The sequence below is a fragment of the Microtetraspora niveoalba genome (assembly GCF_001570405.1).
Taxonomy (GTDB): domain Bacteria; phylum Actinomycetota; class Actinomycetes; order Streptosporangiales; family Streptosporangiaceae; genus Microtetraspora; species Microtetraspora niveoalba.
Genome location: NZ_BBYM01000026.1, coordinates 1 through 55,643, shown reverse-complemented (window position 1 = coordinate 55,643; position 55,643 = coordinate 1). Strand labels below are relative to the sequence as shown.

Sequence of the window (55,643 nt, the reverse complement as noted above, 5' to 3'; positions counted from 1 at the left end):
GCCGCACCGGGTGCTGCGCACGCCGCTGGTGAACGCGCTGGAGCGGGCGGGCCGGGTGACCGGGCTGGCCCGCGCGGTGCGCAACGCGGCGCGGTTCCGCCGCATCTCCGGCATGTCGTGGCCGGGGATGATCCGCGACGGGCTGGCCATGAAACACGGCAAGGAGCTCACCTGGTCCCAGGTCCTGATGGCGGCAAACACCCCCATGCTGCTCAAGGCGGCCATGGTGGACGGCCGCCCCGACCTCGGCGTGATGGCCTCCGGCCAGGTGGTGGCGCTCATCGACGACCTGCCCTCGTGCGAGGAGCTGATCGACGGGATCGTCACCCAGGCCGCCGACGTGCTGCGCGTTCTCGGATCCAACCTGGCCCACTGATCCCGGCCCCCTGACGGGGTCCCGGCCGGGTCGGCCCGGCGCTCTGTCCAGCGCTCGGTCCGGCATCTGAGCCGGCCGGGCACACGAAGGCCGGTACACCCGTCCTCCCTCGGGCGTACCGGCCCTCGTCCCGGCGGCATGTCCGTGGACCGCTCACTGTCCTCTCTCAATCCGTGTCGATGTCGGCCTCACCGATCAGCTCGTCCGCGTGCCGCATGCCGATGTGGGCCATGAAGGCCCGTTCGCGCGCCGCGAGTTCGGCGGACCGAGACGTGATGAAGCCCTCGTCGTCTCCGGCGCACAGGCGGCGGAAGGCATCCGCGGGTATTCCGTGGCTCGCCAGGACGTCGTCGCGGACCCCGGGAGCCATGTCGATCAAGGACTGCTTGAGAGAGATTCCGGGAGGAGACGACATGATCAGCCGGTTGGCGGGGCTGGAGATCGCGACGACCCCCCGCTTGGTCACGACGTGCCGATATGTGTCGACATGGGAACGGCTGAGCGACTCCATAGGGCTGAACGCGGAACCGTCGGGGTTCAGCCGCTCCGGGAACTCCCTCAGCTCCCAGAGGATGAAGGAGCGGACTCTGGCGCTGCGCATGTCGAAGCGTCCGGGGAAGGGGCGCGCGGTCAGATCCTTGAGATGGAGCGAGCCGCGTCCTTGTGCGAACTCCTTCATCTCCTGGAGCGACCGTCTCACCTGAGCGGTGTTCGCACCCGCGAAACGCCCCGCCCACGACGTGCTCCAGAACCAGCGGTGCAGCAGTTCGAGTTGCCGGGCATCCGGGCTTTCGCAGAAGTGGAAGAACGCCGTAAGGAGGACGATCTGCAGATCGTACGGAACCAGTCGCGCCTGGGGCACACCCACGTCTTCCTGGAGGAACCGCACCGCCCTGCCCAGGGCGGTGTCCGTGTTCTCGACGGACGTGAGGATGACGCCCTCGGCGCGCTCGGCCAGCGCCTCCCAGCGGGTGTCCTGGATGTTGTCCTCACCGGATACGGCGAGGACGGCGCGAAATACGGTGAGCGAGGGGATCTCGCCGAATCCGGAGGCGGCGACCCGCTCCCGGATCGCGCCGATCCGGTCGGCCAGGCTCTCCGGGCCGGGCGTCGCGTAGGTGAGAGCGGAGACCAGCCGGTCGATCGACATCGGCCGGCCGCTGCCGTCGAGCCGGGAGAAGACCTCGACGGCCTGGCTGAGAGAGCCGCCCGAGAGCCGGACCACCGCGACCTTGTACGACTTGATGCGTTGCGCGACCTGCTCGGCTTCCTCGACGAGTGAGGCGACGTCCGCCGCGGACGCCCGCCCCGACAACTCGCGCGCGTAGCCGAGGAAGTCCATGGTGCGCAGGGTCGAACGCATCGGGAGGTACGCGGGAGGCGGAGCGTCCGCGGACTTCCAGTGGCGATATCGGTTCGACCGGGGCGCGTCTCCGTCGAGGGCCCCGAGTCCGCGATAGATCCACCACATCCAGTCCCGCTGTTCGCTCGAACGTGGCGCGTCCGCCGGTCGTCTGAGGCAGCCGTAGAGAGTGGAGAGCCGTTGATGGCCGTCCAGGACATAGGCCACCGGACTCCCCGGCCGGGCCGAGGGGATCTTCAGTCCGGCGATCTCGTCCAGGCTGGCCAGATCTCGGTCCGTCTCCCAAATGAGCAGGCTTCCCATGGGGTATCCGCGCTCGATGCTGTCGAACAGGTCGAGCATCTGCTCCGGTCGCCAGACGAAGGGCCGCTGGAACCTGGGAATGCGAAGCTCACCTCTCGCGATCCTGGCGAGCAGGTCCTCCAGCAGGTGAATCTCGGGCGTTACGGTGATTTCTTCGATTTCATCGAGCATGGGAACCTCTAGATGATGTCGCGCAGCATCGCGATGAGCTCGCGCAGCTCCGGCAGGACGCCCTCACCGAGGCCGGCGAAGTCGGATGGGGTGAGGCGTCCCGCGTTCGCCGCCCGATGCAGGAGCTCGGTGAGATTGGAGCCGAATCCTTCCCGGAGGCCGTCCATGACACGATCGGGGAGGTCGTCGTACAGCCCGGCATGCAGGTCGGAGATCTTCCGACGCCCGCCGTTCGCCGGGGGGAAACCCTTCTTCATGTCGAAGTGGCCGCGCTGGGTGCGGGAAAGTGATTTCAGCGCGTCGAGTCTCTTCGACGACTCGCGGTGCGGCCGGATCCCGCCCAGGACCTTGTTGGGGACGTAGTTCTCCGCTTCACGCAACTCCAGTACGTGGACCCGCGCGCCTTGGGAACGCAGTTCGTCGGCCAGTTTGTGGCAGCCGGTCACCTGGCCGGGAGCCAGCCGGTCACTGTCCAGCAGCAGGGCCACGCGGGGTGTTCGCCGGAAGCGGGCGAGGCAGTCCGCCGTCTGCTGGGCCGCGCGGTGCTTGCCGCCGCCGTGCCGGAGATCGAGAAACCCTCTCTCGATGGCGGCGCGGACATCGTCCCCGTCCAGGACCCGGGTGATCGCGAGAACGAAACAACGGTCTGAGACGACGTCCTCGACGACAAGCGCCGCGGGCTGACGGAGATCGTGTACGTCCTCCGAGATCGTGGAGGTGGTGATCACGTGAACAGGGCGGACGTCGACGGCCCATGCTCCGGCGGCACCCGCCTTCATCGCCATCTCCGCGCCCACACGTGCCTGAGTCGGCAGGTGCGTGCGGAAGAACTCCGCGGCCTGATCCACCGCCATCGGCTTGATCACCCAGTCGTGACGCCCCTGGCTGAAGAAGAGGAGCAACTCCCAGACGTGCCGGACGTGTTCGTCGTTTCGTAACACCTCCGTGTCGATCTCAACTCGCATCGGCTTCCGATCTGCCGAACTGCGCGGAGGCCAGGGCGCGGGTCTCCTCGAAATCCTCCGCGAAGACGCCGCGTGGCCAGTAGTCCAGGTTGCCCAGGGAGTCGATCCGAATCCGGCGCGCGTTCGCCGCGCCGTCGGTGTTCTCCACGAAGTAGACGGCGACGTCCTCGTGGTCCACCGCTCCCTCCGCGATCCGTCGTCTGAGCCGGAGCAGGAAGGTCTCGCTGTGCGTCTCGATGAGGAAGCGCACCTGTGATTCCCCGATCGCGCCGAGGAACAGGTCGGCCAGCAGCGCGTGCGCGGAGGGATGGAGGTGGAGCTCGGGTTCCTCGATGATCTCCAGCGTCGGCCGCCGTGGCGGGGTCACCGCGTCCACCGCGCGCTGCGTGAGGATGGGCAGGAGTTGTGTCACGCCGGCGCCGGCGTCGGCCAGGTTCACCTCGAGGCCGCTGTTCCCGGTGGAGCGGAGGACCGCCGTGTAGACCCCCTGGTCATGGTCCCGGACGGCGAGTTTCCAGCCGGGCAGGTTGGCGGCGAGATACTCGTTGATCTTGGATGTCAGCGCGCCCCCGCGCCGGAGCGAGTCGTGGGCCAGGATGTCCATGGTGAGCTCGCCTCCCGATCCGACCACCGACGACGCGCGCGAGCGCAGCCGATGCACCCGTCGGGGGCGTTGCCGGAAGGGCCCCAGGTAGCGGATGTCGTCGAACTCGGCGCGGATGACCGCCATTGCGGCCACCAGGCCGTGCAGGTCGGGCTCGTCGCTGCAGGCGACGGCCTGCCGGTCGGGGCCGTCGTGGACCAGTTCGAGGTCGTCGTCGTACCGGACGGCCGGAAGGAGACCTCGGAAGGGGAGCGTGGCGACGGCAGGTCCCTGTGCGTCCGCCATGCCCGGGACGACGTAACTGTAGCCGTCGGCCGGGTCACGCAGGCCGGGCTCCTCCTGCTGGTCCAGCCAGTCCAGCCACTCGACGTCCGTCGACTCGGAACCGGCGCTGAGGATCAGGCGGCTGACCACCTGCACTCCCCACTCGTCGACGTTCTGGATCTCGGCGCTCAGGCTGTGGGGCGCGGCGCCCACGCGCTCGAAGTCCAGTCGCAACCGCACATTGCCGTGTGGGCTGCCGCCGTGGACCAGGTTGAGGAAGTCCGGAGCCGACTCCCCCAACTGGTCGAGATCGAGGGGGAGCGGTGAGTCCGTCCGGATCCCCGTCTGGAACACGAGGGGAGCGCGGACGAGTGCGCTCTTTCCGGAGTTGTTCTTTCCGAGGATCACGGTGATCGGCCGGAGCTCGACCTCCTGTGTTCCGGGAAAGCAGCGGTAGTTTCCCACGGAGAAACGCGCCAAGGGCATGGCGCCAACCCTAGTGCGGATCTTGGTCTCGGACCGGCCGCTCCCGCCACCGGTTGGCGATGTTTTCTCTCCGGGTGGCACGTGCCACCCGGAGAGGGAGCTGAGGCGCGGCCTGAACGACTAAGGATGTGACGACGACCGGAGCCGGTCACGGACGGGTCTGTCGATCACTGCGGGTCGCAGGGAGGCGGGCGTGCGCCCGATGAGGCCGCGCGCCGTACGGGTGAGATGGGCTTGGTCGGCGAAGCCCGCGGTGGCGGCGGCCATGGCCGCGGTGGTACCCGGGAGCTCGGCGATCGCGGCGCGAAGCCGTGCCCATTGGCGGAGGCGGATGAGCGGGACGCCCACGGTCTGCCGGACGAGGGCGCGTAGCCGTGGGGCCGACAGCCCGACCTCGGCGGCGACGGAGGTGACGGAGAGGTCCGGCTCGGGGTGGCCGGACAGCCGGATGGCGTGAGCCACTCTCGGGTCGAGCGGGGGCGGAGCCTGGGTGAGAGCGCGTAGCTCGAGGTATCCGGCGGCCAGGTCCGCGGCGGTGCCGGGTCCGCCCTCGTCGGCGGCGCCGAGCGCGGCGATGAGGCGGCGGACCTCGGTGGCGTCGAGCCGGGTCGGCTCCTGGTCGGAGGGCAGCAGCCAGGAGTCGACGAACAAGGCGATGTAGGGCGAGGTCGCCACACATGTGTGGGCGAGCTGGGGCGGGACGATCAATCCGGCTGCCGTGATCACGGGCTGTCCCGGTCGGAGGAGTTCGGCGTGGCCGCCGATCGGCAACACGACCTTCCACGCGGGCAGCCGGTGACGGGTGACGCCGAACGCACGTGACTCGGCGAACATCGTCGCCTCGGGGCCGGAGGCGTAGACGATGCGGCGATCGTTTTGTTCAAGCGCCCAGGCACGGAATGACTGAACCATCGCTCCATGAACACTATCGGGGCAATCGCTTTGGCGGTCTTCCTCATCGTGACGGGCGTCGCGCACTTCGTGGTCCCTGGATACTTCCGAACGCTGGTTCCCGCGTGGCTGGGCCGGGCCGGTCTGCTCGTGGCCGCCACGGGAGCGGCGGAGATCGTCGTGGGCGCGCTGGTGCTGCTCCCGGCCGTCCGGTCGGCCGGGAGCTGGGCTGCCGCCGCCCTCATCACCGGCTATCTGGTGTCCCATGTGGACGCGCTGTGCCGAGCGCGGGCGGACCGGCCCAGGATGCTGGAGCGACCCGTCGGCGCGCTGGCGCGGCTCGTGGTCAATGTTCTGTACATCGCCTGGGCGGTCGCGGTGGCCCGGTATACGGCCGCCTGACATGGGTCCAGGAAGGGTTTCGTCGCGTCGGAGGACATCGCCTGCGCCCGGCGGCCGGGGTGCGGTGAGCGGGGCGGGCCCGGGCGGACGGCGAGGGCGGCGCGGCGGCGCCGGCCCTCGCGCTCGTCCGGGAAGGGCGTCAGTACCAGGAGCTGATCGTGAAGCTGCCGTCGCAGTCGCCAGTGGTGCGGATATCGCACGTGGCGATGATGTAGTAGTAGTTGCCCCCGCCGGTCCGGTTGACCGCACGCCTGTTGACGATCTGGCCGTCGTGCAGGGAGTATTCGCCGGTGGGGCCGTAGGCTGGCCAGAACTGGCAGGTGACCTCGCGAGAACCGGAGCCGGCGCGGATCACCGCGAAGTCGAGGTGGGCCGTACCCCACCGGTTGGTGTTCTGGCCGTAGACGCCGACCTGGCCGCCGTTCGGGACCCACACCCTGCCCGTGCTCCTCCTGGTGCCCTCGGGCGAGCTGTTGAAGACGATCGTGCTCTTGTTCCGGAGGGTCTTCCCGCCCGGGGCCTGAGGGGCGATCGCGCATCCGGCGGCAGCGGCGGGCGAGGCGCTCACCACCCCTGCGGCGAGAATGGCCGCCGTCGCCGCGAACGCCGCGAGAACCCTGCTGCTCCGCATCCCGATCATGGATTGCTCCCTTCCGTTTGCCGACCCCTCGCCGGTCGTCCGGGAGGGGATGGCAAGAGCGTCGCAACGGCGTTCTCGCGCCTCCAGGGGTATCGGTGGCCGGGCCGTTGCACCGCAAGTTGCGACGGCCCGGCCTGCGGATTCTTCGCCGCCTCGCAACAGAAACCTCGCCGGGCGCGGGGCACGGCCGGGGATTCAGCCGGTGTACGGCGGGGCGACGCCCCAGCCCCAGCGCGGAACGGGCGCGTCCTGGATGGGCGTCGCGCCGGGCTGGGAGTTGCTGAACGCCAGGCGGGTGCCCCACTCGATGTATCCGCTGAACGCGGCACGGAACTCGGGGTCGTCCGGCAGGCCCACCTCGTCGGCGGCGTCCATCAGCAGGCTCACCCACCGGCGCCGCATCGGCTCGGTGATCGCCTTGCCGAGGTGCATGGACAACATGTGCCGGTAGCCGCCGCGCTCGTCGGTGTAACGGGAGGGGCCCCCGAAGACCTCGGCCAGCCACATCGCCACGAAACGCGGATGGCCGGGATGCATGTCCTTGAACAACGGCCCGATCAGCTCGTCCTCCCCGACGAGTTCGTAGAACCTCGTGGTGAGCCGCTCGAGCGCCTCGGAGCCGCCGGCCCAGTCGTACAGCGTCGGGATGGAGCCGCCCGAGCCGCGCACCGCCGTGCGCTCGTAGTGGCGCATCTCCGCGATGTCGTTCACGTACGGCCGGATCTCGGCGAAGAACGCCCGGAAGTGCTCGCCCGCCCGGAACCCCTCCATGTGGTCCCGGGCGGACGTCCAGGTGATGCGCAGGATGTAGGAGGCCGGTTCCTCGACGCATCGGGAGAGCTCGTAGTCCACGCACTGCGGGGCGGCGGCGAGCGAGACGGCGGCCCGCCCGTAAGCGGCCTCGAACTCCTCGGCCCGCTCCGCCGGAATCGCATAACGGATGTACTCAACGATCATGTCGCGAAAATACACCGAAGACGTGTAATCGTGTAATGCAATTCATGATGCGCTTGCCGGAGAACCCGACGGTCGATCGCAGACGCCGACCAGATCTGCCCGGCCCAGGCGGTCGGCCGAGAGGTCGGTGGAACAGTCTTCGGCCCTTACTTCAACGACAACACGAAACGGCTCTGGGAGATCGCCGGCGAGCGCGGAGCCAACCAGGGTTGAGGCCTGTGCCTGCACGTCGACAGGCAGCGTTGGGGCGATCGCCGACCTGATGAAGGGCGAACATGAGCCTGGCCGTGAGCCGTTCACTCCCGGTGCCTGCGCACCATCCCGGCGGCGAGGGGAGCCGCGGCGAAGTCGCCGGCGGTGATCCGCGCCGCCACGGTACGACGTACGAGCCGGTCGGCCAGCCGTGGGGCGTGCCTGGCCACCGCCATTTCGACGCGTCCGCGGGGGGTGGTCGCGACGTCCCGCGGGGCGCGGCGCGCCGTCAGCGCGCGGGCGATCGCGTCGACCACGCCCTCCACGGGCTCCGGCCTGGACACCGCGTCGAGGGACAGGCCGGCCTGCCGGGTGCTGTCGTGGATCGGGCTGCGCACCATGCTCGGATAGACGGTCGTCACGCCGACGTGCGTCCCGACCTCGAGCCGGAGCGCGTCGGCGTAGGCGGCCAGTGCGCGCTTCGAGACGCCGTACGCGGCGGCGAGCGGCAGCGGCAGGACCGCCATCCGGGAGGCGACGAAGACCACCCGCCCCCTCGCGCGTACCAGATGGGGCATGACCGCGGCCGTGACGCGCCAGGCGCCGACGAGGTTCAGCCGGAGCTGCGCGTCCACCTCCTCGTCGGGAGCGAGCTCGGCCGGCGCCGGTCCGCCGCGCCCGGCGTTGTTGACCAGCACGTCGACGCCGCCGAGGAGCGCCACGGCTTCCTCTGTCGCCGCGTCCACGGAGGTCTGGGACGTGATGTCGCAGGTGATGATCGGTATGCCGGAGTCCTCGGGGCACACGACGTCCAGCCCGACCACGTGCGCGCCCTCCCTGACGAAGCGCTCGCTCATGGCCCTGCCGAAGGTGCCGGCCGCCCCGGTGATCAGGATCCTGCGCCCGGCCAGGCCCGGCCCGGTCGAGGGGCGCAGCTCCTTCTTCATGATCCGGAGGTACTGGTCGATGTCGATCCGCATGTGCGGGCGCCGCTCCCCCCAGCGGGCCCGGGCGGCGGCGAGCTCGGCGGAGGCGATCTTCGAGGCCGTCTCGGGTGCGGGCGGCCGGTACGTTCCGGCGCGGAGAGCGGCCACCAGCCGACCCTGCGCCTCGACGACAGGCAGCGCCGACCCGGTGGACTGCATCAGCCCGACATAGCTGATGGACGTGTCTCCGATGGGGAGGACATGGCGGTAGAGCAGCAGGCTCGCCGGGTCGCCCGCCGTGCCGGCGTCGAGGAAGGGCAGCACCGCGCGGTATCCGGTGCACCAGATGATGTGGTCGACCTCGTCCACCCGGCCGTCGGTGAAATGGACGCGCGATCCGTCGAAACGGGAGATGCCGTGCCGGGGGAGCACCTGCCCTGCGGCCACCAGCGCGGGTACGGAGTCGCTCAGGGTGGGGTGGTCCTGGAGCAGGCCCTGCCGGGGCGTGGGGAGGCGCGGTCCCGCGGGCCTCCTGTCGAGGATGCGGAGCATGGTCTGCGAGACCACCTGCCGCACCCGCCAGGGGAGCAGGGCGGCCAGGGCGCCGTTGAGCTGGTCGGAAGGACGGCCGAGCAGTCGTTTCGGCACCACCCAGACGCCTCGCCGGGCGGACAGCAGCACGGCCGAGGCGTGGTCGGTCAGCTCGGAGGCGATGTCCATCGCGGAGTTGCCCGTGCCGACCACGAGCACGCGCTTTCCCGTGAATTCCGCTGGAGTCACGTAGCCGTGCGCGTGGGACTGGGTGCCGGTGAACGACCCGGGGTAGGGCGGATCAGGGTAGCGCGGCACGTGGTTGTGACCGTTGGCGACCACGAGGTGCTCGACCACCTCGCGGCTCCGCCCGCCGGGGCCGTCCAGGACCAGCTCCCAGGACCCGTCGGAGGTGCGTCGCGCCGACTCGAGCGTCGTGCCGAACCTGAAGCGCTCGCCCACCCCGGAACGGTCGGCGTACGCGAGCAGGTATTCCAGCATCTGGGCGCGGGTCGGATAGTCCGGCCACTCCTCCGGCATGGGGAAGTCGGAGAACTGCGTGCGCGGCTTGCTCGTGTTGAGGCGGAGCCCCTCGTAGGAGGCGGTGGTGTCGTCCAGCCGCCACAGGCCGCCGAGCCCGTCGGCGCGCTCGATGCCCAGCACGGGCACCCCCGCCTCGATCAGCGCCTTGACCGCGGCTATCCCGGCGACTCCGCCGCCGACGACGGCCGTCATGCCCGGCTTCCTGGGGTCCATCGCGCACCCTCCGATTAATCCATCGACTGATGGAATTATTGGCGAGATGGGGCGCGCGCGCCAGGGGGTGCGTAGAGGAGATCGATGAGGCGGTGGGCGTAGGCACGGAACTCGCGCTTCTCACGGGCGACGGCGACCGCTCCGGTTCCCGCGGCGGTCAGCGCCGCCACGTGGCCGTGCGCCGCCCATACCAGGCTCCGTACGGAGACGTGGGGGGTCGGCTCGCTGATGAGGCCACGGGAGGCCGCGTCCAGCAGGGCCTGCTCGATCTCGTGGTAGATCGGCAGCGCGTACGCCTCGTCCAGCGGAGCGTGCCGGGTGGGGTCCAGCCAGCGGCGCAGCCACAGGAACGTGGTGTGCGGATGCTCGTCCAGGAAGTCGACGAATGCGTCCACGAGACCGTGCACGGCGCCGACCAGATCGGAGAGCGACGCCGAGCGCGCCGCCTCCGCGACGGCGCGGACCGAGGGTTCGAGGGTCGCGCGCTCCAGCGCGAAGACCCGGGCGAAGCACGCCTCGCACAGCTCCGCCTTGGAAGGGAAGTGATGGTGCACGCTGGAGACGTCGATCCCGACCTGCCCGGCGATGTCGCGCATGGATACGCCGTCGAACCCGCGTACGGCGAAGAGTTCGGTCGCCTTCAGGAGGATGCGCTCGGGCGTGGCGGGTGCGGAAAGGTCACGTGGCGGCCGCCCCCGGCGGCGCGCACGGGGCGCTCCGGCGTCTTCCTTGCTCGTCTTCATGCCCCAAGTCTGGTCGCGTTCCCGCCGGACATGCAATCGATCGCCTGTTGGATTACCGGGGCCCGCTTCCACGACTCCGGCTCCACCGATCGGTGGAGTCGCTCCACCGCGTGAGTGAGCGGCCGATTCCACCGCCCGCCCGGGCCCTGCCCGGCGTGCCCGTCGCGGCCGTCACCGGACGCGGCCTGTACGCCGGCTCCGCATGCGGCTGGTCTGGATGGCCGGCGGCGGCTACGCACTCTCCGGCCCGTGCTCGGCATCCTCACGGTGACGAACGAGTGGAGCCACCGTACGGCGCTGAGACGAGAGGCCGTCGAAGTACGCCGCCGCGACCCGGGTGTGCAGAGGGAAGGCCAGCTCGCACGGGCCGTCGATCACCGACCATCCCGACGTCTCGGCGGTGGGCGCGCTCGGAGGGAGGGCGGCCGCGTCGGCCGGCGGCGCTCGCACCAGACCACCTGTCCCAAGACGTCTCACACCGCCTTCGCCCAGATGCGGAGCGGGTCCGCGGCCGGCCTGTGCGGCGGATGATCCGAGATGTACCATTTGGTACATGCGGTTCGAATCCGTGATCATGATCGCCGCCGCCCCGCAGCGTGTGTGGGAGGTGTTCAGCGATGTGGAACGCTGGCCCGAATGGGCCGAGAGCTTCACCTCCGTGGAACTCGCCGAGCCGGGGCCGTTGAAGATCGGGTCACGGGCGAGGATCAAGCAGCCGAGGCTGCCCCCGGCGGTCTGGGAGGTGACCGAGCTGGTCGAAGGGGAGCACTTCGTCTGGGTGAGCAGGAGCCCGGGGATGCGGGTCACCGGAGGCCACTGGGTGGAGGCCGCCCCGGACGGCACGGTCGCCCGGTCCACCATCGACCAGGAGGGGGTGCTCGGCCCGCTCATGGCACGGCTGACCGGCAGGCTCACCACCCGCTACCTCGCGCTGGAGGCCCAGGGCCTGAAGGCGCGCAGCGAGCGGGCGTGACTCCCAAGGACGTGACTCCCAAGGAGAGGTGGCTGGCCCAGGCGATCGAATACTTCGCCGCCCACGGGGTCGGGGACGCCAGCCTCCGCTCCATCGCGGCCGGCCTCGGCACCAGCCACCGGGTGCTGATCCACCACTTCGGCTCCCGGGAAGGGCTGCTGGCCGAGGTCGTACGAACGGTCGAGGCGCAACAGCGGGCGGCCCTCGCGGACCTGGTCACGGACGACGTGCCTCTGGGGGAGAGCCGGCTGCGTTTCTGGGACAAGGTGGTAGAAGCCACCCTGATCTACGGGCGTCTCTTCTTCGAACTCTCCGCGCACGCGATGCAGGACCGTCCGTACGCCCGAGGGCTGCGGAACGACCTCGTCGCCGTCTGGCTGCCCCCGCTGACCGAGATCTGCCTGCGGAGCGGGCTGGGCCCGGAGGAGGCCCCCGTGTACGCGCGGCTGAGCCTGGCGGCCACCCGCGGTCTTCTCTTCGACCTGCTGCTGACCGGCGACCGGAAGGGCGTGGACGAGGCGCTCCTGCTGCTCGACCGGCTCTACCTGGAGCTGGTCGGGCGGCGGGCGGCCGGCGGCCCGCCCTGACCATCACCTCGGCCAGGACGTGCCGGCCGGTCCGGGGCTTCGAGGCCGCCCGGACCTCCTCATCCGGGTGTCGGCTCCGGGCCGCGCGGGGACATGGGCGTGCCCTTCAGATCTGCCACTCGTCGTCGCGGAGCAGTTCGATCACGCCTCCGTCGTGGCCGATCCCGGTGACGGTGACGTCGGGGCCGCCCACCATGAAGTCGACGTGCACGCCGGAGGTGTTGACCCCGGCCGCGTCGAGCCCGGCGGCGTCCCGCGCGCGCAGACGCGCGGGCACGCCGGGAGGCAGCCCCGCGCCCCAGGCCAGGTGGCAGGTGGCGTTCTCGTCCAGCAGCGTCTCGAGGAAGGTGACACCCGATCGCCCGACCGGTGAGGAGCCGTCCACGAGCGCCAGCTCACCGAGCCGGGCCGCGCCCGCGTCGGTCGCCTGATGGGTCCGTACGACGTCCGCGCCGCTGCTCGCCCGCACCTCGCTCACCACGCCTCCGGTGAAGGTCAGCTCCAGGTCGCGAACGACGGTCCCGTTGAGGGCGAGCGGCCGCGTCGCGCGGACCCTGCCCTCGACCCGCCGGTAGTCGGGGGTGGTGAACACCTCCTCCGTGGGGAGGTTGGCCTGGAAGACGTGCCCCTTCACGGACTCCAGGCGCGCCGCGGTCCAATGCGCGTCCGGGAGCAGGCCGACGGTCAGGTCGGTGCCCGGCCCTTCGAACCGTACGGCGTCCAGGCGCATCGCGCTCAGCGTCCGCGCGCGAGCGAGCAGCTCGGCGATGCGCTCCTCCCAGGCGGCCCGGGGATCGGGCCGGTCCAGGCGGAGGATGGGCCGCAGATACTGCCACAGCCGGGCCTCGTCCGGTTCCCCGGTGATCGCGCGAGCCCACTCCGCCGTCGGGCAGGGGATGATGACCCAGCGGACCAGGTTGCCGAGCTGCAGCCGCTGCCTCGATGAGAGGTACGGCATCCGATCCAGGCCCGCCCTGACCGGGTCCTCCCCGGCGAGGAGATCCGGCGCCGCGGCGCCCCGGATGTTGACCAGGACGCCGCTGTGGCGTGCCAGTTCCTCGTTGCGGGCGTCCAGCCAGGAGGGGACCTCGCCCAGCGTCGCCGCGTCCGCGTGCCGCACCCGGGACCGTCTGGCGTACGGATCGAAGTACCAGATGTCGGCGTAGCGGGCGCCCCGGGCGTACGCCGCCTCCGCCAGGGCGCGGGCGAGCGGGGCGTGCTCGATCTCGGCGTTGATCAGCACCCGGTCGTCGGCGAGGACCGGCACGGCGACGTCGAAGACGACGTCGGCGTAGCCGGCCAGCTCAGCGTCGGGAATGGTCATGTGTCTCTCCTTGGGGTGATGTCTCTTGCGGCGTGCGGTGGAAGGGGAGGACCAGCGGCGCCAGGCCCGCGACTCCGGCCGCGACGGCGAAGCCGTAGGCCAGGCCGAGGGACTGGGCGACGGCGCCGAGCGCGAGCGCCGCGCTCAGGAACCCGAGGTCGAAGAACGCCGTCGTGGTGGCCAGCGCCGAGCCCCGCTGGCCGGCGGGCAGGCCGGTCACCGCCATCGTGAGGAACGCCGGGAGCCCCAGCGCCTGCCCGGTGCCGAGTACCGCGGCCGCGACGAGCGCCCCGGTCACGGAGGGCCAGAGGGGGAGCAGGGCGAGCCCCGCGGCGGTGAGCGCCAGGGCGGCTGCCGCCGCCGTGCGCGGGGCGATCCGGGCAAGCGCCCTCTGGCCGCCCAGCCGTACCGTGAGCAGCACGCAGCCGTAGAGGAGGAAGTGGGCCCCGCTGTCGCCGCCGCCCAGCGCCGCGACGTGCAACGGCAGGAAGGCGCTGAAGGCGGTGTAACCCCACACCGACGCCCAGTACGCCAGTCCGGGAAACAGCCCCGCCCGGTGGACGAGCGGCCCGCCCTTTCCCGTACGGGACGGAGCGCCGCCCGCCGCGCCGGGCAGGAGCAGGCAGGCGCCGGACGCCGCGAGCGCCACGGCTCCGGCCACGACCCACACGGCCCCCAGGCCGAGGGCGGAGCCGACGGTCTCGGCGAGCGCCGGCCCGGCGAGCAGGCCGCCGTTGACCGCGACGGAGAAACGGTTGATCGCCGCGCCGGGACGGTTGTGATCGCTCGCGGCGGCGGCCAGGCCGACGTACATCAGGGATTCGCCGACTCCCGCGACGGCCCGGCAGACCAGGAACAGCGGCAGCGAGTCGGCGAGGAGCACGCCGGGCGCGGCGGCGGCCAGCAGCGCGGTGCCGGCGCAGGCGGTCACCCCGCGGCCGCGCCGGTCGGCCAGCCGGCCCGCCACGGGCCGGGCGAGCAGGGCGAACACCGACGTGATCGCCAGACAGCCGCCGACCACGGCGGGGCCCTGGGCGAGCGGGCCGGTGACGTGCCTGGGGATCGCGGGAACGAGCAGCCCCACCGACAGGAAGCCCGCGCCCGTGCACAAGAGCAGGCGGGTCATCGTACGTCGTCGAGTTCCAGCAGCAGCGCGGTCATGCTGACCTTGACCCTGTCACCGGAACGGGGCGGGCCCGCCTTGTCGTGGACCAGGGCGACCGCCTGGTCGATCAGCCCGACGACCTCCTCCCACACGGACCGGTCCAGCCACACCTCGGCGTCCATGGACATGCGCTGGGTCCTGGCCTCGGCGATACGCCGGGAGAGGTCCGCGCTCAGCGCCTCGTGCAGGAGTTGCCGGCCCTGCGCCCGGTCCAGCCGGGAGCTGCTGGAGGGGTCGTAACGGTAGCGCCTGCGCGGTCGTCCCTTGCCTCCTCGCGGCGGCCCCTCGTCCACCCGCTCCAGGAAACCCGCCTCGGCCAGTTGCCGCAGGTGGTAGCTGGCCGAGGCGTGGGCGATGCCCAGCTCCTCCGCGACCTCCGTGGCCGACATCGATACGCCGGTGAGCAGCGACACGATGCGGATCCGGAGCGGGTTGGCCAGCGCCCGCAGCGGGACCAGGTCGTCGCCATCGTCGCCATCCATTTCCCAAGGCATGTTGGGATAATACTTTCCCAACAACCTTTGGGAAAGAGCTGTCTCGCGAGGGCGCACGCTGATCGGGCCCGGCCGTGGAGCGGCCGGGGTGGACGGGGCCGGTGACGGCGCTGTGGTCAGGACGTCAGCCGGAAGACGGGCCGGCCCTGCGCGTCGTTCTCGGCGTCCAGCGTTTTGCCCTCAAGAAGGGCGACGGCGTCCGGGTCGACGAAGACGCGCACCCCCTCCTTCTCGATCACCTGGTCTCCGGACCAGGCGTCGCTCGCCAGCGAGAACTCGAGCGCGCCTTCTTCGCCGGGCTTGGGGGCGATCCGCAGGCCCGCCCGGTGTGGCAGGTACTCGCCCACTGTCAGATCGCGGATCGCCCCCACGGTCTTGTCGGTCATCGTCAGCACGGCAGGCTCCTCGATTCCGATGCCGATGTCCGTCCTCTCCCGGTACCCGCCCGGCGGGTCAGGTCCGCCGGCCCGCCGCGGGCCGGTCGTACCCCCCGCTCCCGCCATCGCAGGTGCGCACCTGCCCAGAGCCGTCCCGAGCAAACGGGATGGCCCCCGCCCAGGCAGGGCCGGATCGGTGAGGAAACGCGCAGGGCCCCCGACTCGGGGGTGGAGTCGGGGGCCCTGCGACGGCGAGGAGGCGCGGCCCGGCGGCGGGAGCGGATCAGGTCAGCGCGGCGAGCACGCGGGCCCGATGCGCGGAGGGGGAGCCCCACGCCGAGTGGAGGGCGCGGGCCTTCCTGATCCACAGGCTCGGGTCGTACTCGTCGGTGTAGCCGATCGCGCCGTGCACCTGGAGGGCGATCTTGGCCGCCGCGTACGCCGCCTCCGACGCCGCGACCTTGGCCGCCGACACGTCGCGGGAGAAGTCCGGCGAGCCGTGGGAGAGGGCCGCGCCGTGGACCAGCGGGCGGGCGTACTCCAGGCCGACGAGGGCGTTCGCGAGGTGGTGCTTGACCGCCTGGAACTCGCCGATCGGCCGCCCGAACTGCCGCCGCGCCCCGGCGTACGCCACCGAGACGTCCAGCAGCGCGCGGCCCACGCCGACGAGCTGGGCGGCGGCCGCCAGCGCGCCCATGTCGCGGGCGGCCTCGGCGGCGGTGCGCACGGACGGGCCGGAGGCGACCACGTCGCCCCCCTCGACGGAGAACAGCCGCCGGGCCGGGTCCAGGGAGGCGCGCACCTCGCCGGGGACGGCCACGCGCAGCTCGTCGCCGTCCACCGTCAGCACGACGTCCGCCGCGTCCGCGTCCAGCGCGTACGGCACGGCCGGGGGCAGGGCGAGCGTCGCCACCGTGCCGCCCTCGGCGATGCCCGCCAGCCACCCGTCCGCCGTCCCGGGCGTCACGACGAGGTCCTCGGGGGCCAGCCGGTCGAGCAGCGCGGCGACGGCGACGCTCTCGGCGAGCGGTCCCGGGGCGGCGTGCCGTCCCAGCTCGTGGAAGGCGGTGACCAGCTCGACGGGGAGCGGCCCCGCGCCGCCCGCCGCCTCGGGCACGGCGACGGCGAGCACGCCCGCCTCGGCGAGCGTGCGCCACAGGGTCAGGCCCGGCTCGTGCGACCCGGCCGCCCAGGCGCGGATCGCGGCGGGGGTGTCCGCCTCGGCCAGGAGCTTGTGCAGGGTGTCGCCGAACAGCCGCTGCTCGGCGTCGAGGATGAACTTCACGGCCGCCTCCCGAAAGTCGTCACTGTGCCGCGGCCGGCGCCGGCCCGGCCTCCGGCACCGAAGTCCCGCGTGGTGTCCCGCCCGGTTCGCCGCCCGGTTCGCCGCGTGGTGTCACGGTCGCGCGCCACGGGTCACCGCCCCGCCCTGGGCAGGCCGAGGACACGCTCGGCGATGACGTTGCGCTGGATCTCGTTGGTCCCGGCGTAGATCGGTCCGGCGAGCGAGAAGACGTAGCCCTCCAGCCAGTCGCCGTCGAGCTCGCCGTCCGGGCCGAGCAGGTCGAGCGCGGTCTCGTGCAGCGCCACGTCGAGCTCCGACCAGAAGATCTTGTTGACGCTGGACTCGGCCCCGACATCCTCGGTGCGCGAGATGGTCTCGAACCCCTTCAGCCGGTACGCCCGGGACCTGATCCAGGCGTCGGCCACACGGTCGCGCAGCGCCGTGTCCGAGGGGTCGCCGCGCTCCTTCCAGAGGTCCACGAGGCGGTCGGCGGCGGCCAGGAACCGGCCCGGGCTGCGCAGCGTGAGCCCGCGCTCGTTGCCGGTGGTGCTCATCGCGACCTTCCAGCCCTCTCCCGGGGTGCCGATAACGTCCCGGTCGGGCACGAAGACGTCGTCGAAGAACAGCTCGGCGAACGCGGGCTTGCCGTCGATGCGCCCGATCGGGCGGCGGGTCACGCCGTCCGCGTCCAGGGGGAACATGAGGTACGTCAGGCCGCGGTGCCGTTCGGCCTCCGGGTCGGAGCGGAACGGGCCGAAGCCCCAGTCCGCGAAGGCGGCGCGGGAGCTCCACGTCTTCTGCCCGTTGAGCAGCCAGCCGCCGTCCACCCGGGTGGCGGTGGCGCGCAGGGACGCCAGGTCGCTGCCCGCGCCCGGCTCCGACCACGCCTGCGCCCAGATGACCTCGCCCGACGCCATCGACGGCAGGACCCGGTCGAGCTGCTCGGGCGTGCCGTGGTTGAACAGGGTGGGGGCGAGGAGGTTGATGCCGTTCTGGCTGACCCGGCCGGGGGCCCCGGCGGCGTAGTACTCCTCCTCGAAGATCAGCCACTCCAGCGGGCTCGCGTCCCGCCCGCCGTACCGCTCGGGCCAGGAGACGACGGACAGCCGCGCGCCGTGCAGCTCGCGCTCCCAGGCGCGGTGCGCGGCGAAGCCCTCCTCGATCTCCAGGGAGGGCAGGGGAGCGGCGGGGACGTGCGCGCGCAACCAGTTCCGGACCTCGGCCCGGAACGGTTCGACGGACGACAGGTCAAGATCCATCAGCGGCCGCCTTCATGCTCTTGGGGTCCATCCCGGCCAGGGAGTCGGCCGAGGTCTCCGCGTTGTGCGCGTGGGCGAGGTGGTGCAGGCCGAACACGGAGTCCATCCCGGCGTGCATGCCCTGGAGGTCCTCGGCCTGGTTCACCGCCTTCTTGGTCAGCGCGAGCCCGAGGCGCGGCATGGCGGCGATCTTCTCCGCGAGCGCGAACGTCTCGGCCTCCAGCTCGTCGCGCGGGACGACGCGGTTGACCATGCCCACCTCGTACGCCCGCCGGGCCGGCATCCGGTCGCCGGTGAAGAGGAACTCCTTGGCGATCCGCGGGGGCATCACCCAGGGGTGGGCGAAGTACTCGACGCCGGGGATGCCCATGCGCACCACCGGGTCGGCGAAGAACGCGTCGTCGGAGGCGACGATCAGGTCGCACACCCAGGCGAGCATGAGCCCGCCCGCGATGCAGGCGCCCTGCACCATGGCGATCGTCGGCTTGGGGATCTCGCGCCAGCGGCGGCACATGCCGAGGTACACCTCGGACTCGCGGGCGAAGCGGCTCTCGGCGCCCTCCTTGCCCACGTGGTCCCACCACAGGCCCGCCCTGCGCTCGAAGGAGACGTGCGCGTCGCGTCCGGGCGTGCCGATGTCGTGGCCGGCCGAGAAGTGCTTGCCCTCTCCGGCCAGCACGATCGCCTTCACCTCGTCGTCGGCGACGGCGCGGTAGAAGGCCTCGTCGAGGGCGTAGGTCATCGCTGAGTTCTGCGCGTTGCGGTACTCCGGGCGGTTCATGGTGACCACCGCCACCGGTCCGCGCCGCTCGTAGCGCACTACGGTCATCGGGGACCCCTCATTCTTTCTAACAATTGTTTGGTAGAGTAAACCATGTGAAGCTCACTGAGGAGGGTCGGGGATGAAGCCGTCCTATGTTCCGGGTCACGGGCTGCTGCGCGACCGGGTGGCCGTGGTGACCGCGGCCGCGGGCACCGGCATCGGCGGAGCCTGCGCCCGCCGCATGCTGGAGGAGGGCGCCCGCGTGGTGATCAGCGACGCCCACGAGCGGCGGCTGTCGGAGAGCCTCGCCGCGCTGCGGGAGGAGTTCGGCGCCGACGCGGTGGCCGCGGTCCCGTGCGACGTGACCTCCGAGGAGCAGGTCCAGCACCTGTTCGCGGCCTCCGAGGAGCTGTTCGGCCCGATCGACGTCCTGATCAACAACGCCGGCCTCGGCGGCACCGCCAAGCTCGTCGAGATGACCGACGAGCAGTGGAGCCGGGTGCTCGACGTGACCCTGAACGGCACCATGCGCTGCACCCGCGCCGCGCTCACCCGCATGCAGCCGCGCGGCCGAGGCGTGATCGTGAACAACGCGTCCGTCATCGGATGGCGCGCCCAGGAGGGGCAGGCGCACTACGCGGCGGCCAAGGCCGGCGTCATGGCGCTGACCCGGTGCGCCGCCGTCGAGGCCGCGCCGTACGGGGTGCGGATCAACGCGGTGGCGCCGTCGCTGGCCATGCACCCCTTCCTGGCCAAGGTGACCACCGAGGAACTGCTGGACGAGCTCACCAAGCGCGAGGCCCTCGGCCGGTACGCCGAGCCGTGGGAGGTCGCCAACGTCATGGTCTTCCTCGCCAGCGACTACTCCTCGTACATGACCGGAGAGGTCGTCTCCGTCTCCAGCCAGCACGCCTGATCCGGTGCGGAGAGCGTCTCCCGGCCGGATGGCACGAAAGGCCCCCGTTCCATGAGCCCACGTCGCCGAGACTCCAAGAGCACCGCCGCCGCGCGGGCCGAGCGGCGCGCCGAGCTGCTCGCGGCGGCGGCCGAGGTGTTCGCCTCCCGGGGATACGCCGTCACCACGGTGCGCGAGGTGGCCGACGCGGCGGGCATTCTCGGAGGAAGCCTCTACTACCACTTCGACTCCAAGGAGTCGATCGCCGACGAGATCCTGTCGGCGTTCCTCACCGACATGTGGGCGGCGTACGAGAAGGTGCTCGGCTCCGGTCTCGGCGCCGGCGCGACCTTCCGCGCGCTGATCGGCGCGTCCTTCCAGACGATCGACCGCCATCGCCCCGCGGTCGTCATCTATCAGAACGAATCGAAACACCTGGCGACGAATCCGCGTTTCTCGTACCTGCTGGACAGCCAGCGGCGTTTCAGAGAGGTGTGGCTGTCGGTGCTCGACCGGGGCGTCCTGGACGGGGAGCTGCGTCCCGACCTCGACACCGGTCTCATCTACCGGTTCATCCGCGACACCGTCTGGCTGGCCGCGAGCTGGTACCGGAGCGACGGCCCGCTGCCCGCGGACGAGATCGCCAGGCAGTACGTCTCGATGGTCCTCGAAGGGATCCTTCAACCTAAGGAGTTGTGATGGCGGAGGCATACATCGTCGAAGCGGTGCGCACCCCCGTGGGCAGGCGGAACGGCGGCCTGGCCGGCGTGCACCCGGCCGACCTGGGCGCGCACGCGCTCAAGGCGCTGATGGCTCGCTCGGGCGTGGACCCGTCGGCCGTCGAGGACGTGGTCTTCGGCTGCCTCGACACCGTCGGCCCGCAGGCGGGCGACGTCGCCCGCACCTGCTGGCTGGCCGCCGGGCTGCCTGAGGAGGTCCCCGGCGTCACCGTGGACCGGCAGTGCGGCTCGTCCCAGCAGGCGCTGCACTTCGCCGCACAGGCCGTCATGTCCGGCACCTCCGACCTCGTGGTCGCGGGCGGTGTGCAGAACATGTCCCAGATCCCCATCGCGTTCGCCTCGCGCGGCGCCGCCGACTCGCTCGGCTTCACCGAGGGCCCGTACGTCGGCTCGCTCGGCTGGCAGGCCAGGTACGGCAAGCAGGACGTGTCGCAGTTCCGCGGCGCCGAGATGATCGCCCGCGACTGGGACATCTCCCGCGAGGACATGGAGGAGTTCGCCTTCCGGTCCCACCAGCGCGCGATCCGGGCCATCGACGAGGGCCGCTTCGCCCGCGAGATCGAGCCGATCGGGGGCGTCGAGCACGACGAGGGCCCGCGCCGCGACACCAGCCTGGAGAAGATGGCCGGGCTGAAGACCCTGGAGGAGGGCGGGCGGCTGACCGCCGCCGTCGCCTCGCAGATCTCCGACGGCGCCGCCGCCCTCCTCATCGCCTCCGAGGAGGCGGTCAGGACCCACGGCCTGCGGCCCCGCGCCCGCATCCACCACCTCTCCGCGCGCGGCGAGGACCCCATCCGGATGTTGTCCGCGCCGATCCCCGCCACCGCGTACGCGCTGAAGAAGACCGGCATGCGGATCGAGGACATGGACCTGGTCGAGATCAACGAGGCGTTCGCCTCGGTGGTGCTGGCCTGGCTGAAGGAGACGGGCGCCGACCCCGAGCGGGTCAACGTCAACGGCGGCGCGATCGCCCTCGGCCACCCTCTCGGCGCCACCGGCGCCCGTCTCATGATCACGATGCTGCACGAGCTTGAGCGCACCGGCGGCCGCTACGGCCTGCAGACCATGTGCGAGGGCGGCGGCCAGGCGAACGTGACCGTCATCGAACGCCTCTGACCGAACGCCTCCGCTCGGGCGCGCCTCTGCTCTCGGCGCCGTCGCGCCGCCGGCCGGGGTCGGACCGGACCGCGGCCGGGTCCGGCCCGATCGCGGTCCGGCCGCGGCGCCCGGCCTCCCACGCCACCGCGGCGTGGGGGGCCGGTGGGCGTCTCCGCGCCTTGGCCCCGGATCCGCCCCCAGAGATCCCGGCCGGACGCCGTGAATCACCTGGTCGAGGTCGCGCGACAGGTCACTGGAGGGAGCTCGGCGGCCGGTAGAGGTACCACCGCTGCGAGCCGGTCGCGATGAGCGGAACGCGGCGCCAGGAGGCGAGGAACCCGGCCGGGGTGTCCTTCCGGTTGCTCAGCACGCCGACCCAGTCACCCCGGACCAGCGCCGCGTCGATCTGCCGGGGCAGCTCGTAGCCCCCGTAGTCCTTGGTGATCCCGACCATGCCGCAGCCGCTCAGGTAGCCGACCTGGAGCGCGGCGTGGCCGTACAGGAAGCACGGCCGCGTGATGCCGAGACCGCGCAGCGCCTCGGCCGCCAGGCGGTCGGGCTCCCGGGCCGCACCCTCGACGTCCGCCCGCTCGAGCAGCGTGCTCCCCTGGAGCACGAAGAACGCCAGCATCGCGACGGCCACCAGCACCCGGCCCGCCCGCACCCGCGCCACCGACGCGAGGCCGCAGGCCACGGGCAGGGCGAGCAGGGCGTACACCGGCAGCAGGAAACGCGGCGCGGCGTACCCGATCGTGAAGATGTACGACAGGGCGAGGGCCACGCCCGACGCGGTGGCGATGATCAGCGGCCGCCTGCGCGCCGGCTTGCGCACCGCCCACAGGCCGACCGCCGCGAGCACCGGGATGGCGGCGAACCACGCGACGTGCGCGAGCGGGACGTCGCCGCACGGGTGGCCGAAGCGGCACAGGATCGGGCCGTCCAGCGCCCGCAGGTGCTCGCCCAGGCTGAAGTGCAGCCCGGCCTCGTTCTTGGCGCCCGCCGCGGACAGCCGCGCGAGCGGGCCGCCGTAGTTCGTCATCGCCTCGACGAGCCACTCGCCCCAGCCGACCGCGAGCCCCGCGACGACGGCGGCGACCTGCCGCAGGCGCCTGGCCACCAGCCCGTACGCCACGAGGGGCAGCGCCAGCCAGGACGCGTCCGTCGGGCGGACCAGCGACGCGATCGCGAAGGCGAGCACGATGCCCACCAGGGCGCCCCTGCGCTTCGCCTGGCAGAACAGGGCGGCGCCGCCGACCGCGCAGAACGCGACCCAGATGTTCGGCATCGCCTCGCCGCCGTAGAAGAGCGACGTCCACAGCCCCGCGAACAGCGCTGCGGCGGCGGGAACGGCGGCCCCCGGCCGCAGCCGCACCCAGGGCGCGTACGCGAGGAAGAGTCCGAGGCCCGACAGCAGGCTGAGGTAGACGCGGATGGCGATGACCGACGAGGTGAACAGGGTCACCGGGGCCACCAGGAAGGGGACCCCTCGCGCGCGCGGCGCGCTGAACCAGGCCGGGGGCACGCCCGGAGTGACCTGGCTGACGTAGATGCTCTCGTCCCAGCCCAGCCCGACCCGGGCGGTCACCAGGAGCTGGACCGCCGAATAGCAGACCGCCACCGCGGCGAGCGCCAGGTACCAACGATGCGAGGCCGCCCAGCGCCTGACACCCTTCCGGGAGGACCGCCCCGGCGCCCGCGAGGAGCCGCCACCCCGTGCGGCGGTCTCCGTAAGCTGATTCATCGTATTTCTCCCCGTCACAACCGGCGCAGGTGCCTCACCTGGCTCGGCGGAATCATCTGCGCCAGATTAGTTAGCGCTTGTTCAGCGACCGTCGAGCATCGGGTAAAGGCAGGTTTAACTCCGCCGCCGAGGGTTACGAAGCGGATTTTCCCGGCCGCGCTTTCCCCGTCCTGCTTTTCCCCGTCTGCTTTCCCCGCGCCCGGTTTTCCCTCCGCGGCCCGTCGCCCGTCGCCCCCTCCCGTCCGCTTCCGTAGGGGCTTACGGGCCTCACCCGCCCGGCTCCCGTGTGCGCCCCCGGTCCCGTCCCGCTGACGCGGTGGCTTCCACTCGCGTCGCTCTGCTCCCGTATGCGGCCCGCACGCGTCGCGTCCCGCCCGGAAAGCCGGTCGGCGGGGAGCGTTGTTTTGTGGGATCGCGGCGGGCGCTGGGGGAAAGGATGTGAATTCGGATAGTTCCGCTCGCGTGCCCTTTTGGGGGCTTCTGGGTATTCACCGGCGTAATTCGGAAATCGAACCCGTCGACTTCCGGAAGTGGCGAGCGGCCGGGGAACGGTGGTCCGGAGTGAGCGTTTGGGAGCCGAAGAACCTGCTGAGCCCCTGCCTGCTCCTGCTCCTGGGCGAGCGCCCGGATCACGGCTACGAACTCGTGCGGCGGCTGCGCCCCCTCGGCATCGTCGACGGCGACACCAGCACCGTCTACCGCACGTTGCGCTCGCTGGAGCGCCACGGGTGCCTGTGCTCCGACTGGGCGCCGTCAGGCACGGGGCCGGCGCGGCGCGTCTACCGGCTCACCGCGAAGGGCCGGGCGGAACTGCTGAGCTGGCTGGGCACACTGGAGGAGACGCGCAGGCGGCTCGACTACTACCTGCGCCGGCTGGCGCCGCTCGTCGCGGACCGAGCCGAGGTCTTGGGTGGCGGATCGGCCGACCGTCACGCGGGTGGAACTCAGCGGTAGCGGGCGATCATGGGGCCGAAGTTCTTGCCGTAGGCGAGGCCGACTGCGTAGACCGTCCTCGTTCCGGGCACCGCGCTCACCGCGTAGACGCCGACCTCGCGCCTGCGGTGCGCCCCCGCCATCGGCGGTATCTCGGTCCGGCTGCCGTCGGGCGCGACCCGGATGGTCCCGCTCAAGCCGCTCTCGGCGGCCTCCGAGTCGACCAGGATGATGCCGTTCGCGCCGTCGGAGCCGGACGCGCTGACGTCGGCCGAGCCGGGTACCAGCGACCAGGCCGCGCCGTCCCAGTGCATGGTGATCGTGGTACTGCTGGTGCCGTCCTCGTAGTCGAACACCGTGCGGGTGCCGATCGCCCATACGTTGCCGGGACCGTGGGCGACGACCTGGGTGAGCACGATCGACGGGATGCTGCCGTCCGGCCGGCCCTGGCTGTTGATCTCCCTGCTCGGTGTGCGGTCCTCGGGCGCGGGGACCAGTTGCCATGACCGGCCGTCCCAGCGCATGGTCGCCGCCTGTGAGCCGGTGCTCCCCTGCGGGAGCGGCCGGCTGGTGCCGCCGACCGCCCACACCTGGTCGGGCGCCGCGGCCGACACCGACGCCGCCCAGGCGGGCAGGCGCATGACCGTCCAGGCCCGCCCGTCCCAGTGCGCGGCGTGATCTCCGACCACCAGCCACACGTCGTCGGGCGCGAGGGCGGTGGCGCCGGCCCGCTCGCCCGGGTCGTAGTCCATGTCCGGTAGCGGGACCCGGCTCCAGCGCTCGCCGTCCCAGTGGTGCGCGGCCAGAGTGGCGGTCGTGGCGAAGATCCAGGCGTCGCGCGGCCCGGTCGCCACCAGCGCGGGAAACCTCTCGTTATCTTTGGAGTCCCATGTCACCTCGGGCGCGGGGCGCTCGCGCCAACGCCGGCCGTCGAAGTGCAGGAGCAGCAGTCGGCCGGTGCCTTCGTCCGGGCTGCCGAGCGCCCACACATCGCGGGGACCGCTGGCTGCGACCGCGTTCAGCCGGGTTCCGCGCTGGGCGCCGACGTGCTCGAGCCGCCAGCCCCGGCCCCGAGCCGTACGAACTGGAGAGGGTTCGGGGATCGCCGTGGTGATGCTGGAGGAGGTTGCCTGCGGTGCGGGCGCACCCCGCGGCGGCGCGGCGGCGCACCCCGCGCCCAGCAGGGCGGCCGCGCATAACGCGACCAGGCGGGTGGCACTCGACGCACGAGATGCCCGAGACGGGCGGTGACCTCGTTCAGCGGCTCCCCACGGCACCCGATCCGGGTCCGCCCGCACCGGCGGTCCGGCGTACCGGGCGTAGCCCGCCGCTTCGACATCAGTCAGGAACTCCACCGGCATAGGCGGAAAAGTAGGGCCGACCCACCGGCAGCCCACGCGCAGTGATCAAACCGTTATGAGAGCCCTGCCCGCGCGTGGCGGTGTCACATGCGCTCGATCCTGATGTAGCGGCGGATGTCCGGCCACTGCACCACGATGAGCACCAGCGCCGCGCAGCCCAGGACCGCGGCGGTCACCTTCAGCTTCTTCATCTGCTCACGCTCCGTTCCTCCGGGAGTTCACCCGGGTCTCCGTCGCAGACCGGCGCGCCGGCTTCGGCGAGCAGGTCCGCCACCACCGAGGCGACCACGCCGACCGCCTCGCCGGCCGCCGCGCGCACCGGGGCGCTCAGCTCCACCAGGACGTCCTCGTCGGGCGTCCCCCGGAGCACGGCCGCGGGCTCGCAGCACAGGATGAGCACGCGCGGCGGGATGCGGCCGAGCTCGCGTGCCAGGCGCAACACCTGCACGGGGTCCATGCCGTGGGTCTCCACCGGGGCACCGCCGGTGTCCGACAGATGGGGCTCCAGAAGGGTGAGCGTCCCCGGAGGCTCCCCGCGCGGCGCGGCATCCACGAACAGCACGGCGGCGTAGTCCCGTTGCAACGCGTACGCGAGGTCCATGCCGCGGATCCCGAAGTCCACGACGTCCACCTCGGGGGGCAGTTCGGGCGGGCGGGCCTGCTCCAGCCGGCGCACCACCTCGACGCCGAAGCCGTCGTCGCCGAGGAAGATGTTGCCGATCCCGGCGACGAGGACGCGGGCGGGCCGCCCGGCCGGGGCGCCTCCGGCCAGCGGCTCCACCTCCTCGGCGGCGTAGAAGAAGCGGTGCCCGGGCAGCCGGGCCTCCCCGAGGTCGCGGCCGGGGTCGTCCTCCAGGGTGACCGCGAGGTGCGGCGTGCCCTCGTCGTCCCGCTCGACCGCCTCCACGACGGCGATCCGCCCTTCCAGCGCGAGGTCGAAGATGTCCGCGCGGGAGGACCTCGGCCGCAGCCGCACCCGGCTGCCGGGGCCGACCGGTACGCCGTCCACGTCCACCGTGTCGGGGCCCCTGCGTTCCATGCGCGCCCAGAAGTCCATGCTCATGTCCCCGGCCCCTCTCCGGCCGCCGGCCGTACGCCCTGGACGGGCCGGATGTCGCGCAGGGTGCCGTGCAGCCGCATCAGCTGCTCGGGCGTGAGCGCGGCGCACCGGTCCAGGATCTCCCGGGCGCGCGGGTCGCCGTCGCGGATCTCCCGCCGCTCCTCGTCGGTCAGCGACAGCACGCTCAACGTCAGCAACTGGTCGATCTCCGTCGCGTCGAAGAGGTCGCCGGGGCTCTCCGGGGCGATCTCCGGGTGGTCGTACAGGATGATCGGCGCGGAGAGCAGCGTGTCGCGCGAATCCGGCGGGCCCACGAGGACGGGCCAGACGCCGACGTTCCGGCAGCCCTCCGCGAGCGGCCGCAGCGCGTCCGGGGGGTCCATGAGCGACACGAACCCGGCGCCGCCGCGCGCCCGCACCACCATGTGGCAGGACAGGAGCGTCCGTCGCAGGGCCTCCTCGCGGGAGTCGCCCTCCCAGCCGCTCGTGTTGACCACGAGAACGGTGAGCCGGAAGACGCCGGGAGCCGGCCGCTCCGCCCGGATCTCCACCTCGCCCCGCACCTTGCGCCAGACGCGCACGATCGCGCCGACCCGCCGCCCGGACGGCTCCGACAGCCACTCGACCTCCCGGCCGGCGGGGAAGTCGACCGCGACACGATGGGGACGCTCCACGAGCGCGCCCAGGCGCAGGCCGGGCACCGGCACCTCGCGCTCGGTCGCCTCCTCGCGGGCCGTGTACCGGTGCTCGCCCACCGTCAGCTCCGGCACCGGCTCCAGGCGGACGGCGTGCCCGTCGTCGCGCGGCCGGGCGGGGTCGTGGCTGAGCGCGTGCAGGAAGCGCACCTCCACGTCCACCTCGTCCTCGGGCGCCGCCTCCACCAGGCACTGCGTCTGGGCGTACCACGCGTCGCCGCCCTCCGCGCAGTACGCCCGGGGGTGGAGGCCCCCGATGGTCCAGCGCTGCCGATTCTTCAGGGCCGACCGCCGGTACGGCCACAGCAGGTAGCCCTCGTACAGCACGGCCTGGGCGATCCGCCGCACGTCGTCCACGGCCCGCTCACCGCCCTTCCAGCAGAGCGGACACCACATCGTCCCAGCCGGGGAGCGTGTTGCGCACCCGGTAGGCGTAGAGGCGGTCGAAGACCGAGCGGTCCAGGCGCAGCCAGGCGCTGCCGGGGAAGTAGTGGTCCATCAGGTCCTTCCAGACGCGTACCGGCATGGTGAACCGGGCCTCGGTGTCCCAGGGGACGCGGGCCGCGCGCAGCAGCCCGCCGTCCAGGTAGAAGATCGTGCCGCTGAACAGGAACTCCAGCGGTACCTCCCCGTCCGGGAGGGCGTGGAGGTACTTGGCCGCGACCACCTCGAAGTCGTACGTGCAGGTCACCGGGATCTCGGCGGCGCAGGAGCCGTCGCGGAACGCGGGAACCCGCGCCGTCGCGTGCGTCCACAGCAGGCTGCGCAGCGTGCGGCCCCAGTCCGCCGGCGGGCCGAACAGTTCGGCGAGGCGTTCCCGCGCCGCCGCGTCGTAGGAGCGGTGCGCCGCCGCGATGCGGACCTGCGCGCGCAGGTCGAGCGAGCGGATCTCGGCGGGCCCCGCGGCGCCGATCCGCGCGTGGAACCGCAGCGTGGGGACGGCCGCGAACTCGGCCGCCTCCACGCCCTCGACCGTTATCCGCAGCGTCGGCGGGCAGGCCGTCGTCGTCATCGGCTGGTCGCCTCCTCCTCAGGCCGGGGAGAGGTTCGGCATGCGCGGGTCGATGGCGTCGTGCGCCTTCGGTCTGATACCGGTGGACCTCGCCGCGGTCGAGCGTCCGTCGGGGAGGTGGCCCCGCTGGTGCTCGTAGTTGCCCGTGGCGTTGCCCTCCTTGATGCCCTTCAGGTGCGCGGTGAAGTCCGGGCTGACCATGGCGCGCCCCGTCCTGATCGGTTCGCGCGCCCTGCCCTTCCCCACCTTCGACCTGATCTTGGTCATGGTGCCGGACGCGGCCCCTGACTTCGTCATGGCCGGGCTCCCTTCGATCGGTTCCCGTCGTGCGCGCCCGCGGCGTCCACGGTCGTGGACGCGCGGCGCAGGCCGGCGAAGAATCCGGCGATCTCCCGCCAGACGTCCGGGCCGCCGGCCAGGCCCTTCCAGTGCGTGCGGATCAGGCCGACCAGCGCGTAGCAGTCGTCGATCGGCACGAGCCAGTGGTCGCGCGCCTCGCCCGTCCGGTCGACGAGCAGCGCCTCCACGTCGGGGGCGAGCCCGCCGAGCACCGGGTTGGCGGCCTCGATCCTGGCCCAGGTCGCGCGGGCCAGCGGCGACTCGACCGCGCCGCCCGGGCTGGGATAGAGCAGCGCCGCCCGCCGCGCCGCCGAGTCGTGGAAGACGAACGCCATCCGGACGGGGATGCGCAGGGCGTCCCACGCGGCGTCGTCCAACGCGAAGCCGCGCAGGTACCAGCGGCGGTCGGGCACGGCGCGGTACCGCCGCCCGCCCGCCCCGGGCCGGTCGAACAGGGTGGCGCACGGCCGGCACGCGCAGCGGAGCTCGCGGCTGGACAGGTCGACCACGTGCCGGTGCCCGTCCGCGACCGGCGTCGCGCACAGGTCGCAGCGCTCGGCGGCGTCCCGGTCCGCCACGCCCGCGCCGCCCGGTCCGTGGCCGTCCGGTCCGGGCCCGTGCGGCGTCGCCGCGTCGTGGGGGCGCGTGAGGTACCTGCGCAGGGCGCCCATCGTGATCCGTCGTTCCATCGCGCCCGCCTCACGACGTCCGGGTGCCGGAACGGCCCCGCAGGAGGCTGTCCACGGGGATCACGGGCGGGGGAGGGGCGGCCTCCTCGACCTCGACCCGGGCGATCTCGGGCGCCGCCTCGCGGATCGTGTCCTCCAGCGCCGCGCGCAGGGCGGGCACGGAGGACCGGCAGCCGCCGCGCCGGCGCAGCCGGACCCGGGCCACCGCGCCGCCGGCGTCGGCGTCGGCCGTCCCGTGCTCGGCCGTCCCAGGGGCGCCGGTGCCGGCCCGGGCCGCGAGGGGCTCGACGGCGACCAGCTCGGCGGTCGCGCCGCCCAGGCGCGGGGCGGCCCGCTCCACCGCCTCGCGGACGCGGGTCTCGGTGTCGGCCGGGTGCAGTCCGTGCAGCAGGAGCAGGTGCCCGACCAGTTCGTCCGCCGCCAGCGCGTCCACCAGCTCCGCGCCGCCCGCGTCCGCGGCCGCGGCGACGATCCGCGCCAGGCCCTCGCCGTACAGCTCCAGGAGCGGCTGGAGGAGCTCGGCGATGGTGGCGCGGGTCCCGGGGTCGGTCATCGATTCGAGCCGCTCCAGCAGCTCCTCCACGCGGTGCGCGCGGTCGGCGGCGTCCTCGTCGGTCAGCGGGATGTGCTGCGTCGCCATCGGTCCCACCTCAACCCGACACGCTCGTGCCCAGCGTGGGGGAGTGGACCTGCTTGAGCACCCTGCCCTCGCCGAGGTACATGTGCACGCCGCACGGCAGGCACGGGTCGAAGCTGCGGACCGTGCGCATGATGTCGATGCCCTTGAAGTTCTCCGGGCCGTTCTCCTCGAAGATGTGCATCCCCTGCACCGCGTCCTCGTACGGCCCGGGCGTCCCGTAGACGTCCCGCGGGCTGGCGTTCCACGGCGTGGGCGGGTACGGGTGGTAGTTCGCGATCTTCCCGTCGCGGATCACCATGTGGTGCGACAGCACGCCGCGGACCGCTTCGTGGAAGCCGACTCCGATCCCGTCCTCGGGGACGTCGAAGTCGGTGAACACCTTGGTGCGCCCCGCCCTGACCTCGCCGAGCGCCTGCTCGACGAAGTGGACCGCCATCGCCGCCGCGTACGCGATGAAGTAGACGCGGGCGCGGTCGCGCTCGATGGTGTTGGACCACTGGGGGACCTTCCACTCGAACTGCATCTCGGGGAGCTGCGCGCTCTTGGGCAGGTTGATGATCACGCTGTGCCCGGTCGCCTTGACGGTGCCGGTGTCCACGAGACCGGCCAGGGCGGTGGTCCAGAGCCGGGCGATGGGGCCGCCGCCGGTGTCCAGCGCGAGATAGTCGCCGGTGCGCGAGTCGTACCAGCGGGGGCTCATGACCCAGCTGTAGTTGCCGTTCTCCAGGTCGCGCTTCTGCGGGCGGGGGAGGGTCGTCTGGTTCCACGGGTGCCGCTGGTCCACCGGGTTGCCGAGCGGGTCGTGGGTGACGAACGTCTCCTCGTTCTCCCAGTCGTCGTAGTACGAGCTGCCCAGCAGGATGCGGATGCCGAGGTTGATGTCGACCAGGTTGGTCGTCAGGAGCTGCCCGTCCAGGACGATGCCCGGGGTGACGAACATCGCCCGGCCCCAGTCGTTCATGGTGCGGTAGTCGTAGTCGACCACCCCGGGGTCCTGGAACGCCCCCCAGCAGCCGAGCATGATGCGCCGCCGCCCGACCTCCTCGTAGCCGGGCAGCGCCTCATAGAAGAAGTCGAAGACGTCGTCGTTCATCGGGACGGCCTTCTTGATGAAGTCGAGCGCCCGCAGCAGCCGCACCAGGTAGTCGGTGAACACCTGCGGCGTCGCGACCGTGCCCACGCCGCCCGGATAGAGGGTGGACGGGTGGACGTGCCGCCCCTCCATCAGGCAGAACATCTCGCGGGTGAGCCGGCTCATCTGCAGCGCCTCGCGGTAGACCGCCCCCGTGAACGGGTTGAAGGCGCGCATGATGTCGGCGATCGTGCGGTAGCCGTGGATGTGTCCGCGCGGCGCCTCGGTCGTCTCCGCCCGGCGCAGCAGGCCCGGGTTCGTCTCCTTGACCATCTGCTCGCAGAAGTCGACGAACACCAGGTTGTCCTGGAAGATCGTGTGGTCGAACATGTACTCGGCGGCCTCGCCCAGGTTGATGATCATCTCCCCGAGCGGCGGCGTCTTGATGCCGTACGCCATGTTCTGGGCGTAGACGGAGCAGGTGGCGTGGTTGTCGCCGCAGATGCCGCAGATCCGGCTGGTGATGAAGTGCGAGTCACGCGGGTCCTTGCCGCGCATGAACACGCTGTAGCCCCGGAACAGCGACGACGTGCTCTTGCACTCCACGACTTCCTTGTTGCTGAAGTCGATCTTGGTGTAGATGCCGAGGTTCCCGATGATCCTGGTGATCGGGTCCCAGGACATCTCGACCAGCGTCCGCTGCTCCTCCGGAGCCTTCTGCGATCGGATTGCCACCGTGTCGTTCCCCTCTACTACCGGTGCGGCCAGCGCGGGGCGTACCCGCTGGTGAGCTTGGGTTCGTTGTGCCGCCAGCGCGGCTCCTTGTTGGCCGTGATGTTCGTGATCCCGCGCAGCCTGCGGATCATGCCCCCGTACACGCTGGTCATCGCCGAGGAGATCTTGCCGCCGGGCGGCTCGTCCATGAACGGCATGAACTTGTCGGGGAAGCCGGGCATGGTGCACGCGATGCAGATGCCGCCCACGTTGGGGCAGCCCCCGACGCCGTCCATCCAGCCGCGCTTGGTGACGTTGCAGTTGACCACCGGGCCCCAGCAGCCGATGCGCACCTGGCACTTGGGCGAGTTGTAGTCCTTGGCGAAGTCGCCCTGCTCGTAGTAGCCCGCCCGGTCGCAGCCCTCGTGCACGGTCTTGCCGAAGAGCCAGGTGGGCCGCAGCCGCTCGTCGAGGGGGATCATCGGCGCCAGGCCGGCGGCCTGGTAGAGCAGCCAGGTCAGCGTCTCCATGAAGTTGTCCGGCTGCACCGGGCAGCCGGGCACGTTGACGATGGGCAGGCCGCCCGCCGACCGGAAGTCCGGGCCCAGGTAGTCGGAGAGTCCCATGCAGCCGGTGGGGTTGCCGGCCATCGCGTGGATGCCGCCGTAGGTGGCGCAGGTGCCCGCCGCGACGACCGCCCAGGCCTTCGGCGCGAGCCGGTCGATCCACTCGTTGACCGTGATGGGCTCGCCGGTGACCGGGTCGTTGCCCATGGACGTCCAGTAGCCCTCGCCGTTGATCTTCTCGTTCGGGATCGACCCCTCCACGACGAAGATGAACGGCCCGAGCTCGTCCCGGGCGGCGCGGTGGAAGGCCGCCATGAACTCGTCGCCCACCGGCTGGGCCAGCACCTTGTTGTGCAGGTGCACCTTCGGCAGGCCGGGCACGAGGCCGAGCACGACCTCCTCGATGCTGGGCAGCGACGCGGCGGTCACCGAGACCGTGTCCCCGTCGCAGCTCATCCCCTCCGAGGTCCACAGGATGTGCACCTCGTCCAGGGCGGCGGTAACCGCTGGTGCGCTCATGGCCTACCCCCCTCCCGGCCGTGCCGGGCGTCACGCGGCGTGCGCCGACTCCCGGCTGCATCAACGTCTATCAACCCTCCGCCGCGTTGGTAAGTGCGTCCCGCACCTAGTGCCTACCCTCTGACCTGCGATTATTTGGCGCTCGCCCGGGGTTTCCGTACCCGCGGAGGGGTTTGCCGGGACGCGCGCCGGACACGAAGCGTAGCCGCCGGATGAAGCAGACGTGAATATGTCATGACATAACGACCTGCTATTGATTTGTCGTCAAATCGTAGTTACGTTCTTGGTGCACATCATCCCCCCGAAAGATGGAGGCGCGATGCGTCCCCTGTCCACGATCTCCCTGGCGGCCGCCGCGGTGCTGCTGGTCGGCGCGTACCCGGCGTCCGCCGCCGGTCAGGGAGTCAAGACGGTTCACCCCGAGCTGGAGACCCCGGCGCTGTACGACGACGAGGCGGGCGGCAACTCCAACGCCGACGACCCGGCCATCTGGGTGCACCCGTCGAAGTCGAAGAAGAGCGTGGTGATCGGCACGGCGAAGGAGGGCGGGCTCTTCGTCTACGACCTGGACGGCAAGGAGCTCCAGCACTTCGCGGCCCCGGCCGCGCCGGGCCCCGACGACGAGCCCGGCCGGTTCAACAACGTGGACGTCACCTACGGCTTCGGCGGGCGCGACCTCGCGGTCGTCTCCGACCGCGGACGTGACCAGCTCAGGATCTACGCCGTGTCGGGCGGGCAGCTCACCGACGTGACCGACCCGGCCGCGCCGTTCCTGTTCAACGCGAACCAGCAGGAGGTCAACGACGGCGCCACCGCGTACGGCCTGACCACCTTCAAGGACTCCACCGGCACGTACGCCGTGGTCAGCAGGCGGCACACCACCCGCGTCGGCCTGGTCAAGCTGCTGCAGAAGCCGGGCGGCAAGGTGGGCTACGAGGTCGTCAGGACCCTCGACCTGCCCGGCTCGTTCGCCCTGCCGAACGGCCGGACCTGGACCCCGTGCGACGAGCCGGGCCGCGCCCCGCAGGTCGAGGGCATGGTCGTCGACGAGCAGACCGACACGCTCTACGCCGGCCAGGAGGACGTCGGCATCTGGAAGGTCGGGGCCGACCTCGCCGGGACGCCCGTGCTCGTGGACAAGGTCAAGGAGTACGGCGTGCCCGCCACGTACGACGCCGCGGCCGACGAGTGCGTGCCCGGCGCGGACCCCGGCTTCGGCGGGCGGCGCCTGGCGGCCGACGTCGAGGGTCTGACGATCTACTACCGCGACCACGGCAAGGGCTACCTGCTGGCCTCCAGCCAGGGTGACAACACCTTCGCCGTCTACAAGAAGGAGGGGGCCAACGACTACCTCGGCCAGTTCCGCGTCAGCCCGAAGGGCGGCGTGGACGGCGTCGAGGTGAGCGACGGCTCGACCGTGCTCAACGTCCCGCTGGGCGACTTCGACGAGGGCCTGTTCGTCGCGCACGACGGCGTCAACACGCCCGCCGACGGCGACCGGGAGATCACGAACTTCAAGTTCGTCGGCTGGGACGAGATCGCGGACGAGCTCGACCTCGACGTGGACACCGACGGCTACGACCCGCGCGGCTGACGGCGGCGGGAAGACGAAGGGCCCCCGGCGACGCGCCTCGCCGGGGGCCCCTTCCGTTCACGTGATCAGCCGTGGTTGACGCGCCAGAAGTCGGAGACGGTCTGGCGGCCGCGCAGGTCGTCGACCAGCTTGCCCGGGTCGGTGTGGAAGAGCTGGCCCTGCCAGTCGTCCAGGCCCTCCGGGCTGACGATCGGCTTGACCGAGCCGTTGCCCGAGACGCCGCCCTCGCCGATCTCGTGCTTGACGCCCTCCTCGGTCATGATGAAGTGGACGAACAGCTTGGCCGCGTTGGGGTGCTTGCTCTTCGACGCGATCGCGACGAACTTGGGGTAGCTGAAGCCGGCGAACGGCGTCATCCCCGTGCAGGTGGACTGGCTGTAGCCCTTGTCCTGGTTGTTGCGGAACTTCGAGATCGACATGAACCCGATCTTCTTGTCCGTGGCGTTGGGCGCCCCCACCGAGCCGGAGATGTCCTCGTCCGAGCCGGTGAGCACCGGCTTGTTGACCGAGATCCGCTTGATCCACTCGTACGCGGCGGACTTCTCCTTCGTCTCCAGCGGCTTGCCGTACTTGGCCTGGTAGGCCTGCTCCAGCGCCTGGTTGCCGTGCGAGTCGAGCTGGGTGAAGAACGACAGCACGGTGGGCTTGCCCAGCGGGTCCTGCATGACGAGCTTGCCGGCCCACTCCGGCTCGGTCAGGTCCCAGACGTTCTTCACCGGGCAGCCCTCGGGTGACAGCTTGGTGTTGTACGCGAAGACCGTCGCCTTCGACAGCGCCAGGAGCGGGTTCTGGTTCTCGGCCGGGATCTGGTCCTTCAGGTCGGCCGGCACCCAGGTCTGGACGACGCCCTGCGGGAAGAGCTGGCCCATCAGCACGCCGCCGTCCTCGTACATCGTGGCGTCGATCGTGATGTTGTCCGCCGCGTGCTCCCTGATCATCTTCTCCGCGGTCTGGGGGCTGTCGGACTTGACGCCCTCCATCGGGATGCCGTACTTGGCCGTGAACGCCTTGGCGACCTCCTCGATGTCGCCGCTGGAGTCGTAGACCATGAGTCCGCCCTCCTTCTTGGCGGCGGCGACCAGCGCGTCCAGGTCGAAGTTCGCGTCGACGGACGCGCTGGGCAGCGGCTCGGCCCGCGCGGTGTCCGGGCCGCCGTCGCCGGTGGACGGCGCGCACGCGGCGACGGCCAGAGCCAGCAGCGCCGCGGGGATGATCTTCCGGGTACGCCTCACGATGGCGTCACTCCTCTTGCCTCTCAGGGGGTCGTGCGCGACGCCCTGAGCCCCGAGGGGCGCCGCGGTGGCTCAACGATGAACGTCATGTGAACAGTTTGTCAAGACATTATTACTTAGTGAGGTTATTGAGAACCGGAGGTCCGGCGGCGTGTGCACCGGTTCGCGAGTGATGATGATAGTTCGTCAGAATGTCATGACAAACTCTTGACGATGCGACCGCCGGTCATCTAGAACTGGAGGCCCCCGGACAAGGAGTCGACATGCGTGTGGGTTTGCTGGGTCTCGGTCGCATCGGAACGTTTCATGCCGCCACCCTTGCCACCCTCGTGGATGAACTGGTCGTTTTCGATGCCGACACGGGCAGGGCCGAGGAGGTGGCGCGCCGGCTCGGGGCGCGCGTCGGAGATCCCTTCGAGGCCGACGCGGTCGTGATCGCGACGCCGACCTCGACCCACGCGGAGGCGTTGCTGCGGGCCTGCGAGCTGGGCCGGCCGGCCTTCTGCGAGAAACCCGCCGCGCCCACCGTGGATGAGACCGTACGGGTGGCCGAGGCGGCCGAGCGGACCGGCACGCTCGTCCACATCGGGTTCCAGCGGCGTTTCGACGCGGGCTACACGGCCGCGCGGGCCGCGCTCGCGTCCGGCGAGCTGGGCGAGCTGCACCGGGTCCACCTCCTGACCGCGGACCCGAGGCCCCCGGCTCCCGGCTACATCCCGCTCTCCGGCGGGATCTTCCGAGACTGCCACATCCACGATTTCGACATCCTGCGCTGGGTCACCGGGCGTGAGGTGGAGGTCGTCTACGCCACCGGGTCCAACCGCGGCGAGGCGTTCTTCGCCGAGGCCGGCGACGTGGACACCAGCGCCGCCCTGCTCACGCTCGACGACGGCACGCTCGTCACGATGCAGGGCTCCCGGTACAACGGCGCCGGCTACGACGTGCGGATGGAGCTCGCGGGCACCCGCGGCACCCGCGCGGTCGGGCTCGGCGACCGCACCCCGCTGACCTCGGTCGAGGGCCTCGGACCCGCGGGCGAGCCCTGGCCGGACTTCCAGGCCAGGTTCGAGGCGGCGTACGTCGCCGAGATGGACGCCTTCCTGGCCGCGGCGCGGGGCGAGCGCGAGAGTCCGTGCACCGTGCGCGACGCGCTCGCCGCCCTCCACATCGCGGAGGCGGCCGACCTTTCCCGTCGTGCGGACCGGCCGGTCCGCCTCCTGGAGGTGACCAAGTGAGGATCGCCGCGGCCCCGATCTCGTGGGGAGTGTGCGAGGTGCCCGGCTGGGGGCACCAGATGCCGGCCGAGCGGGTGCTCGCCGAGATGGCGGAGGTCGGCGTGACCGCCACCGAGCTCGGTCCCGACGGCTTCCTGCCTCCCGGGCCCGCCGACCGGGCGTCCCTGCTCGGCCGGTACGGCCTGCGCGCCGTGGGCGGGTTCGTCCCCGTCGTGCTGCACGACCCCGGCCACGACCCGCTGCCCGGACTGCGGGCCGCGCTCGCCTCCTTCGACGAGGGCGTGGTCGTCGTCCTGGCCGCGGCCACCGGCGTGGACGGCTACGACGGGCGGCCCGCGCTGGACACCGGCGGCTGGCGGGCCCTGCTCGGCAACCTGGAGCGGATCCGGCGCGCGACGACCCGCACCGTGACCCTGCACCCGCACGTCGGGACCATGGTCGAGACCCGGGACGAGGTGCGGCGCGTCCTCGACGGCTGCGACGTCGCACTCTGCCTGGACACCGGGCACCTGCTCGTCGGCGGCACCGACCCGGCGGAGCTCGTTCGCGCCCACGCCGGTCGCGTCGCGCACGCCCACCTCAAGGACGTGGACGCCGAGCTGGCCGCGCGGGTGCGCGACGGCGACCTCACCTACACGCAGGCCGTCCGGGCCGGGATCTACCGCCCGCTCGGCAAGGGAGACGTGGACGTCGCCGGGATCGTCGGCGGCCTGACGCGGTCCGGATATCAGGGCTGGTACGTGATGGAGCAGGACGTGGTCCTCGACGCCGAGCCGCCCTCGGGCGAGGGGCCGGTCGAGGACGTCCGGTCGAGCGTCGCGTTCCTCACCGGCCTGGGGAGCGCCGCGTGACGGACGTGCTCACCATCGGCCGGGTCGGCGTGGACGTCTACCCCCTCCAGACCGGGGTGTCCCTGCGGGAGGTGGAGACCTTCGGCAAATACCTCGGCGGAAGCCCGGTCAACGTGGCCGTGGCCGCCGCCAGGCTGGGCCGGTCGAGCGCCGTGATCACCCGCACCGGGGCCGACCCGTTCGGCCTGTTCGTCCACGACGCGCTGCGCGAGTACGGCGTGGACGACCGGTACGTCCTCGCGGTGCCCGGCCTGCCCACACCCGTGACGTTCTGCGAGATCCGGCCGCCGGAGGACTTCCCGCTCTACTTCTACCGGTTCCCCAAGGCGCCCGACCTGGAGATCCTCCCGTCCGAGCTCGACCTGAAGGCCATCGCGCGGGTGCCGCTGTTCTGGGCGACCGTGACCGGCCTGTCCCAGGAGCCGTCCCGGGGCGCGCACTTCGCGGCCTGGCGGTCGCGGGGGCGGCGCCCGCACACGGTGCTCGACCTCGACTACCGGCCGATGTTCTGGCCGAGCATGGAGGCGGCCGCCGACCAGGTGCGCCGCGCGCTCCCGCACGTCACGGTCGCCGTGGGCAACGTGGACGAGGCGGAGGTGGCCACCGGCACGCGACAGCCGTACGGGGCGGCGAAGGCGCTGCTGGACGCGGGCGTCGAGCTGGCCGTCGTCAAGCGCGGCTCGGCCGGTGTGCTGGGCATGAGCAGGAAGGAGACCGTGGAGGTGCCGCCGGTCCCGGTGGACGTCGTCAACGGTCTCGGCGCGGGCGACGCCTTCGGCGGCGCGCTCTGCCACGGCCTGCTCGCCGGCTGGCCGCTGGAACGTGTGCTGCGGTTCGCGAACGCGGCGGGCGCGATCGTCGCGGGGCGGCTGGCCTGCGCGCCCGCGATGCCCACGGCCGCCGAGGTCGAGGCCGTCCTGTCAGGCGACTCTTCGAGGGGGGACGCGTCAGATGCGTGAGGAGGACTACCGCCGGCTGCTCGACGACCGCGCCTGGCGGCCGGGGCTGGTGGCGGACACGGCCGCGCGTCGTCGGCGCCGGCCGCTGCGGGTCGACCGCGACCAGCTCCTGATCATCGCGGCCGACCACCCGGCCCGGGGCGCGCTCGGCGTGGGCGGCCGTCCGATGGCGATGGAGAACCGGGTCGACCTGCTCGACCGGCTGCTGACCGCCCTGTCCAGGCCGGGCGTGGACGGCCTGCTCGCCACGCCGGACATCGTCGAGGACCTGCTGCTGCTCGGCGCGCTCGACGACAAGATCGTGATCGGCTCGATGAACCGGGGCGGCGTCCAGAACGCGGCGTTCGAGTTCGACGACCGCTTCACCGCCTACGACACCGAGGCGATCGCGGCCATGCGCCTGGACGGCGGCAAGATGTTGTGCCGGATCGCCCTGGAGGACACCGCCACCGCCGCCACCCTGGAGAGCTGCGGCCGGGCGATCACCCGGCTCGCCGGGCGCGGCCTGATGGCGATGATCGAGCCGTTCTGGTCCACTCGGATGGGCGGCGTGGTCACGCACGACCTGTCCCCGGAGGCGGTGATCCGCGCGATCAGCGTCTGCCAGGGGCTCGGCGCCACCTCGGCCATGACCTGGCTCAAGATCCCCGTGATCGACGACATGGAGCGGGTCATGCGGGCCACCACGCTGCCGACGCTGCTCCTCGGCGGCGACCCCGGCCAGGATCCCGACCGGGTCTTCGCCTCCTGGAGCAAGGCGCTGCGGCTGCCCGGCGTGCGCGGCCTGGTCGTCGGCAGGGCGCTGCTGTACCCGCCCGACGACGACGTGGCCGCGGCCGTGGACACCGCGGCCGGTCTGCTGGACATATCGGGAGGAACGCCATCATGAGACTCACCACGGCCCAGGCACTGGTCCGCTTCCTGTCCCGGCAGTGGAGCGAGCGGGACGGCGTGGAGCGGCGGCTGATCGAGGGCTGCCTGGGCATCTTCGGCCACGGCAACGTCGCCGGCGTCGGCCAGGCGCTGGCCGAGCAGGGCGCCGGCGCCCGGTCGGCCCTGCCGTACTATCTGGCCCGCAACGAGCAGGCCATGGTCCACACCGCCGTCGGGTACGCGCGGGCGGCGAACCGGCTGTCCACGTTCGCCTGCACCAGCTCGATCGGGCCGGGCGCGACCAACATGGTGACCGGCGCGGCGCTGGCCACGATCAACCGGATCCCGGTGCTGCTGCTGCCCGGCGACGTCTTCGCCACCCGGGTCTCCGCCCCCGTGCTGCAGGAGCTGGAGGACCCGCGCTCCTACGACGTGACGGTCAACGACACATTGCGCCCGGTCTCCCGCTTCTTCGACCGGATCAACCGGCCCGAGCAGCTCCCGTCGGCGCTCCTCGCCGCGATGCGGGTGCTCACCGACCCCGCCGAGACCGGCGCGGTCACGCTCGCCCTGCCCCAGGACGTGCAGGCCGAGGCGTACGACTGGCCCGAGGAGCTGTTCCGCGAACGTGTGTGGTACGTTCCGCGCCCGGTGCCCGAGCCCGCCGCGCTGGCCCGCGCCGTACGCGCGATCGAGGAGTCGGAGCGCCCGCTGATCGTCGCGGGCGGCGGGGTGAAGTACAGCGAGGCGTGCGAGGAGCTGCGGCTCTTCGCCGAGAGGCACGGCATCCCCGTCGGCGAGACCCAGGCGGGCAAGGGCGCGCTGCCGCACGACCACCCGCTCGCCGCCGGGGCGATCGGCCACACCGGCACCGCCGCCGCGAACGTGCTGGCCCGCGAGGCCGACCTGGTGATCGGCGTCGGCACCCGCTACACCGACTTCACCACCGCCTCGCGCACCCTCTTCGGGGGAGCCCGCTTCCTCAACGTCAACGTCACCGCCTTCGACGCGGCCAAGCACGCGGGCGAGACGCTCGTCGCCGACGCCAGGGAGGCGCTGCTCGCCCTCGACGCGGCGGTCGGCCGCACGGTCGGCGCGCCCGCCTGGCGGGCCGACCCCGAGTGGACCGCCCGCGCGACCCGGCTCGCCGACGACTGGCGGGGGGAGGTCGCCCGCGCCACCGGAGGCGGCGAGCTGACCCAGCCGGTGCTCCTCGGCGTCGTCAACGACGCGGTCAACGAGCTGCCGCGCGGCGGCGTGGTCGTGAACGCCGCCGGCTCGATGCCCGGCGACCTGCACCGGCTGTGGCGGCCGGGCGACCCCGAGCAGTACCACGTCGAGTACGGCTACTCCTGCATGGGCTACGAGATCGCCGGAGGGCTGGGCGTGAAGCTCGCCAAACCCGAGCGCGAGGTGGTCGTGCTGGTCGGCGACGGGTCCTACCTGATGATGGCCCAGGAGATCGCCACCGCCGTGCAGGAAGGCGTCAAGCTCGTCGTCGTCCTGGTCGACAACCACGGGTTCGCCTCCATCGGCAACCTGTCGGAGTCGGTCGGCGCGCGGCGGCTCGGCACCGCCTACCGGCTGCGCGGCGATTCCGGCGAGCTGGACGGCGACCGGCTCCCCGTGGACCTGGCCGTCAACGCGGCCAGCCTCGGGGCCGAGGTGCTGACCGCCCGCGACCCCGACGGCCTGCGCGCCGCGCTCGCCAAGGCCGTCGCCGCCAGGACCACCACCGTCGTGTACGTCGAACCGGTCCCGGGCGAGGGCCCGGCCGCGCAGGCGTGGTGGGACGTCCCCGTCGCCGAGGTGTCGCAGCTCCCCGAGGCGCGGACGGCGCGGGAGCGCTACGACGAGCACAAGCGCGACCAGCGGCCCTACCTCTGATGGCATGGACGCTCGCCTTCGCCGCGGTGGCGATCCTGTTCACGCTCATCAGCGGGGCCAACGACGGAGCCACCCTCATCGGCCTGGGGCTGCGCTTCCCCCGCTCCCCGGGCTGGCTGATCGCCGCGCTGCCGCCGCTCGTCGTCTTCGCCGCGCCGTACGCGCTGGGGACGGCGGTGGCGCGGACGTTCACCGAGCGGCTGGCGAACCTCGGCACCGGCACCGGAGCCGCGGTGTTCCTGGCCGGGGTGACGACCGCGGTGGTCGTCGTCGCGGTCCTCACCGGCAGGGGCCTGCCGACCAGTCTGACACTGGCGGTCATCGGGGGGATCGCCGGCGCCGGGCTCGGCGCCGGGCTGCCGGTGTCGTGGCGGGGCGTGGCGTCCGTCCTGGCGGTCGGCGCCGCCGCGCCCCTGGCCGGGCTGCTGCTCGGCCTCCTGCTGGGGGCGCTGTCGCGGCGGGCGCCGTCCTTCCGTGGCATGCCCCGGGTCGTCCTCGGCGCGCACGTCCTCGCCTACGCCGCCCAGTGCCTCGCGTACGCGGTGAACGACGGCCAGAAGATGATCGCCGTGGCGAGCGTGGCGATCGGCGTGGGGCGCGCGGGCGTGGGCGCGGTCGGCCCGGTCGAGGTCCCGCCCGGCTGGATGGCGCTGCTCGTGGGGCTGTTCCTCGTCGGCGCGCTGACCAGCCTGACCCGGGTCGGCGAACGGCTCGGCCGCGGCCTGGTCATCACCCGGCCGCTGCACATTGTGTCGGCCGAGACGGCGGCCACCGGCGCCGTCCTCGGGAGCGCGGCGCTCGGAAGTCCGGTGAGCATGACCCAGTCCATCACCGCCGGGGTGGTGGGCGTGGCGGCGAGCGAGGGAGTGCGGAGGGTCCGATGGCAGGGCGTCGTGAACATGGGTACGGCATGGCTGGTCACGCTGCCGTCGTCGATGGCGCTGGCCTGCGCCGCCGGGCTCGCGCTGAGGCTGCTGTGAGCGGCGACCGCGGCCTGCGGCGGTTCGGCCGGGCCTGGGACGACCTGCGCGGCCGGTCCGGCCGGCGCATCGTGGACCTGGTCCGCGGCCAGATCGCGGTGGCGCGGGCCGGAGCCGAGCTGGCCCGCTCGACCGCCCTCGGCCGGATCGACCGGTCGGCGGCGCGCGTGGAGATGGCCGAGCTCGAGCACGAGGGCGACGCCGAACGCGCCGAGCTGGTCCGCGTCCTGCGGCGGGTGCTCACCACCCCGATCGACAGGGAGGACCTGTTCCGGCTCTCCCGCTCCATCGACGACGTGCTCGACCACCTGCGCGACTACGTGCGCGAGACCGACCTCTTCGGGCCGGACGACCTCGGCTTCGCGGTCGAGCCGCTGCGGGCGCTGATCGACGGCCTGGACGAGCTGGAGGTCGCCGTCGCCAAGATGATCGACGACCCGGGCTCGGTCACCCGGGCCGTGCTCGCCACCCGCAAGGCGGGCAGCAGGGTGCGCCAGCTCTACCAGGCCCGGCTGGCCGAGCTGTACGCCGGGCCGCTGGAGATGGACACCCTGCGCAAACGAGAGCTGCTGTCCAGGCTCGACGCCGTGGGCCGCCGGCTCGGGGAGGCGGCCGACGCGCTCGCCGACGCCATGCTCAAACGCAGCCACTGACCGGTGACTCGCTGAACGCCCGCGGCCCCCGCCCCGGCGCATCGACCCGGCGCACCGTGCCGGCGCCCCGGCCCGGCGCCGCCGGCGACGGACACCGATAGAAGAACCACCCCCGGAGGAAGTCCCCTCATGGCAGTTGTCACCAAGGCGGAAGCACCGCCGCCACCCAAACCGGGACGGCGCAGGCTGCTGTACCGGCTCCAGGTCATGCGCCACGACCCCACCGCCGCGCTCGGCCTCATCCTCGTCGTCGTCCTCGGCTACCTCGTCGTGGCGCCGCTGGTCGCGGTGCTGTCCGACGCGGCCCGCCTGCAGTACGGCGACGAGATCCACGCCGGCCAGCGGCCGGGAGAGTGGACCGGCTACTACCTCTGGCGGGTGTTCCGCTCCCAGATCAGCGGCCTGCTGTTCTGGGAGCCGCTGCTCAACACGCTGGTCGTGGCCGTCGGCACCACGCTGTTCGCGCTCGTCGTCGGCGGCGGCATGGCGTGGCTCGTGACCAGGACGAACGTGCCGGGCCGCAAGTGGCTCGCCGGCGCCCTCGTGGTGCCGTACATGCTGCCGTCGTGGACCTTCTCCCTGGCCTGGCTGACGCTGTTCAAGAACGAGCGGGCCGCCGGCCAGGTCGGGATCCTGCAGTCCGTCGGCGTCCGGACGCCCGACTGGCTCGCGTACGGCCCGCTGCCGATCATCGTCACCCTGGGGCTGCACTACTACCCGTTCGTGCTGCTCCTGGTCGGGAACGCGCTGCGCCGCATCGACGCGCAGCTCGAGGACTCGGCCCGCATCCTCGGCGCGCCGCGGCGCACCGTCGTCCGGCGCATCGTGATCCCGCTGATGCTCCCGGCGCTGTCGTCGGCGGTGCTGCTGGTGATCGGCCGGGTGCTCGGCACGTTCGGCACGCCGTACGTGCTGGGGCTGCCCTCCGACTACCGGGTGTTGTCCACCGGCCTGTTCCAGTCGATCAGGGACCGCAGCACCGGCGTCGCCTCCGTGATCGCGATGGTCATCGTCGCCATCGGCGTGCTGATCGTCCTGACCGACACCCGGATGATGCGCGAGCACCGCCGGTTCGTCACCGTCGGCGGCAAGGGCGCGATGGACCGGCTGAGCGACCTGCGCCGCCTGCGCTGGCCCGCCTTCGCGCTCGGCGTCGTCGTGTTCGTGGTGAGCGTCCTGGTCCCGGTGCTCACCCTGCTGCTGTCCACGGTCACCCGCACGCCGCTCGACCTGTCCACGTTCACGCTCGACTACTGGTTCGCCGAGAGCCTGCCCGGCGCGGTCGGTTTCCCGCACGGCGTGTTCCGCGGCTCCGAGCTGTGGGCGGCGGCGTGGAACTCGCTCCGCATCGTCGGCCTGGCCTCGATCGTCTGCGCCGTGCTCGGCCTGCTCATCGGATACGTCGTCGTCCGCGGGACCGCGCCGCGCGTCGCCGCGTTCCTGCGCCAGGTGTCGTTCCTGCCCTACCTCATCCCCGGCATCGCGTTCGCGGCCGCCTCGCTGTCGCTGTTCGCCGTCGCCCGCGGGCCGATCCCGGCGCTGTACGGCACCACGTTCCTGCTGATCCTGGTGATGGCCGTGACGCACCTGCCGTACAGCTCGCGCTCGGGCATCGCGGCGATGACGCAGCTCGGCCGCGAGCCCGAGGAGGCCGCGCAGATCGCGGGCGCCTCCTGGTGGCAGCGCATGAGACGGATCGTGTTCCCGATCCAGAAGGGCGCGCTCGTCACCGGGATCATCCTGCCGTTCGTCTCCGGTCTCAAGGAGCTCAGCATCGTGATCATGCTGACCACGACCGGCACCCAGCTCCTCACGACGCTCTCCATCGGGCTCGTGGACTACGGATACACCCAGCTCGCCAACGCGGTCGTGCTCGTGATCGCCTTGGTCTCCTTCACCATGACCTACCTGACCCAGCGGCTGACCAAGAGCAGCCTGGCGTCCGGCCTGGGAGGATAGATGCCCGACATCACATTGCGCGGAATCGCCAAGAGCTACGGCGGCGACGACTACGCCGTGAAGAACCTCGACCTGGTCGTCCCGGACGGCGCGTTCATGTGCCTCCTCGGGCCCTCCGGCTGCGGCAAGACCACCACGCTGCGCATGATCGCCGGCCTGGAGCAGCCGACCGCGGGCACGATCGCGGTCGGCGACCGCGTCCTCGACTCGGTCGAGCACGGCCGCTACGTCCCGCCGGAGAAGCGCGGCATGGGCCTGGTCTTCCAGAACTACGCGCTGTGGCCGCACCTGTCGATCCGCGAGAACGTCGAGTTCGGGCTGCGGATGCGCAAGGTGCCCGGCCCCGAGCGGCGGGCCAGGGCGGAGGAGGCGCTGCGCATGGTCCACGTGGACGCCGCGATGGACCGCTACCCGTCGCAGCTCTCCGGCGGCCAGCAGCAGCGTGTGGCCCTGGCCCGGATGCTCGCCATCAACCCCGAGGTGCTGCTGCTCGACGAGCCGCTGTCCAACCTCGACGCCCAGCTCCGGCTGGAGATGCGGGCCGAGCTCAAGCGCATCCACGAGGAGTCCGGCGCGACCATCGTCTTCGTCACCCACGACCAGTTGGAGGCGCTGACGATGGCGACCGACATCGCGGTCATGAGGTCCGGCGAACTGCAGCAGCTCGCCGCCCCGATGGCGATGTACGACCGCCCGGCCAACCGGTTCGTCGCCGAGTTCGTCGGCAGCCCGCCCATGGCCATCGTGGACGTCGGCCCCGAGCCGGGCGGCCTGGCGGGCTCCCTGCTCAGGCACGTCGCCGCCCGCGCCGACTGCGCGCCCGCCGCCGTCGGCGTGCGGCCCGAGGCCCTGCGGTTCGGCCCGCCCCCGGCCGGGGCCTGGCACGAGGAGGCGACCGTCGAGGCCGTGCTCCCCGCCGGATCGTCCTGGACCGTACGGCTGCGCGTCCTGGACACCGACCTGTACGCCGTCTCCTACACGCCCGTCGAGGCCGCGCCCGGCGACACGATCACCTGCTGGACCGAGCGGATGCACCTGTTCGACGCCGACGGCGCCAGGATCGCCGCCTGGGACGAGGCGGGGGTGGCCGCGTGATCCGGCCCAGGGCGCTGCTGCTGGACTTCGGCGGCGTGATCGTCGAGACGGCGAAGCGGCCGGAGTGGGCGGCCGAGCTCGCCGCCGAGGTGCACGCCATGCTGACCCGGGCCGGCTGCCGGGACCTCACCGCCGAGGAGGTCGAGGACGACATCCGCGCCGGCGCTCGGGCCGACAGGTACTGGAAGGACTCCACGTCGCGCCGGTTCGACCCGGAGGAGATGACGCACCGGCGCTTCTGGGCGGACTTCGTCGCCGGCGACTGGCCGGTCCAGGCCCGCTCCCTGGTCACCGCGGAGGCCACGCCGCTCTGCCACCGGATGGGCGAGCTGCGCAGCGACCGCAAGACGCGCCCCGTGATGGAGGAGCTGCTCGCCGCCTGCTGGGATCACGGCGTCGTGCCCGGCGTGGTGAGCAACGCCCTGTGCGGGGCCGTCCACCGCGACTACATGGCCGCGAGCGGGCTCGACCGGCAGGTGGCGGTGCAGGTCTACAGCGACGAGGTCGGCGTGCGCAAGCCGAACCCGGAGATGATCTGGATCGCCTGCCGGGCGCTCGGCGTCGAGCCGGAGGACGTCTGGTACGTCGGCGACAACTACGACCGGGACGTCGTCTGCGGCGCCCGGGCCCGGGTCGGGGCCACCGTCCTCATGGCGTCCAAGAGCACGGACAAGATTCCCTACAAGGTGCGGCAGCGGCCTCAGGCGATCGTCGAGGACCCGCGCGGCCTGCTGGAACTCCTGGAGGAGACATGGACCTGACCACCTCGCGCGAGCTCGCCGACATCGCCGTGGAGGCGGCGCGGGCGGTGGGCGACCAGCTCAGGAAGGCGTTCCGGTCCCGCCCCGCCGTACAGACCAAGCGCGACTTCCACGACCCGGTCACCGAGCACGACAAGGCGGCCGAGGAGCGCATCCGCGAGGTCCTGGCCCGCCGATGCCCCGACAGCGTCGTCGTCGGCGAGGAGGGCGGCACCCGGGGCGAGGGCGCCATCCGCTGGTACGTGGACCCGATCGACGGCACCGCGAACTTCGCGGCGGGCCTGCCGTTCTTCTGCACCTCGATCGGCGCGGCCGTCGGCGACGAGGTGGTGGCGGGCGTCGTCTACGACCCGGTCCGCGGCGACGAGTTCACCGCCTCGCTCGACGGGGCGTTCTGCAACGGCGAGCCGATCCGCAGCTCGGGCGCGCGCACCGACCGGGAGGCGATGCTGCTGTCCAGCTATCCCTCCCCGCGCGACCTCGCCGCCGAGGGCGAGGAGGCGCTGCGCCGGTTCGCCCGGATGGTCGAGGCGTTCGCCAGCACGCGCCGTCCCGGCAGCGCCGCGCTCAAGCTCGCGCACGTCGCCGCCGGCTGGTCCGACGTGGCGTACGGCACGAGGGTCAGCGCCTGGGACGTCGCGGCCGGGTCGCTGCTGGTCGAGCGGGCCGGCGGCGTGTTCATCCCGCTGTCCGGGAGCGTCTTCGAGCAGGGAGGCTATCTCGCCTGCGTCGGCGGCTTCGACCTGGCCGGGTCCGTGATGGCGGAGATCGCCGAGGGGAGGGGCGCGTGATCCGCTGGATCGTCACCGACCTGGACGGCACCCTCGTGGGCCGCGACCTGGCCATGGTCCCCTCCGGCCGGGACGCGCTGCGCCGGTTCATGGCCGCGGGCGGCGAGGTGATCGTCGCCACCGGCCGGATGGAGTCCTCTGCCCGGCGCTACACCGACGAGCTGGGCCTGACCGGCCCGGCGATCCTCTACAACGGCGCACGGACCGTGGACCTCGCCTCGGGAGCCGTGCTGCGCTCGCGCGCCCTGCCCGTGGACGCGTGGAAGTCGCTGCTCGACCTGTTCGACGAGCTTCCGGAGGGCGTCTATCCCGTCGCGTTCACCGGAGGCGAGGCGCTGGCCGTGCACGACGTGCCCGAGCTGCGGCAGTACGCGGAGAGGGACGGCATCGCGCTGCGGGACCCCGGCGACTGGGCGGCGCTGCCGCCCGCCGAGATCACCAAGTGCATGCTGATCGGCGCCACCCCGGTCGAGGTGGACCTCCCCGGCACGGTCGTCCTCAGGTCCGAGCCGACCTATCTGGAGGTGCTGCCCGAGGGGGCGACCAAGGGTGCGGCGCTGCGCGAGCTGGCCGCGTCGCGCGGGGTGCCGATGGAGCAGGTCGCGGCCATCGGCGACAACCCCAACGACCTGGACATGATCGCGGTGGCCGGACTGGGAGCGGCCGTCGGGGACGGGCACCCGGACGTCCGCGCGGCGGCCGGGGTCGTGGTCGGCGCGTGCGCGGACGGGGCGGTCGCCGACCTCGTCGACCTGGTCATGTCCGCGCGCTGACCGGGCCCTCGGAGGCGCGCCGCCACGGGTCGCACGGCCGGTCCTGTGACCCGTGGCGCACGCGCGGCGGCTCATGGGGCCGGGCGGACCGAAGGTGCCGTGCCGGTGAGCTGGGGATCTTCATGCTGGAATGCCAGACGGTGCCCTTGTGGTCGCTTTGAGTAGTGTGTCCGCTGTTGAGGGGTACGACATGATGTGTCTAACTTTGCCGGGTTAATTCACTAACCTGCGCCGGGCGGAGACGATCTACCGGGTATTGCGTGATCAAGCGCATTTCTCCCACTTCACCGCTCGGGGGTGCCTTGTGCCCGGCAAATCCATCTATGTCGAGCAGGATGAGAAGTTCCAGGGAAGCTCCCCACAGTGGTGGTACGAGCAGTTCTGGATCGAGGCGCGCCCGGCCCGGATAAAACGGCGGCGCTGGATCGGCGGCGTCGGCGCCCTGGCCGGGCTTCTGCTGTCGATGCGGTTCGGGCTCCTCCCGCTCCTGATGGTCCCCCTCGGCGCCGCCGTCGCCGCCGGAGGCGACCTGCTCCTCGTCTGGTGGGACCACGAGTCCACGGCCGTGTGGAGAGGCAAGCGGCGCGGCGAGGTCCGCACCGGACGGCTCCTGCGCCGCGCCCTCCGCAGACGCGGATACAACGTGCTGGACGGCCGCGCGGTGCCGGGCGAGACCTCGATCGACCACCTCGTGATCGGCCCCGGCGGCGTGTGGATCGTGGACAACGAGGCGTGGGGCCCCGACGTCTACATCGCCCGGTACGGCGACAGGCTGTTCTTCGACGAGAAGTTCGGCAGCTCGGTGGCCAAGGGACTCACGGACGCCGCGGCCGCCATGTCCGCGCTGCTGACCCGCGAGTCCGGCGTCGAGGTGACCGTGCGGCCGATCCTCGCCGTACACGGCGGCAAGCTGTTCACCCCCGACGGGCCGCGCGGCGTGGTCGTCGCCGAGGGGCTCGCCCTCGCGTACCCCAGGGTGGTGTCCCGGGTCGTGCTGGGAGCGGCGGAGGCGGACTACGACGAGAAGGAGGTCGAGCTGCTCACCCGCACGGCGGCCCGGATCCTGCGCCGCGTCTTCTGACGCGGCCGCGTCCCCGCCTCGCGCAGGCGCCTGCTGCCCGAGGCGGGCGGATCGCCGCTGTGGACGCACGCCGAGGAGATCCTGGCGTCCCTCCCGGACGCGCTACGGCGTCGAGGCGCCGGGCTCGCCGCTCGCCGCGAGCCGGTCGAAGATCTCGATGGCGGCCTGGCGCACCTCGTCGGGCGTGATGCCGTCGAGCGCGACGCGGGCCTGGTCGATGTCGCGCGCGGTGGCGCAGCTGATCGCCACCGATGTGGCCGCCGCCTGGTGCAGCGACCCGGGCGGCGCGCTGTCGGCCATCTCCCTGGCGCTCATGGCGACGTCGAGGTTGTCTTTCGGGTTCACGGTTCTCCTCACGGTGTCGGGCGGGTCAGGCCATTGTGCGGTATGCGGGCCCGCCGGTCTCTACGAGTCGGGGGCCGCGTGCCGTTCGCGGGGCGAGTCGCCCGGGTGGCGCTCACCGTTTGCGCGGCTCGGGCGCCGGTACGCCGAGGACGAGCCGGCGGGCGGCGTCCCACGCGGCGCGCAGGACGCGGCCGACCGGCGGCGACTCCGGCCCCAGGGCGCGGACCCAGGCCCCGCGCTCTCCGGGCAGCACGCTCGCGCCCGCGCGGAGTCCGGCGTCCGGCGGTCCGGCTCGCGGGGCCACGGCGCGGTGCAGCGCGTCGGCCATCTCGGACGCCGGGACCGCCCCGGTGACGACGAAGAGCGATCCCATCACCCCGAAGTCGCCGAACACGGCCGGTCCGGCCACCTCCGCGTCGCCGGGCACCAGCCGTACGGTGTCGGCGAAGACCGTTTCCCCGTCCGGCCCGGCCACCTCCAGGTCGCCGCAGAAGGCCGTGTACGCGTGCCGCTCGCCGCGCGCCAGCCGGCCCGCCAGGACCATGTCGCCGATCACGACCGTGGCGGATGGATCGGCGACGACCTCCACCCGCTGGTAGTAGCGCGAGTCCGCGAACGGGATGACCGCGTCCGGCAGGTACTCCAGGTAGCTGTCCGGCCCGGCGGTGAGCCGGACGAGCTGGGTGGCGTAGTCCTGCTCCATCCGGTAGATCCTGGTCGCCGCCTGGGTGGTCAGGTGGACGGCGGTTCCCGGGCCGCACACGACGTCCGTCCGGTAGCGGTCGCCCTGCAGGATCCCGCCGCCCGACGACAGCAGCATCACGTACGCCATGTCCGGCCGGCCGGGGTCGTAGTAGTGGGGCCGCATGATCTGCAGCGGCGACTTCTGGAAGTGCCCGGACACCTCGGTGCGGCGCGCGGTGCGGGCGAAGGCGAGGTCGAGCACGCCCACCTTGCCCGGGCTGCCCACCGGCAGCGTGTCGGGGACCCGCGAGTACCGGGTGACCTCCTCCGGGACCCAGGAGAGCGTGTACCACTCGGGGGCCAGCCGGTCCGGCGGCGGGCCGCCCGCAGCCGCGCCCTGCCGGCCCTTGCCGGGATCGCCCGCCGCCTCCTGCCGGGTGTTCTCGCCGACGGCGCCAGCCGTGCCCTCCCCGCCGTCGATCGCCGCGTCCGCCACCGTGCCGTCTCCGGTTCCGTCCCGCCGGGTCAGTGCGCCGGTGAACACGCCGCCGCCATGCGCTCCTCGACGAAGTCGGCGACCTCGGACACCCCGGTACCGGTCAGGCAGTCGGTGAGGATGACCGGCCGCCCGCCGCGCACGTCCCGGGCCCCCGCCTCCATGACCGCCAGGTCCGTCCGCACGTACCGCGCGATGTCGATCTTGTTGATCACGAGGAGGTCGGAGTCGGTGATGCCGGGGCCGCGCTTGCGCGGCATCTTGTCGCCCTCGGCCGTGTCCAGCACGAAGGCGAACACGTCGGTGAGCGCGGGGCTGAACGTCAGCGTCAGGTTGTCCCCGCCGCTCTCGTAGAGCAGCAGGTCCATGTCGGGGAAGCGGTCGAGCAGCTCCGCGCCCGCCGCGATGTTCATCGTCGGGTCGTCGCGCACCGCGGTGTGCGGGCAGGCGCCGGTCTCCACGCCGACCACCCGCTCGGGGGCGAGGATCCCGGCGAGCACCCGGCGTACGTGCTGGGCGTCCTCCTGGGTGTAGATGTCGTTGGTGATGACGCCCGGCCGGTGGCCCCGCTCGATCAGGATCGGCACCAGCGCCTCGATCAGGGCCGTCTTGCCGGAGCCGACCGGCCCTCCGATGCCTGCCTTGAACACGTTTCGCATGAGATCTCCCTTGCCCGGTCCTGTCACGGCCGGACGCCTGGTGGTTACGCCGCTGCCTTCCGACGCGGCCCGCCGGCCGGTCAGGTGATGAAGAGCCGCGCCTGCGCCCGCTCGTGCGCCGCCGACGCGGCGTCGGCCGCCGGGGCGCAACTGTGCACGTCACGGGGGTGGCGGGCCGCGAGCGCCACCAGCGCGGCCCGCCCGATCCCGTCCCGCGCGCCGTACAGCACCGCCTGGGCCCGGCGGAAGTCGATCCGGCCGAGCCGTACGGCGGCGCCCGCCACGGCGGACGCGAACGAGTAGAGGTCGCAGACGACGGCGTTCTCGGCGCTCACTCCGGAGGCGGCGTGCAGCGCGCCCACCACCACCGCGTGGTTGCCCGGCGTCGCCCCCGCCCGGACCAGCGCCGCGAGCCGCTCCGGCACCGCCCCGCCGAAGACCAGGCACGCCGTGTCGAGCACCTGCCGCCCGGTCCTGGCGGAGGCCGCGCGCATCTCGCGGTTGAGCTTGACCGCGTGGAGGCGGCGGTCGGCGGCGACCAGCGCGTCCCAGTCGCGGGCGGCGACGGCCCGGTGCGCGAGGACCAGCGCCCTGCCGTCGCCCGGCCCCGCCGAGTGGCGCAGCACGTCGGCCAGGAACTCCGCCACGTCCACCGGCCCCTCCTGGGTGAACCCCTCCAGGCCGTACGACAGCGTGTACCGGCCGCTCGGGAAGGCCGAGTCGGTCAACTGGAGCTGGGCCAGCAGCGGCCCAGGATCCGGCCACCCGCGCCCGCCTCCCGGGCCCGATCCGTCGGTTCCTCTCACGCCGGGTCACGCCAGGAAGAAGAGCTGGGTGAGCGGCAGCGTCCGGGCCGGCTCGATCGTCGCGTGCTCGCCGTCCACGGTGACCTTGTACGTCTCCGGGTCCACCCGGATCTCCGGCAGGGCGTCGTTGCGGATCATGTGCCGCTTGTCGACCGTACGGGTGTGCCGGACCGGGCGGATCATCCGGCGCAGGCCGAGCCGCTCGGGAACGCCCGCCGCGATGGCCGCCTGCGACATGAACGTGACGTTCGTCTTCGGCAGCGCCAGGCCGCACGTCCCGAATGCGGGGCGGAAGTAGACCGGCTGGGGAGTGGGCAGCGACGCGTTCGGGTCGCCCATCTGCGACCACACGATCATCCCGCCCTTGATCACGATGTACGGCTTGGCGGCGAACGACGTCATCGGCCAGATCACGATGTCGGCGACCTTGCCGTCCTCGAGGGAGCCGACCGTTTCGGCGATCCCCGTCGTACGGGCCGGGTTGATCGTGAGCTTGGCCAGATAGCGCAGCACCCGGAAGTTGTCGTTGCGCTCGGAGTCCTCCGGCAGCCGTCCGCGCCGCTCCTTGCACAGGTGCGCGACCTGGAACGCCCGGGTGAAGGTCTCGCCGATCCGGCCCATCGCCTGCGAGTCGGACGAGACCATGCTGATCACGCCGAGGTCCTGCAGCACCGTCTCGGCCGCGATCGTCTCCGCCCGTACGCGGCTGTCGGCGAAGGCCACGTCCTCCGGCACGTCGTGGCTCAGGTGGTGGCAGACCATGACCATGTCGAGCAGCTCGTCCACGGAGTTCACCGTGTACGGGAGCGTCGGGTTGGTGGACGAGGGCAGCGCGTTCGGCTCGCCGGTGATGCGGATCAGGTCGGGCGCGTGGCCGCCGCCCGCGCCCTCGCTGTGGAACGTGTGGATCGCGCGCCCGTTGATCGCGCTGATCGTGTCCTCGAGGTAGCCGCTCTCGTTGAGGCTGTCGGTGTGGATCGCGACCTGGACGTCGTACTCGTCGGCGACGCGCAGCGCGGTGTCGATGACGGCCGGGGTGGTGCCCCAGTCCTCGTGGACCTTCAGCGCGCACGCCCCGGCGAGGACCTGCTCGGCGAGGGGCCCGGGCAGGCTGCTGTTGCCCTTCCCCATCAGGCCGATGTTGATCGGTAGCGACTCGAACGCCTGGAGCATCGCGCCGATGGCCCACGGGCCGGGCGTGCAGGTGGTGCCCCTGCTGCCGTCCGACGGGCCGACCCCGCCGGCGATCAGCGTCGTGATGCCGTTGCTGAGGGCGGCCTGGACCTGCAGCGGCGACAGCAGGTGGACGTGCGGGTCGATCGCGCCCGCCGTGGCGACCATGTGCTCGCCGGAGAGCACCTCCGTGCCCGGGCCGATGATGAGCCTGCGGTCCACGCCGTTCTGGGTGTGCGGGTTCCCCGACTTGCCGATCCCGGCGATCACGCCGTTCTTGATGCCGATGTCGCCCTTGACCACGCCGAGCATCGGGTCGATGACCACCACGTTGGTGATCACCATGTCGAGGGCGATCGTGCTGTTGGTCGTGCCCGGGTCGGCGGCCATGCCGTCCCGGATCGTCTTGCCGCCGCCGTACACGGCCTCGTCGCCGTACGCGCCGACGTTGTGGTCCTTCTCCACCTCCACCACCAGGTTGGTGTCCGCGAGCCGGAACCGGTCGCCGACCGTGGGCCCGAACATGTCGGCGTACTGCTGGCGGCTCATCGTGGTCATCGGGGCTCTCCCTTCCTGGCGCTCCCGGGCTTGGCCGTCCCCTTCGGCTTGGCGGCCTTCCGCGGCTCCGCCGGTTTGGCGGGCTCGGCGGGTTTGGCGGCCTTCCCGGTCGTCTTCGCCTGCTCGGGGGCGGGGCCGCCGCCTTCCTCACCGGTGTCCGTGAAGCCCAGGGCCCGCAGCTTGATCAGTGCGATCGTGTGTGCCTGCTCGGACCGGATGCCCCCGTTGAGCAGGCCGTGGAAGCCCACCAGGCGCTGGCCGCCGCCGTACTCGACCAGGGGGACCTCCTCCGTGTCCCCGGGCTCGAAGCGGACCGCGGTGCCCGCCGGGATGTCCAGGCGCATCCCGAAGGCCGCGTCCCGGTCGAAGGCGAGCGCCCGGTTGGCCTCGAAGAAGTGGTAGTGCGAGCACACCTGGACCGCCCGGTCGCCCGTGTTGCGGACGGTCAGCGTCGTCTTCCTGCGGCCCGGGTTGATCTCGACGGGCTCGTCGCCGTACAGGTACCTCTCGCCGCGCGGAAGGCCCTCGTGCACGATCTTCTTTACCGCCATGGCTCCCTCTCAGTGGCTGTGGTCGTGGTGCCCGTGCCCGTGCCCGTGCCCGTGCCCGTGCTCATGCCCGTGCCGGGTGGTGGATGCGGCGGCGAGCCCGTCGTCGCCGTGTTCGGCCCAACGGCGTTCGGCTTCGCCCACGCGGAGCCGTACGAGCTCCTCCAGTGCGACGGGGGACAGCAGCGGACCGGCGGAGACCGCACCCGGCGACGGCTCGGGCTCCACGAACGAGGCCGGGACGACGACCACGTGCCGGGCGCCCAGCAGCCGGCACCTGGCCACACCCTCCGCCACGTCGGGGTCGCCGCCGATCAGCGCCACCTCGACCCGGCGGCAGCCGCTGTGCTGCCGCGCGAGCCGGGCCACCCGGAACAGCTCGGCGTCCTCCTCGGCCGTCGCCGCGGGCGCGACCACCAGGACGGCCCGCTCCTCCGGTTCCGGTACGGCGACCCGCCCGGCCGCGGCCCTGATCCAGCCGACCAGGTGGCCGGTGGTGGCGAGAGGAGGGGCGAGCAGCAGCTCGCCCGGCTCGCGGCCCCGGCCGGTCCAGCGCAGCACCCGTGCCACGTCCTCGATCAGCCCGGCGTCCCGGCCCAGGGTCATGGGCACGACGACGGCCGGGCGCCGGGTCGACGCGTAGAGCCGGGCCCCGACGCCGGTGACCGCCTCGCGGCACAGACCGCGCAGGGCCGCGCCGGACCGGCTCTCGTGCCCTCCCACCAGTACGACCTCGCGGGCGGGCACCGCCGCCCCCGTACCCGCCCCCGCCCCCGTAC

The 55,643-nt window shown here is 72.3% G+C and carries 57 protein-coding genes (1 of these 57 running past the window's edge); 22 read left to right on the top strand and 35 right to left on the bottom strand.

The window, feature by feature from the left end; genetic code table 11:
- Positions 1-376, top strand: partial view of an NAD(P)H-dependent flavin oxidoreductase gene (locus AWQ70_RS25030; RefSeq protein ID WP_218004653.1) — the end only. Its footprint begins 686 nt before the window's first position; only the last 376 of its 1,062 coding nucleotides appear in the window; the start codon falls outside the window, past its left edge; the stop codon is at positions 374-376.
- Positions 377-542: 166 nt separating this feature from the next.
- Here the strand turns inward: AWQ70_RS25030 and AWQ70_RS25025 are convergent, their stop codons facing one another.
- The 4 genes from AWQ70_RS25025 to AWQ70_RS40665 all read right to left on the bottom strand — a co-directional run bounded on the left by AWQ70_RS25025 (position 543) and on the right by AWQ70_RS40665 (position 5,444).
- On the bottom strand, positions 543-2,213 hold the full coding sequence (locus tag AWQ70_RS25025) for a DUF262 domain-containing protein (protein ID WP_067180510.1): 1,671 nt from the start codon (positions 2,211-2,213) through the stop codon (positions 543-545).
- An 8-nt stretch (positions 2,214-2,221) separates the two neighbouring features.
- Positions 2,222-3,178 (bottom strand): hypothetical protein, encoded by a 957-nt coding sequence (locus AWQ70_RS25020; RefSeq protein ID WP_067180507.1) that lies wholly within the window; start codon positions 3,176-3,178, stop codon positions 2,222-2,224.
- Entirely contained in the window at positions 3,168-4,532 is a 1,365-nt protein-coding gene (locus AWQ70_RS25015) for an AAA family ATPase (RefSeq protein WP_067180504.1), read from the bottom strand. Before AWQ70_RS25015 ends, AWQ70_RS25020 begins: the two co-directional genes overlap by 11 nt.
- Positions 4,533-4,652: 120 nt before the next feature.
- Entirely contained in the window at positions 4,653-5,444 is a 792-nt protein-coding gene (locus AWQ70_RS40665; RefSeq protein ID WP_067180496.1) for an AraC family transcriptional regulator, read from the bottom strand.
- A gap of 6 nt (positions 5,445-5,450) precedes the next feature.
- Here AWQ70_RS40665 and AWQ70_RS25005 point away from each other — a divergent pair, with 6 nt between their 5' ends.
- Complete coding sequence (locus tag AWQ70_RS25005; RefSeq protein WP_067180490.1) at positions 5,451-5,825, top strand: DoxX family protein; 375 nt, start codon at positions 5,451-5,453, stop codon at positions 5,823-5,825.
- Between the two features lie 139 nt (positions 5,826-5,964).
- Here AWQ70_RS25005 and AWQ70_RS25000 read toward each other — a convergent pair whose 3' ends face one another.
- The 5 genes from AWQ70_RS25000 to AWQ70_RS40660 form a co-directional block, all read right to left on the bottom strand.
- Positions 5,965-6,465 (bottom strand): hypothetical protein, encoded by a 501-nt coding sequence (locus AWQ70_RS25000; RefSeq protein WP_067180487.1) that lies wholly within the window; start codon positions 6,463-6,465, stop codon positions 5,965-5,967.
- 195 nt (positions 6,466-6,660) lie between these two features.
- Complete coding sequence (locus AWQ70_RS24995) at positions 6,661-7,422, bottom strand: group II truncated hemoglobin (RefSeq protein WP_067180484.1); 762 nt, start codon at positions 7,420-7,422, stop codon at positions 6,661-6,663.
- A gap of 296 nt (positions 7,423-7,718) precedes the next feature.
- Positions 7,719-9,827: an SDR family NAD(P)-dependent oxidoreductase gene (locus AWQ70_RS24990; RefSeq protein WP_067180482.1), complete on the bottom strand. Its 2,109-nt coding sequence runs from the start codon at positions 9,825-9,827 to the stop codon at positions 7,719-7,721.
- A gap of 35 nt (positions 9,828-9,862) precedes the next feature.
- A complete protein-coding gene (locus AWQ70_RS24985) occupies positions 9,863-10,570 on the bottom strand; it encodes a TetR/AcrR family transcriptional regulator (RefSeq protein ID WP_067180479.1) in 708 nt (235 codons plus the stop codon).
- Between the two features lie 231 nt (positions 10,571-10,801).
- The gene (locus AWQ70_RS40660) at positions 10,802-11,020 is read right to left on the bottom strand and encodes a hypothetical protein (protein ID WP_067180475.1); all 219 of its coding nucleotides are present in this window, start codon (positions 11,018-11,020) and stop codon (positions 10,802-10,804) included.
- 103 nt (positions 11,021-11,123) lie between these two features.
- On the opposite strand from AWQ70_RS40660, the gene AWQ70_RS24975 reads away from it, so the two are divergent.
- Together AWQ70_RS24975 and AWQ70_RS24970 are read left to right on the top strand one after the other, a co-directional pair.
- On the top strand, positions 11,124-11,543 hold the full coding sequence (locus tag AWQ70_RS24975) for an SRPBCC family protein (protein ID WP_067180473.1): 420 nt from the start codon (positions 11,124-11,126) through the stop codon (positions 11,541-11,543).
- Positions 11,540-12,130, top strand: coding sequence for a TetR/AcrR family transcriptional regulator (locus tag AWQ70_RS24970; protein ID WP_218004649.1), 591 nt, complete (start codon positions 11,540-11,542; stop codon positions 12,128-12,130). Before AWQ70_RS24975 ends, AWQ70_RS24970 begins: the two co-directional genes overlap by 4 nt.
- Before the next feature lie 106 nt (positions 12,131-12,236).
- On the opposite strand, the gene AWQ70_RS24965 is transcribed toward AWQ70_RS24970, so the two are convergent.
- From AWQ70_RS24965 to AWQ70_RS24935, 7 genes are all read right to left on the bottom strand, one after another.
- A complete protein-coding gene (locus AWQ70_RS24965; RefSeq protein ID WP_067180466.1) occupies positions 12,237-13,454 on the bottom strand; it encodes an aminopeptidase in 1,218 nt (405 codons plus the stop codon).
- Complete coding sequence (locus AWQ70_RS24960; protein WP_067180462.1) at positions 13,435-14,580, bottom strand: MFS transporter; 1,146 nt, start codon at positions 14,578-14,580, stop codon at positions 13,435-13,437. Before AWQ70_RS24960 ends, AWQ70_RS24965 begins: the two co-directional genes overlap by 20 nt.
- Positions 14,577-15,101 (bottom strand): ArsR/SmtB family transcription factor, encoded by a 525-nt coding sequence (locus AWQ70_RS24955; protein ID WP_067180459.1) that lies wholly within the window; start codon positions 15,099-15,101, stop codon positions 14,577-14,579. Before AWQ70_RS24955 ends, AWQ70_RS24960 begins: the two co-directional genes overlap by 4 nt.
- 128 nt (positions 15,102-15,229) lie before the next feature.
- Complete coding sequence (locus AWQ70_RS24950; protein WP_067180682.1) at positions 15,230-15,508, bottom strand: HesB/IscA family protein; 279 nt, start codon at positions 15,506-15,508, stop codon at positions 15,230-15,232.
- 265 nt (positions 15,509-15,773) lie between these two features.
- The gene (locus tag AWQ70_RS24945; RefSeq protein WP_067180457.1) at positions 15,774-16,775 is read right to left on the bottom strand and encodes an acyl-CoA dehydrogenase family protein; all 1,002 of its coding nucleotides are present in this window, start codon (positions 16,773-16,775) and stop codon (positions 15,774-15,776) included.
- Between the two features lie 131 nt (positions 16,776-16,906).
- Positions 16,907-18,034, bottom strand: a complete 1,128-nt coding sequence (locus AWQ70_RS24940; protein WP_067180456.1) for an acyl-CoA dehydrogenase family protein — start codon at positions 18,032-18,034, stop codon at positions 16,907-16,909.
- On the bottom strand, positions 18,024-18,863 hold the full coding sequence (locus tag AWQ70_RS24935) for an enoyl-CoA hydratase (RefSeq protein WP_067180450.1): 840 nt from the start codon (positions 18,861-18,863) through the stop codon (positions 18,024-18,026). Before AWQ70_RS24935 ends, AWQ70_RS24940 begins: the two co-directional genes overlap by 11 nt.
- A 73-nt stretch (positions 18,864-18,936) precedes the next feature.
- On the opposite strand from AWQ70_RS24935, the gene AWQ70_RS24930 reads away from it, so the two are divergent.
- Genes AWQ70_RS24930 through AWQ70_RS24920 form a run of 3 tightly spaced genes read left to right on the top strand, consistent with a single transcriptional unit; the run spans position 18,937 to position 21,548 of the window.
- Positions 18,937-19,713, top strand: a complete 777-nt coding sequence (locus AWQ70_RS24930; protein WP_067180448.1) for an SDR family oxidoreductase — start codon at positions 18,937-18,939, stop codon at positions 19,711-19,713.
- Positions 19,714-19,764: 51 nt separating this feature from the next.
- The gene (locus AWQ70_RS24925) at positions 19,765-20,391 is read left to right on the top strand and encodes a TetR/AcrR family transcriptional regulator (protein ID WP_067180447.1); all 627 of its coding nucleotides are present in this window, start codon (positions 19,765-19,767) and stop codon (positions 20,389-20,391) included.
- On the top strand, positions 20,391-21,548 hold the full coding sequence (locus AWQ70_RS24920) for an acetyl-CoA C-acetyltransferase (protein WP_067180446.1): 1,158 nt from the start codon (positions 20,391-20,393) through the stop codon (positions 21,546-21,548). Before AWQ70_RS24925 ends, AWQ70_RS24920 begins: the two co-directional genes overlap by 1 nt.
- A gap of 232 nt (positions 21,549-21,780) precedes the next feature.
- On the opposite strand, the gene AWQ70_RS24915 is transcribed toward AWQ70_RS24920, so the two are convergent.
- Positions 21,781-23,271 carry a hypothetical protein gene (locus AWQ70_RS24915; RefSeq protein ID WP_067180444.1) on the bottom strand — a complete coding sequence of 497 codons (1,491 nt, stop codon included), beginning with the start codon at positions 23,269-23,271 and terminating at the stop codon, positions 21,781-21,783.
- Positions 23,272-23,832: 561 nt separating this feature from the next.
- Between AWQ70_RS24915 and AWQ70_RS24910 the strand changes: the two genes are divergently transcribed.
- A complete protein-coding gene (locus tag AWQ70_RS24910) occupies positions 23,833-24,225 on the top strand; it encodes a PadR family transcriptional regulator (RefSeq protein ID WP_067180442.1) in 393 nt (130 codons plus the stop codon).
- Here the strand turns inward: AWQ70_RS24910 and AWQ70_RS24905 are convergent.
- From AWQ70_RS24905 to AWQ70_RS24865, 10 genes are all read right to left on the bottom strand, one after another.
- Positions 24,216-25,193 carry a hypothetical protein gene (locus AWQ70_RS24905; RefSeq protein WP_067180439.1) on the bottom strand — a complete coding sequence of 326 codons (978 nt, stop codon included), beginning with the start codon at positions 25,191-25,193 and terminating at the stop codon, positions 24,216-24,218. The two genes, AWQ70_RS24910 and AWQ70_RS24905, sit on opposite strands and share 10 nt — an antisense overlap.
- Before the next feature lie 455 nt (positions 25,194-25,648).
- The gene (locus tag AWQ70_RS42440; protein ID WP_373282371.1) at positions 25,649-25,756 is read right to left on the bottom strand and encodes a DUF6893 family small protein; all 108 of its coding nucleotides are present in this window, start codon (positions 25,754-25,756) and stop codon (positions 25,649-25,651) included.
- Positions 25,753-26,628 (bottom strand): hydrogenase maturation protease, encoded by an 876-nt coding sequence (locus AWQ70_RS24900; RefSeq protein ID WP_245647140.1) that lies wholly within the window; start codon positions 26,626-26,628, stop codon positions 25,753-25,755. Before AWQ70_RS24900 ends, AWQ70_RS42440 begins: the two co-directional genes overlap by 4 nt.
- Positions 26,625-27,677 (bottom strand): hypothetical protein, encoded by a 1,053-nt coding sequence (locus AWQ70_RS24895; protein ID WP_084517780.1) that lies wholly within the window; start codon positions 27,675-27,677, stop codon positions 26,625-26,627. Before AWQ70_RS24895 ends, AWQ70_RS24900 begins: the two co-directional genes overlap by 4 nt.
- A gap of 7 nt (positions 27,678-27,684) precedes the next feature.
- Positions 27,685-28,332 carry a DUF6084 family protein gene (locus AWQ70_RS24890; RefSeq protein WP_067180422.1) on the bottom strand — a complete coding sequence of 216 codons (648 nt, stop codon included), beginning with the start codon at positions 28,330-28,332 and terminating at the stop codon, positions 27,685-27,687.
- 18 nt (positions 28,333-28,350) lie between these two features.
- Positions 28,351-28,629, bottom strand: coding sequence for a hypothetical protein (locus AWQ70_RS24885; RefSeq protein ID WP_245647139.1), 279 nt, complete (start codon positions 28,627-28,629; stop codon positions 28,351-28,353).
- Positions 28,626-29,360: a DUF5947 family protein gene (locus AWQ70_RS24880; RefSeq protein WP_157530359.1), complete on the bottom strand. Its 735-nt coding sequence runs from the start codon at positions 29,358-29,360 to the stop codon at positions 28,626-28,628. Before AWQ70_RS24880 ends, AWQ70_RS24885 begins: the two co-directional genes overlap by 4 nt.
- Before the next feature lie 10 nt (positions 29,361-29,370).
- Positions 29,371-30,000: a NifU-related iron-sulfur-binding protein gene (locus tag AWQ70_RS24875; RefSeq protein ID WP_067180416.1), complete on the bottom strand. Its 630-nt coding sequence runs from the start codon at positions 29,998-30,000 to the stop codon at positions 29,371-29,373.
- A 10-nt stretch (positions 30,001-30,010) separates the two neighbouring features.
- Positions 30,011-31,807, bottom strand: coding sequence for a nickel-dependent hydrogenase large subunit (locus AWQ70_RS24870; protein ID WP_245647138.1), 1,797 nt, complete (start codon positions 31,805-31,807; stop codon positions 30,011-30,013).
- Positions 31,808-31,824: 17 nt separating this feature from the next.
- Complete coding sequence (locus tag AWQ70_RS24865; RefSeq protein ID WP_067180411.1) at positions 31,825-32,871, bottom strand: NADH-quinone oxidoreductase subunit B family protein; 1,047 nt, start codon at positions 32,869-32,871, stop codon at positions 31,825-31,827.
- Positions 32,872-33,190: 319 nt separating this feature from the next.
- Here AWQ70_RS24865 and AWQ70_RS24860 point away from each other — a divergent pair, with 319 nt between their 5' ends.
- Positions 33,191-34,465, top strand: a complete 1,275-nt coding sequence (locus AWQ70_RS24860; RefSeq protein ID WP_067180408.1) for a phytase — start codon at positions 33,191-33,193, stop codon at positions 34,463-34,465.
- Between the two features lie 65 nt (positions 34,466-34,530).
- Here the strand turns inward: AWQ70_RS24860 and AWQ70_RS24855 are convergent, their stop codons facing one another.
- Complete coding sequence (locus AWQ70_RS24855) at positions 34,531-35,697, bottom strand: ABC transporter substrate-binding protein (RefSeq protein ID WP_067180406.1); 1,167 nt, start codon at positions 35,695-35,697, stop codon at positions 34,531-34,533.
- A gap of 263 nt (positions 35,698-35,960) precedes the next feature.
- Between AWQ70_RS24855 and AWQ70_RS24850 the strand changes: the two genes are divergently transcribed.
- From AWQ70_RS24850 to AWQ70_RS42090, 13 genes are all read left to right on the top strand, one after another.
- Positions 35,961-36,932, top strand: coding sequence for a Gfo/Idh/MocA family protein (locus AWQ70_RS24850; RefSeq protein ID WP_067180404.1), 972 nt, complete (start codon positions 35,961-35,963; stop codon positions 36,930-36,932).
- A complete protein-coding gene (locus AWQ70_RS24845; protein WP_067180403.1) occupies positions 36,929-37,783 on the top strand; it encodes a sugar phosphate isomerase/epimerase family protein in 855 nt (284 codons plus the stop codon). Before AWQ70_RS24850 ends, AWQ70_RS24845 begins: the two co-directional genes overlap by 4 nt.
- Positions 37,780-38,742 (top strand): 5-dehydro-2-deoxygluconokinase, encoded by a 963-nt coding sequence (gene iolC, locus AWQ70_RS24840; protein WP_067180402.1) that lies wholly within the window; start codon positions 37,780-37,782, stop codon positions 38,740-38,742. Before AWQ70_RS24845 ends, iolC begins: the two co-directional genes overlap by 4 nt.
- Complete coding sequence (locus AWQ70_RS24835) at positions 38,735-39,631, top strand: Cgl0159 family (beta/alpha)8-fold protein (RefSeq protein WP_067180401.1); 897 nt, start codon at positions 38,735-38,737, stop codon at positions 39,629-39,631. The genes iolC and AWQ70_RS24835 overlap by 8 nt, the downstream gene beginning before the upstream one ends.
- Entirely contained in the window at positions 39,628-41,502 is a 1,875-nt protein-coding gene (gene iolD, locus AWQ70_RS24830) for a 3D-(3,5/4)-trihydroxycyclohexane-1,2-dione acylhydrolase (decyclizing) (RefSeq protein WP_067180399.1), read from the top strand. Before AWQ70_RS24835 ends, iolD begins: the two co-directional genes overlap by 4 nt.
- Positions 41,502-42,482, top strand: coding sequence for an inorganic phosphate transporter (locus AWQ70_RS24825; protein WP_067180397.1), 981 nt, complete (start codon positions 41,502-41,504; stop codon positions 42,480-42,482). The genes iolD and AWQ70_RS24825 overlap by 1 nt, the downstream gene beginning before the upstream one ends.
- Positions 42,479-43,135, top strand: a complete 657-nt coding sequence (locus AWQ70_RS24820; RefSeq protein ID WP_218004648.1) for a DUF47 domain-containing protein — start codon at positions 42,479-42,481, stop codon at positions 43,133-43,135. Before AWQ70_RS24825 ends, AWQ70_RS24820 begins: the two co-directional genes overlap by 4 nt.
- Before the next feature lie 129 nt (positions 43,136-43,264).
- On the top strand, positions 43,265-45,094 hold the full coding sequence (locus tag AWQ70_RS24815; protein WP_067180396.1) for an ABC transporter permease: 1,830 nt from the start codon (positions 43,265-43,267) through the stop codon (positions 45,092-45,094).
- Positions 45,095-46,189: an ABC transporter ATP-binding protein gene (locus tag AWQ70_RS24810; RefSeq protein ID WP_067180395.1), complete on the top strand. Its 1,095-nt coding sequence runs from the start codon at positions 45,095-45,097 to the stop codon at positions 46,187-46,189.
- Complete coding sequence (locus AWQ70_RS24805; protein ID WP_067180393.1) at positions 46,186-46,950, top strand: HAD family hydrolase; 765 nt, start codon at positions 46,186-46,188, stop codon at positions 46,948-46,950. The genes AWQ70_RS24810 and AWQ70_RS24805 overlap by 4 nt, the downstream gene beginning before the upstream one ends.
- Positions 46,941-47,741 carry an inositol monophosphatase family protein gene (locus tag AWQ70_RS39245; protein WP_067180391.1) on the top strand — a complete coding sequence of 267 codons (801 nt, stop codon included), beginning with the start codon at positions 46,941-46,943 and terminating at the stop codon, positions 47,739-47,741. The genes AWQ70_RS24805 and AWQ70_RS39245 overlap by 10 nt, the downstream gene beginning before the upstream one ends.
- Positions 47,738-48,514 carry an HAD family hydrolase gene (locus tag AWQ70_RS39240; protein WP_067180389.1) on the top strand — a complete coding sequence of 259 codons (777 nt, stop codon included), beginning with the start codon at positions 47,738-47,740 and terminating at the stop codon, positions 48,512-48,514. The genes AWQ70_RS39245 and AWQ70_RS39240 overlap by 4 nt, the downstream gene beginning before the upstream one ends.
- 304 nt (positions 48,515-48,818) lie before the next feature.
- Entirely contained in the window at positions 48,819-49,595 is a 777-nt protein-coding gene (locus tag AWQ70_RS42090; RefSeq protein WP_067180388.1) for a nuclease-related domain-containing protein, read from the top strand.
- A 102-nt stretch (positions 49,596-49,697) separates the two neighbouring features.
- Here AWQ70_RS42090 and AWQ70_RS24785 read toward each other — a convergent pair whose 3' ends face one another.
- The 7 genes from AWQ70_RS24785 to AWQ70_RS39960 form a co-directional block, all read right to left on the bottom strand.
- Positions 49,698-49,940 carry a hypothetical protein gene (locus tag AWQ70_RS24785; RefSeq protein WP_067180387.1) on the bottom strand — a complete coding sequence of 81 codons (243 nt, stop codon included), beginning with the start codon at positions 49,938-49,940 and terminating at the stop codon, positions 49,698-49,700.
- Between the two features lie 112 nt (positions 49,941-50,052).
- Positions 50,053-51,168: an urease accessory protein UreD gene (locus AWQ70_RS24780; RefSeq protein ID WP_245647137.1), complete on the bottom strand. Its 1,116-nt coding sequence runs from the start codon at positions 51,166-51,168 to the stop codon at positions 50,053-50,055.
- Entirely contained in the window at positions 51,150-51,779 is a 630-nt protein-coding gene (gene ureG / locus AWQ70_RS24775) for an urease accessory protein UreG (protein WP_067180385.1), read from the bottom strand. Before ureG ends, AWQ70_RS24780 begins: the two co-directional genes overlap by 19 nt.
- An 80-nt stretch (positions 51,780-51,859) precedes the next feature.
- Positions 51,860-52,585, bottom strand: coding sequence for an urease accessory protein UreF (locus AWQ70_RS24770; protein ID WP_245647136.1), 726 nt, complete (start codon positions 52,583-52,585; stop codon positions 51,860-51,862).
- 6 nt (positions 52,586-52,591) lie between these two features.
- Entirely contained in the window at positions 52,592-54,316 is a 1,725-nt protein-coding gene (ureC, locus tag AWQ70_RS24765; protein ID WP_067180375.1) for an urease subunit alpha, read from the bottom strand.
- Positions 54,313-54,867 carry an urease subunit beta gene (locus AWQ70_RS42570; protein WP_084517776.1) on the bottom strand — a complete coding sequence of 185 codons (555 nt, stop codon included), beginning with the start codon at positions 54,865-54,867 and terminating at the stop codon, positions 54,313-54,315. Before AWQ70_RS42570 ends, ureC begins: the two co-directional genes overlap by 4 nt.
- Positions 54,868-54,876: 9 nt before the next feature.
- The coding region (locus AWQ70_RS39960; RefSeq protein ID WP_174552418.1) for a sirohydrochlorin chelatase at positions 54,877-55,643 on the bottom strand (767 nt) is incomplete at its 5' end.

Coding starts and splice junctions, on each gene's coding strand:
- AWQ70_RS24915 (WP_067180444.1), bottom strand. CDS start 23,271: ATGAATCAGCTTACGGAGACCGCCGCACGGGGTGGCGGCTCCTCGCGG.
- AWQ70_RS25000 (WP_067180487.1), bottom strand. CDS start 6,465: ATGATCGGGATGCGGAGCAGCAGGGTTCTCGCGGCGTTCGCGGCGACG.
- AWQ70_RS24955 (WP_067180459.1), bottom strand. CDS start 15,101: ATGGATGGCGACGATGGCGACGACCTGGTCCCGCTGCGGGCGCTGGCC.
- AWQ70_RS24935 (WP_067180450.1), bottom strand. CDS start 18,863: ATGACCGTAGTGCGCTACGAGCGGCGCGGACCGGTGGCGGTGGTCACC.
- AWQ70_RS24985 (WP_067180479.1), bottom strand. CDS start 10,570: ATGAAGACGAGCAAGGAAGACGCCGGAGCGCCCCGTGCGCGCCGCCGG.
- AWQ70_RS25005 (WP_067180490.1), top strand. CDS start 5,451: ATGAACACTATCGGGGCAATCGCTTTGGCGGTCTTCCTCATCGTGACG.
- AWQ70_RS25015 (WP_067180504.1), bottom strand. CDS start 4,532: ATGCCCTTGGCGCGTTTCTCCGTGGGAAACTACCGCTGCTTTCCCGGA.
- AWQ70_RS24960 (WP_067180462.1), bottom strand. CDS start 14,580: ATGACCCGCCTGCTCTTGTGCACGGGCGCGGGCTTCCTGTCGGTGGGG.
- AWQ70_RS24890 (WP_067180422.1), bottom strand. CDS start 28,332: ATGACGACGACGGCCTGCCCGCCGACGCTGCGGATAACGGTCGAGGGC.
- AWQ70_RS42440 (WP_373282371.1), bottom strand. CDS start 25,756: ATGAAGAAGCTGAAGGTGACCGCCGCGGTCCTGGGCTGCGCGGCGCTG.
- AWQ70_RS25025 (WP_067180510.1), bottom strand. CDS start 2,213: ATGCTCGATGAAATCGAAGAAATCACCGTAACGCCCGAGATTCACCTG.
- AWQ70_RS24875 (WP_067180416.1), bottom strand. CDS start 30,000: ATGGCGACGCAGCACATCCCGCTGACCGACGAGGACGCCGCCGACCGC.
- AWQ70_RS24860 (WP_067180408.1), top strand. CDS start 33,191: ATGCGTCCCCTGTCCACGATCTCCCTGGCGGCCGCCGCGGTGCTGCTG.
- AWQ70_RS24835 (WP_067180401.1), top strand. CDS start 38,735: ATGCGTGAGGAGGACTACCGCCGGCTGCTCGACGACCGCGCCTGGCGG.
- AWQ70_RS24930 (WP_067180448.1), top strand. CDS start 18,937: ATGAAGCCGTCCTATGTTCCGGGTCACGGGCTGCTGCGCGACCGGGTG.
- AWQ70_RS24900 (WP_245647140.1), bottom strand. CDS start 26,628: ATGAGCATGGACTTCTGGGCGCGCATGGAACGCAGGGGCCCCGACACG.
- AWQ70_RS24925 (WP_067180447.1), top strand. CDS start 19,765: ATGAGCCCACGTCGCCGAGACTCCAAGAGCACCGCCGCCGCGCGGGCC.
- AWQ70_RS40665 (WP_067180496.1), bottom strand. CDS start 5,444: ATGGTTCAGTCATTCCGTGCCTGGGCGCTTGAACAAAACGATCGCCGC.
- AWQ70_RS24810 (WP_067180395.1), top strand. CDS start 45,095: ATGCCCGACATCACATTGCGCGGAATCGCCAAGAGCTACGGCGGCGAC.
- ureC (WP_067180375.1), bottom strand. CDS start 54,316: ATGACCACGATGAGCCGCCAGCAGTACGCCGACATGTTCGGGCCCACG.
- AWQ70_RS24920 (WP_067180446.1), top strand. CDS start 20,391: ATGGCGGAGGCATACATCGTCGAAGCGGTGCGCACCCCCGTGGGCAGG.
- AWQ70_RS24990 (WP_067180482.1), bottom strand. CDS start 9,827: ATGGACCCCAGGAAGCCGGGCATGACGGCCGTCGTCGGCGGCGGAGTC.
- AWQ70_RS24975 (WP_067180473.1), top strand. CDS start 11,124: ATGCGGTTCGAATCCGTGATCATGATCGCCGCCGCCCCGCAGCGTGTG.
- AWQ70_RS39245 (WP_067180391.1), top strand. CDS start 46,941: ATGGACCTGACCACCTCGCGCGAGCTCGCCGACATCGCCGTGGAGGCG.
- AWQ70_RS24885 (WP_245647139.1), bottom strand. CDS start 28,629: ATGACGAAGTCAGGGGCCGCGTCCGGCACCATGACCAAGATCAGGTCG.
- AWQ70_RS24880 (WP_157530359.1), bottom strand. CDS start 29,360: ATGGAACGACGGATCACGATGGGCGCCCTGCGCAGGTACCTCACGCGC.
- AWQ70_RS24965 (WP_067180466.1), bottom strand. CDS start 13,454: ATGACCATTCCCGACGCTGAGCTGGCCGGCTACGCCGACGTCGTCTTC.
- AWQ70_RS24815 (WP_067180396.1), top strand. CDS start 43,265: ATGGCAGTTGTCACCAAGGCGGAAGCACCGCCGCCACCCAAACCGGGA.
- AWQ70_RS24865 (WP_067180411.1), bottom strand. CDS start 32,871: ATGAGCGCACCAGCGGTTACCGCCGCCCTGGACGAGGTGCACATCCTG.
- AWQ70_RS25020 (WP_067180507.1), bottom strand. CDS start 3,178: ATGCGAGTTGAGATCGACACGGAGGTGTTACGAAACGACGAACACGTC.
- AWQ70_RS24850 (WP_067180404.1), top strand. CDS start 35,961: ATGCGTGTGGGTTTGCTGGGTCTCGGTCGCATCGGAACGTTTCATGCC.
- AWQ70_RS24940 (WP_067180456.1), bottom strand. CDS start 18,034: ATGGATCTTGACCTGTCGTCCGTCGAACCGTTCCGGGCCGAGGTCCGG.
- AWQ70_RS42570 (WP_084517776.1), bottom strand. CDS start 54,867: ATGGCGGTAAAGAAGATCGTGCACGAGGGCCTTCCGCGCGGCGAGAGG.
- AWQ70_RS24825 (WP_067180397.1), top strand. CDS start 41,502: ATGGCATGGACGCTCGCCTTCGCCGCGGTGGCGATCCTGTTCACGCTC.
- AWQ70_RS24995 (WP_067180484.1), bottom strand. CDS start 7,422: ATGATCGTTGAGTACATCCGTTATGCGATTCCGGCGGAGCGGGCCGAG.
- ureG (WP_067180385.1), bottom strand. CDS start 51,779: ATGCGAAACGTGTTCAAGGCAGGCATCGGAGGGCCGGTCGGCTCCGGC.
- iolD (WP_067180399.1), top strand. CDS start 39,628: ATGAGACTCACCACGGCCCAGGCACTGGTCCGCTTCCTGTCCCGGCAG.